The organism is Streptomyces sp. NPDC055966 (assembly GCF_042269865.1).
GTDB lineage: Bacteria > Actinomycetota > Actinomycetes > Streptomycetales > Streptomycetaceae > Streptomyces.
Genome location: NZ_JBHJYK010000027.1, coordinates 57672 through 111436 on the forward strand (window position 1 = coordinate 57672; position 53765 = coordinate 111436).

The window sequence follows — 53765 nt, forward strand, 5'->3', positions numbered from 1 at the left end:
CCCGGGTGCCGCGGGCGGCCGCGTCCGACCGGCCTCGCGGGGCCCGGTTCGCCGGGGCGGCGGAGCAGCCCGTCGAGGCGGAGACGGTGCGCGTCGAGCACGTCGACGCCGGGGCGGACGCGGCGGTCGCCGAAGCCGTCGGGCGGCTGGCGCGGCTGCGGGCAGCGGGGCGCAGCGGCGAGGCGCATGTGCTGCTGGCCGAGGTCGCGCAGTGGCCCCCGGCCCGCTACCCCGTGCTCGCCGATGCCCTGCACCGGGCCGGGCTCGGGGCCGACTGGGCGACGTTGCTGTGGGAGGCCGCCTCGCTGCCCGTGGAACGGCTGGTCGGCGTCGCCGACGCGCTCGCCGCCGCAGGGCGGGACGGCGACGGGCGGCAGTTGCTGCGGCAGGGCGTGGCCCGGCCGGCCGAGCAGGTCGGGACCGCCGTGCTGCGGCTGGCGGACGACGGGCGGGAGCGCGAGGCGCGGGCCCTGCTGGACGCCTGTGTCCGCGCGCGGACGGCGGAGGCAGCCGCCCGGACCGTCGCCCCCGAGCCGCGGCGTCTCGTGCCGCTGCTGCTCGACGCCGCCCGCGGCGTCTCCGAGGAGCGGCACTGGGACCTCGTGCACGCCCTGCGTGTCGCCGGGTACGGTGCGTGAGAGGGGCCGGGACGACCTCGTACCGGTCTGCCCCGTTTCACCCCGTCGCGCGGATCGTCCGCTCGCCCATCGGCGTGTGAAACGTGATCGACCCCGCCTGTTGACGACGATGGTCTTGGCAAGGGCCTCCAGGAGGCTTACTTTCGTCCCTCTACGGCCTGCTCCACGGGTGTAGAGGCTCTGGCGTCCCGTCGAAGGAGCAGCTCATGGCCAACGTCGTACGCGCCGCACTGGTCCAGGCCACCTGGACCGGCGACACCGAGTCCATGGTGGCGAAACACGAGGCGCACGCCCGTACGGCGGCCCGGCAGGGCGCCCAGGTCATCGGGTTCCAGGAAGTCTTCAACGCGCCCTACTTCTGCCAGGTCCAGGAGCCCGAGCACTACCGCTGGGCCGAGCCGGTGCCCGACGGGCCGACCGTGCGCCGGATGCGGGAGCTGGCGCGCGAGACCGGCATGGTGACCGTCGTGCCCGTCTTCGAGGTCGAGCAGTCCGGCTTCTACTACAACACCGCCGCTGTGATCGACGCCGACGGCTCCTACCTCGGCAAGTACCGCAAGCACCACATCCCGCAGGTCAAGGGCTTCTGGGAGAAGTACTACTTCAAACCCGGCAATCTCGGGTGGCCCGTCTTCGACACCGCCGTCGGCAAGGTCGGCGTGTACATCTGCTACGACCGGCACTTCCCGGAGGGCTGGCGGCAACTCGGGCTCAACGGCGCCCAGTTGGTGTACAACCCCTCCGCCACCCACCGCGGCCTGTCCGCCTACCTGTGGCAGCTGGAGCAGCCGGCGGCGGCCGTCGCCAACGAGTACTTCGTCGCCGCCATCAACCGGGTGGGCCGGGAGGAGTACGGGGACAACGACTTCTACGGGACCAGTTACTTCGTTGATCCACGTGGGCAGTTCGTGGGCGAGGCAGCGAGCGACACGTCCGAGGAACTGCTCGTCCGCGACCTCGACTTCGGCCTGATCGACGAAGTGCGGCAGCAGTGGGCCTTCTACCGCGACCGCCGCCCCGACGCCTACGAAGGACTGATCCAGCCGTGACCGACCTCTACTCCCGCCACCGTCAGGTCCTGCCCGACTGGCTGGCCCTCTACTACGACGAGCCGATCGAGATCACCCACGGCGAGGGGCGCCACGTCTGGGACTCCGCCGGCAACAAGTACCTGGACTTCTTCGGCGGCATCCTGACCACGATGACCGCCCACGCGCTCCCCGAGGTCACCAAGGCCGTCAGCGAGCAGGCCGGGCGGATCGTCCACTCGTCCACGCTGTACCTGAACCGGCCGATGGTCGAACTCGCCGAGCGCGTCGCCCAGCTGAGCGGCATCCCGGACGCCCGGGTCTTCTTCACCACCTCCGGCACCGAGGCCAACGACACCGCCCTGCTGCTCGCCACCGCGTACCGGCGCAGCAACACGATCCTCGCGATGCGCAACAGCTACCACGGCCGCTCCTTCAGCACCGTCGGCATCACCGGCAACCGCAGCTGGTCCCCGACCTCGCTGTCCCCGCTCCAGACCCTCTACGTACACGGCGGGGTGCGCACCCGGGGGCCGTTCGCCGAGCTGGACGACCGCGCGTTCATCGACGCCTGCGTCGCGGACCTCAAGGACATCCTCGGGCACACCCGCCCGCCCGCCGCGCTGATCGCCGAGCCCATCCAGGGCGTCGGCGGCTTCACCTCGCCGCCCGACGGCCTCTACGCCGCCTTCCGTGACGTCCTCAAGGAGCACGGCATCCTGTGGATCGCCGACGAGGTGCAGACCGGCTGGGGCCGCACCGGCGAGCACTTCTGGGGCTGGCAGGCGCACGCGCAGAGCGGCCCGCCGGACATCGTCACGTTCGCCAAGGGCATCGGCAACGGCACGTCCATCGGCGGCGTGATCGCCCGCGCCGAGATCATGAACTGCCTGGACGCCAACAGCATTTCGACGTTCGGCGGCACCCAGCTCACCATGGCGGCCGGGCTCGCCAACCTCGCCTACCTCCTCGAACACGACCTCCAGGGCAACGCCCGCCGGGTCGGCGGTCTGCTCATCGAGCGACTGCGGACGGTCGCCGCCCAGCTGCCGGGGGTCCGGGAGGTGCGCGGGCGCGGACTGATGATCGGCGTCGAGCTGGTCAGGCCGGGCACGGACGAGGCGGACCCGCAGTCGGCCTCCGCCGTCCTGGAGACGGCCCGCGAGGGCGGGCTGCTCATCGGCAAGGGCGGCGGCCACAACACCAGCGCCCTGCGCATCGCCCCGCCGCTGTCGCTGACCGTCGCGGAGGCCGAGGAGGGCGCGGCGATCCTGGAACGGGCCCTGCGGAGCGCGTACTAGCGCCCCCCGGGGGAAACGGCGCACGGACGAGAGAGACAGGTGCACGGCCATGACCACCGCCTCGCAGACCCCGCACGGCTGGGAGCCCGTGCTCTCCGTGCGCCAGGTGCTGTCCCTGGAACGGGTGCTCGCCGGGGAACCCGAGGTGGTGGCCGGTGCCGGGCAGCTGGACCGGCCGGTGCGCTGGGTGCATGTCGCCGAGGCCGCCGACGTCGGGGTCATGCTCAGCGGTGGCGAGATGGTCCTCACCACCGGCGTCCTGCTCGCCGGAGACGAGGCCAAGCAGGCCGAGTACGTCCAGTCGCTGCACCGGGCCGAGGCGGCCGCCGTCGTCCTCGGCCTGGGCCGCGCCTTTCCCGCGCCCCCCGAGGCGATGCGGCGCGCCGCGGACCGCTGCGGGCTGCCCATGGTGGTCCTGCACCGCCCCTTCCCCTTCGCCGAGCTGACGGAGGAGGTCCAGTCCCGCCTGGTGCGGCGGAAGTTCGCCGCCGTCAGCCTCTCGGAGTCCATCCGCACCGCCCTCACCGGCCTCATCACCGCCGGCGCCCCCCTGCAGCGGCTGCTCGACGAGGTCGCCGTGCACAGCGGCTGCCCCGTCGTCGTCACCAACCTCGCCCACCGCGTCCTCGCCACGGCGGGGGAGCGGCCGGCCGTGGACGACGTACTGCGCGACTGGGAGCGCATCGCCCGGCAGGCCGGCGGTGCCCACGGCGACGGCTGGATCAGCGCCGAACTGGGCGGCCGCGGGGAGCGCTGGGGCCGGCTGCTGCTGTGCGGCCACCGGGGCCCCGCCGCCACCGGGCGGCTGCTCGCCGACCGGGCCGCCGAGGCGCTGGTCCTGCACCGCATGCTCGGTGGCTCCAACGCGGCGAGCTGGGAGGAGCAGTCCGCGCAGGGGCTGCTCACCGACCTCGTCTCCGGCGCCGTACCGGCCCGGGCCCTGCTGCCCCGGGCCCGCGCCGCCGGGCTCCCGGTCAACCGGCGCACCTTCGTGCCCCTCGTGGTCCTCGGCCCCGGTCCCGAGGAACTCGACCGTGTGCTCCGGCTGCTGGGACTGTCCGGACTCGTCGCCGAACTCGCCGACGGGGCCGCCGCCGTGCTGCTCAGCCTCGTCCGGGACCAGGACGCGGTGGCCCTCACCGGCCACTTCGCGGCCCGGCTGCGCGCCGGGTCCGGGGCCGTGGTCGCCGCCGCCGACGCCCGTACCGCATGGGACGAGGTGCCCGCCGGGCTGCGCGAGGCCCGGCATGTCGCCGACGCCGTCGCCGACTCCTCGCACACCCTCGACCTGCCCGACGTGGTGCGGCTCCGGGACGTCCACCTGCGCGGGCTGGTACGGCTGTTGCGCGACGACCCGCATGTTCAGTCCTTCGCCGAGCGGGAGCTGGACGGGCTGCTGTGCGCGGCCGAGCCGGAGCTGCTGGGCGTCCTGCGGACCTATCTCGCGACCGGCCGCAACAAGTCCCGCACCGCCCAGCTCCACCATGTCTCCCGGCCCGCGCTCTACCGCCGCCTGGAGGCCATACAGACCCGCCTCGGCGTCGACCTGGACGACTTCGAACAGGCGGCCTCCGTCCACATCGCGCTGCTCGCGCACGATGCGCAACAGCGCTGAAACACACGACGACCTGGGAAAACGGCGGTGAAACATGCGGCAGGCGACACGTGACACGGTGGCACGCCGCGCGCCCGCAGACGTGACACGCTGCCCGTCGAAGGCGCCCTCCGCGCTTTCTAGGCTCACCGCACACCGAGCCGACGGAGGTCCCGATGAGCCGAGTGATCCGTGCCGCCCTGTTCCAGACCGCGTGGACCGGCGACAAGGAATCCATGATCCAGGTGCACGAGCAGGCGGCCCGCGACGCCGCCGCCCAGGGCGCCCAAGTCCTCTGCTTCCAGGAGCTGTTCTACGGCCCCTACTTCTGCCAGGTGCAGGACAAGGCCTTCTACGAGTACGCCGAGCGGATCCCCGAGGGCCCGACCGTCCAGCGCTTCCAGCGCCTGGCGCGCGAGCTGGGCATCGTCCTCGTCCTGCCGATGTACGAGGAGGAGCAGCCGGGCGTCCTCTACAACACCGCCGCGGTGATCGACGCGGACGGTTCCTACCTCGGCAAGTACCGCAAGACCCACATCCCGCAAGTCCGGGGATTCTGGGAGAAGTTCTACTTCCGCCCGGGCAACAGCGGCTGGCCCGTCTTCGACACGGCCGTCGGCAGGATCGGCGTGTACATCTGCTACGACCGTCACTTCCCCGAGGGCTGGCGGGCGCTCGGCCTCGCCGGTGCCGAGATCGTCTTCAACCCCTCGGCCACCTCCCGCGGCCTGTCCCGCTACCTGTGGCAGCTGGAGCAGCCGGCGGCGGCCGTCGCCAACGAGTACTTCGTCGGCGCGATCAACCGGGTCGGCGTGGAGGACCTCGGCGACAACGACTTCTACGGCACGACCTACTTCGTGGACCCCGAGGCCCAGTTCGTCGGCGAGGTCGCCAGCGACAAGGCGACCGAACTCGTCGTCCGCGACCTGGACCTGGCCAAACTCCGCGAGGTCCGCGACCGCTGGCAGTTCTACCGGGACCGGGCGCCGGGGGCGTACGAGCCGCTGACCGCACCCTGACCGCACCCCGACCGCATTCGTTGACCGAGGGAGCAGCATGAGCAGCCGTACCGTCATCCGCGGCGGACTCGTCATCACCGCCTCCGACGAACTCCACGCCGACGTCCTGATCGAGGACGGCCGCATCGCCGCCCTCGCCGCCTCCGGCACCGCCGCCGCCGAGGCGTTCACCGCCGAGCGGGTCGTCGACGCCACCGGGAAGTACGTCATCCCGGGCGGTGTCGACGCGCACACCCACATGGAGCTGCCGTTCGGCGGCACCTTCGCCTCCGACACCTTCGAGACCGGCACCCGGGCCGCGGCCTGGGGCGGTACGACGACGATCGTCGACTTCGCGGTGCAGAGCGTCGGCCACACCCTGCGCGAGGGCCTCGACGCCTGGCACGCCAAGGCCGAGGGCAACTGCGCGATCGACTACGCCTTCCACATGATCGTCTCCGACGTCCACGACGAGACGCTGAAGGAGATGGACCTGCTGGTCGAGGAGGGCGTGACCTCCTTCAAGCAGTTCATGGCGTATCCGGGCGTCTTCTACTCCGACGACGGGCAGATCCTGCGCGCCATGCAGCGCTCCGCCGAGAACGGCGGGCTGATCATGATGCACGCCGAGAACGGCATCGCCATCGACGTGCTCGTCCAGCAGGCCCTCGCCCGCGGCGAGACCGACCCGCGCCATCACGGCGAGGTCCGCAAGGCCCTGCTGGAGGCCGAGGCCACCCACCGCGCCATCCGGCTCGCGCAGGTCGCCGGCGCGCCCCTGTACGTCGTGCACGTCTCGGCGCAGGAGGCGGTCGCCGAGCTGGCGCGGGCGCGCGACGAGGGGCTCCCCGTCTTCGGCGAGACCTGCCCGCAGTACCTGTTCCTGTCCACCGACAACCTCGCCGAGCCGGACTTCGAGGGCGCGAAGTACGTGTGCAGCACGCCGCTGCGGCCGAAGGAGCACCAGGCCGCACTGTGGCGGGGCCTCGCCACCAACGACCTCCAGGTGGTCTCCACCGACCACTGCCCGTTCTGCTTCGCCGGTCAGAAGGAGCTGGGCCGCGGCGACTTCTCCAGGATTCCCAACGGACTGCCGGGCGTCGAGAACCGCATGGACCTGCTGCACCAGGCCGTCGTCGACGGCCGCATCTCGCGCCGCCGCTGGATCGAGATCGCCTGCGCCACCCCGGCCCGCATGTTCGGCCTCTACCCGAAGAAGGGCACCATCGCCCCGGGCGCCGACGCCGACGTCGTCGTCTACGACCCGCACGCCGAGCAGACGGTCTCGGCCGCGACGCACCACATGAACGTCGACTACTCCGCCTACGAGGGCAAACGGATCACCGGCCGCGTCGAGACCGTGCTCTCGCGCGGCGTACCCGTCATCACCGAGCGGGAGTACACCGGACGCACCGGTCACGGCGTCTACACCCCGCGCTCCACCTGTCAGTACCTCAACTAACCGAACGAGGAGTGGCGCCCATGGACTTCGGACTCGTCCTCCAGACCGACCCGCCGGCCTCCCGCGTCGTCAGCCTGATGAAACGCGCCGAGCGCAACGGCTTCACGTACGGCTGGACCTTCGACTCCTCCGTGCTGTGGCAGGAACCCTTCGTGATCTACAGTCAGATCCTCGCCAACACACAGAAGCTGAAGATCGGCCCGATGGTCACCAACCCGGGCACCCGCACCTGGGAGGTCACCGCCTCCACCTTCGCCACCCTCAACGACATGTTCGGCAACCGCACCGTGTGCGGCATCGGCCGCGGCGACTCCGCGATGCGCGTCGCGGGCCGCAAGCCCAACACGCTGGCCCGGATCAGCGAGGCGATGAAGGTCATCCGGGCCCTCGGCCGGGGCGAGGAGGCCGACCTCGGCGGCACGAAGATCCGCTTCCCGTGGATCAGGGAGGGCGCCGAACTCCCCGTCTGGATGGCCGCGTACGGCCCCAAGGCGCTGAAGATGACCGGCGAGGAGGCCGACGGCTTCATCCTCCAGCTGTCCGACCTCTACCTCACCGAGTACATGGTCAAGGCCGTGAAGGACGCCGCCGTCGCCGCCGGCCGCGACCCGTCCGAGGTGACGGTCTGCGTCGCCGCCCCGGCGTACGTCACCGAGGACGACTCGCCCGAGGCGCTCGCCCACGCCCGCGAGCAGTGCCGCTGGTTCGGCGGCATGGTCGGCAACCACGTCGCCGACCTCGTCGCCCGCTACGGCGAGCACTCCGGCCGGGTCCCCGAGGAACTCACCGACTACATCAAGGCCCGCCAGGGGTACGACTACTCCCACCACGGGCGCGCCGACAACCCCGACACCGCGTTCGTGCCCGACGAGATCGTGGACCGCTTCTGCGTCATCGGCCCTGTTGAGAAGCACGTCGAGAAACTGAAGGCGCTGCGCGCGCTGGGCGTCGACCAGTTCGCGGTGTACGACATGCACGACGCCCGGGAGGCCACCATCGACGCCTACGGCTCCCGGGTGATCCCCGCCGTCAACTCCTGACCACCGCCTCCCCGTTGGTCTCCCCCTCCCCGCCGCCCGGGGGGAGGGGGCACAGGGCGCCCGCCCGCGCACCCCCCATCGCGCCGCCCGCACGGCACTCCCCGACCCGTCTCACCCCTCCGGGACCGCCCATGACCGACACCGCCCCCGCAGCCATACCCCCGTCCCGTCAGGTCACCCTCCCCGACGGCCGCGTCGAACTCGCCCCCGGCACCCCGCCGCCCAGCGGCCCGTACGCCAACGACGACCTGCTCCCGGTCCCCGCGGCCGGGCGCACCTGGACGACGTACAACTTCTCCGCGCTGTGGGTCGGCATGGCCCACAACACCGCCTCCTGGACGCTCGCCTCCGGACTGATCGCCGTCGGGATGGACTGGAAACAGGCGGTGTTCACCATCGCCCTCGCCAACCTGGTCGTCCTCGTCCCGATGCTGCTCACCGGGCACGCGGGCCCCAAGTACGGCATCCCCTTCCCGGTCTTCGCCCGCGCCTCCTTCGGGGTGCGCGGCGCCAACCTGCCCGCCGTCGTACGGGCGTTGGTGGCGTGCGGCTGGTTCGGCATCCAGACCTGGATCGGCGGCGAGGCCATCTACTTCCTCGCCGGCAAGCTGATCGGCGACAGCTGGTCGAACGCCGCGCACGTCGGCGGCTACGCCTGGACCATGTGGCTGTCGTTCGCGCTGTTCTGGCTGCTCCAGGTCGCGATCATCTACCGGGGCATGGAGACGGTCCGCCGCTTCGAGAACTGGGCGGCGCCGTTCGTGATCGTCGGCGCGCTGGTGATGCTGGCGTGGATGACCGGCAAGGCCGGCGGCGTCGGCCCGCTGTTCGACCAGCCGTCGAAGCTCGGCTGGGGCGGCCACTTCTGGAAGCTGTTCTGGCCGTCCCTGATGGGCATGATCGGCTTCTGGTCCACCCTGTCGCTGAACATCCCCGACTTCACCCGCTACGGCAGGAGCCAGAAGGCCCAGACCCGGGGCCAGGCGCTCGGCCTGCCGACGACGATGACCCTGTTCGCGTTCCTGTCGGTGCTGGTGACCTCCGGCTCGCAGGCGGTCTACGGGCAACCGGTCTGGGATCCGGTGCAGTTGGCCGCGAAGACCGACAACGTGGTGGGCCTGCTCTACGCCCTGGTCACGGTCCTGGTGGCGACGCTCTCGGTGAACATCGCGGCCAACCTGGTATCCCCGGCCTTCGACTTCTCCAACGTGGCGCCCAGGAAGGTGAGTTTCCGCACCGGCGCGCTCGTCACCGCGGTCCTGGCGGTGGTGATCATGCCCTGGAAGCTGTACTCCGACCCGCAGGGCTACATCTTCACCTGGCTCGGCCTGGTCGGCGGTCTGCTCGGCACCGTCGCGGGCATCCTCGTCGCCGACTACTGGCTGCTGCGCCGCACCCGACTGGACCTCGCCGACCTGTACCGCGCGGGCGGCCGCTACTGGTACGCGGCCGGCTGGAACTGGCGGGCCGTCGTCGCCTTCCTCGCGGGCGGCGTCCTCGCGATCGGCGGCGCCAGCTTCAAACCCCTGCTCGACGGCCGCCCCATCCCCGCCCTGTCCGCCCTGGCGGACTACGGCTGGGCGGTGGGACTGGGCACGTCGCTGGTCCTCTACCTGGCACTCACGCTGCTGACGGCCCGCAGGCAGATGTAGGAAGACCCGGAAGAAAGACCCGAAAGGGTGAGGGGCGGGCAACCGGCTACCCGGACTGCCCGCCCCCGAGCGCACCGACGGCGGCGCGCGCCGCCTTGATGGCGCCCTGGTTGATCTCGTCCGTACCGGGGGCCTTCTTCGTGTCGAAGTCGCTGCCGTTGTACGTGACGACCACCAGGGCGTTGGAGACCTGGACCATCACCACGCCCTCGCGGGTCTGCTGCTTGTCCTCGGTGGTGAGGTTCACGATCGAGTAGGCGCTGTCCCCGAGCCCCGGCACGGCACCGCCGCCGCTCTTCTCGCTCACCTGCTGCTGGTAGTTCTGCTTCGCCTCCTGCTGCGACCCGGCGATCTCGAACGACACGTCGAGCCAGCGGTAGCTGTACCCCTTCAGGGCGTTCCAGGAGCAGGTGCGGCGCACCTTGTTGTCCGTCGACGGGATCTCCTTGCCCTCCGTCTTCGCCCCGGGCACCAGGGCCGTGACCGTGGCCGCGGGCACGCTCGTACAGGGCGTGGGCGCGGCGGCGTACGCCTTCGACCCGGTGGAGGACGACGGGCCGGGGGCGGCGGAGGACTGCGCGGGCGCCTTCTGGCCCGCCGGGGAGCCGTCGGCGGCGGCCGGCGCGGCCGGACCGGACGTCAGCGCCCAGCCGGCGCAGGCGAGCACGGCGACCGGAGAGATCCGCGCGGTGAGCGCGAGCGGCAGAGGAAGAGAACGCACGGCGCACTTCTCGTGGGGGAGGGGGTGCGGAAGGGATCCGCAGGGTGGACGGGGACGCCAGTGTCACACGACAGCCTGTGGGGCGGAAGTGAAAACTCGCTGTGTGCTCGCACGGTCACAACACCCCCTCGTGCTCCTCCAGCCAGCGGCGGGCGCCGACCTCGCTGGGGTGGACGCGGACGGTGAGCGTGGCAGCGAACCATCCGACGCACCACGCGGCGATCGCGGGCAGGATCGGTGCCGCGAGCAGCAGGGGGACGAGCCCGGCCCGGCTCCAGTTCCGGGCACGGCCGGACTCGGCCTGCTTGGCCGCGCGGAACGTGTCGGGCATGGGCGGGTCCAGCAACTGCCGACGCAGGTCCCGGCGCTGCTTGACCCATCCCTGGACGAGGGTCACGCAGGAGCCGGCCACCTGCGTCACGTCCCACACCCGGCGCAGGCCCGGCGGCATGTCGCTGCGGGGAGCGCCCAGGTAGAGCCGGAGCGCGACGTAGCAGAAGAAGGCCAGGACGGTGAGCAGGAAGAGGGCGCTGAACGTACGGCGCAGCCAGTAGCGCGGGCCGCGTTCGTACCAGGTCGTGCCGAGGCCCGGCAGGGACGGGATGTCGGTCGGCGTCATGAACCGGTGGAATGCTCCTCGAACCAGCGCCGGGCGCCGGCCTCGCTGGGGTACTCGCGGACGGTGGCGTAGGCGAGGAACCAGCCGACGCACCACGCGGCCACCATGGGCATGACGGGAGCGAGGATCAGTACCAGGCCACGCCCGGTCACGGACAGCCCAGGAGCACGTCTCTTGTGCGCCCTCATGGCCGCGAGGCTCTCCGCGGGACTGGGCGGGGCGAGCAGGCCCGCGCGATGGTCCCTGCGCTGTTTCAGCCAGCCCCAGACGACGGCCACGCACGATCCGGCGGCCTGCACCCAGTACGAGGTCGTGCGCGCGGCCGGCGACCACTCGCTGGTGAACCCGTCGTACAGGCTCAGTGAGAAGAAGACCACGATGGCCGACGCGACGAGCAGGCCGAGGGCGATCCGGGCACGGCACAGCCAGTAGCGCGTACCACGCTCGTACCAGGCGGTGCCGAGCCGGGGCAGTGACGGGATCCCTACCTGGCCTCGGGCGGCACCCGTGTCAGAAGATGCTCGTGACGCCATGCCAGATGTCCTTCCCCAGCCTTCCGATGTCTTTCCCCGTGTCCTTCACCACGTGGCCGGCGCCCACGGCCATCCCGCCGATCACGCCGTGATCGTGGATGTCCTCGCTCCAGTGCTCGTGCAGGGAATGGTCGATGAGGCCGGTCGCGACGACGGCCGCCCCCACACCCGCCGCGGCCACCGCGAGGGCCGGTGCCTCGGCCGGCATGAGCGCGCCCGCCACCACCGCGCCCGCGACCAGACCACCGACGTTGGCTCCCTCGTCGGTGGCGACGGAACGCTGCCAGGACCAGCCCTTGTCGTGGTCGCCCTTGGCCTCGATCAGACCACAGGCGCCGGCTGCGGCGACGTCCAGCACCGGCAGTTCCTTGAGGGCGTCCGGTATCGCCTCCAGCCCCTTGCCCAGGCGCAGCGCGTCCGCGGCATCGGCCAGCTTGACGTTCAGGGCACGGTCGTACGGCAGGTTGGTACTGCCGTTGTCGGCGCGGGCGATGTCCTCCTCCAGCGAGTCGACCTTGGTGACCGCGTCCCGGTAGGCGCTCTTCGCGGGCAGGTCGTCGGGCATCGTGCGGCCCTGCTGCTGGAATGTCTTGCGTTCGGTGCGGAGCTGCTTCTTGGCGGCCTGTGCGTCGGCCTTGGCCGCGTCGATGTTCTTGCGCGCGTCGATGCCCCCCGCCCGGGCGTCCTCGGCGTCGTACGCGTACAGCGTGCGCAACGCGTCGTAGAGGGTGACCTTGTCCCCCTGGGACACCGAGTTGTCCTTCGCCGTCGCCTTGTCGTACAGCCCCTGCAACTGCTTCGCCGCCACCAGCCGCGCATGCTGCGCCGTGTGCAGGATCTCGTCGCGCGCCTTGACGTACTCGTCCCTCGCGGCGGTGGTCTTCTGGGCGTCCGCGCTCGGGGGGTTCGCCGTCGCGATGTCCAGTGGCACGCCCTTGTCGGTCGTCGCCACCCCCTTGCCGACCGCGGTGTGCTGCGCGTTCTTGAGGGCCGAATCGCACGTGGACAGCGCGTTGGCAAGCGTGTCCAGGATGTCGCCCGCCGCGTGCACCAGCTCGGCGAAGCCGCCGGCGGCCACCGCGTCCTCGCTCCACTTGGCGCGGAAGGACTGGGCCGCGTCGCCCTTCCAGCTCGCGTCGTCCACCAGCTGCTCCACGGCGCGACCGAGCGGCTTGACGATGCCGTCCAGCTTGTCCTTGGCGTTCTTGTACGTCTCGGCCATCGTGCGGAGCCCGCCGATGTCACCGTCGACCCAGTTGTCGCTCATCAGTCCTCGTCCGGTGGCACTAGATCTTCGAACACGCCGTGGACGTCCACATCATGTCGATGGAAGGAGTCACGCGCGTACGCGGCCTTGTCCCCGTGGTCGTCCATCCGGTCCGCGAGCGCGATGTGCAGGCCGATGATGAGGTGGGAGATCTCCTTGATCGCCGAGTCGAGCCCCGGATCGCCGCCGCTGACCACGGGCGGCGCCACGTCGTTGTGCAGCTTGCGGTAGGCGTCGGCCTCGTCATGGAAGGTCTTCGCCAACGTGGACAGATCGCCGTACACGACCTTGAAGTCGGCTGTCATCGGGCCACTCCCTGCGCGTAGGCGGCCAGGTCCGCCAGCTGCCAGTTGGGTTCCGAGGGTGCCGCGCGCGGGTCCAGCACGACGGTGACGCCCTGCTCGCGCACGCCCTCCGCCAGCGGGCCCAGCGAGGTGGCCACCCATGGCTGTGCCTCGCCGAGCGCGTCGACCAGCTTCTCCAGTGTGGTGAAGGCGAAGGCCACGGTGCCGTGGGAGGGATGGTCGAAGAGTTCGAAGACGACGAAGACCGAACGTGCGGGACGGCCGTCCGCGCCGGTGCCGGCGACGGACCTCGGATGCGCCGGTACGAACACCGGTGTGTGGTAGGCGGGTACGCCCGGTTTGGGGCCGGGACGGTCGTCCGTGGCGGGTCGGGGCGCCGGGGCTGCGCCCAGCAGGTCCAGCAGCGCCGAACGGCGCGGCTCGGTGGCTTGCCGTGAAGTGTCGCGTCCCGGCGGATCTGGTTCCAGGAAATCGTGCAGCCGTGAACGTATCGGCGCCCCCACCGCCTTCACCTCTTCCCCATGGTTTCGCGTGGCCGTTGGGCTCGACCACGTTAGCTAGCAGTCAATGAGACAAATCCGGCTATGTCGGCGCGCGGAAGTCGACGTGCACGGAACCCATACGACCGTTTGGTCCGGGGAAGGGCAGTCCTTGACCCATTGCTGAACCGGGGCGTCCGCCCGGACCGCCCGCTAAGGCACCCGCGCCGTCCACTCCGTCGACGCGAACTTGCTCCGCGCCAGCTCCTCGGCCCGCGCCAGCTCCTCGTCCGTGATCCTGCCCGGCGCCAGGCCGTACCGAGCGCGGAACGACGCGATCATCCGGTCGATGACCGCCTCACGGGGCAGCCCCGTCTGCCGACGCAGCGGATCGACCCGCTTCTTCGCGCTGCGCGTGCCCTTGTCGGACAGCTTCTCCCGGCCGATGCGCAGCACCTCCAGCATCTTGTCGGCGTCGATGTCGTACGACATCGTCACGTGGTGCAGCACGGCCCCCGGGCCCCCGTCCGGCCCGACCATCCGCTTCTGCGCGGCGCCCGCGATCTTGCCCTGGTCGGTCGCGATGTCGTTCAGCGGCTGGTACCAGGCCCGGATCCCCATGTCGCCGAGGGCGCCCAGCACCCAGTCGTCCAGATAGGCATAGCTGTCCTGGAAGGACAGGCCCTGCACGAGGGAGTCGGGCACCGACAGGGAGTACGTGATCGTGTTGCCCGGCTCGACGAACATCGCGCCGCCGCCGGAGATCCGCCGCACCACCTCGATGCCGTGCCGCGTGGCACCCCCCGGGTCCACCTCGTTGCGCAGTGACTGGAAACTGCCGATGATCACCGCCGGGGCGCCCCACTCCCACACCCGCAGGGTCGGCGGGCGGCGGCCCGCGGCGACCTCGGCGGTCAGCACCTCGTCCAGCGCCATGTGCAGCGCGGGCGGCTGCGGGCTCTCGTGGATCAGCTGCCAGTCGTAGTCCGTCCAGTCCGTGGCGCGGGCCAGCGCCCGGCGCACCGCGACGGCCACGCCCTCCGACGTCAGGCCGTACATCACCGTCCCCGGGGGCAGCGCCGCGTCGATCCGCGCGGCCAGCCCCGCCGCGTCCGTGTCCGCCGGAGCGCCCTCCAGCGCGCGGTTCACCGCGTCCAGCGCCTCGTCCGGCTCCAGGAAGAAGTCGCCCGCCACGCGCACGTGCCGCAGCACGCCGTCCTCGGCCGCCAGGTCCACGACGACGAGCTTGCCGCCGGGCACCTTGTACTCACCGTGCACTGTCCGGGCCTCCGTACTCCCGCACTTCTGTCTCCCGCACGAGATCAACGGCTGGTCGGGACGCCGTGTTCCCGGGAGGCGCACACGCTCGTACGATCACCCGGGAGACGTACCCGAGCCCAGGAGCCGCCCCGTGTTCACCACCCGGCCCACTCTGCAAGGCACGTTCGGCATGGTGTCCTCGACGCACTGGCTGGCCTCCCAGTCGGCGATGGCGGTCCTGGAGCGCGGCGGCAACGCCTTCGACGCCGCCGTGGCCGGAGCGTTCGTGCTGCACGTGGTGGAGCCGCACCTGAACGGGCCGGCCGGCGAGGTGCCGATCCTGCTCGCCCCGGCGGGCGGCGACGTACGCGTGCTGTGCGGGCAGGGCGTGGCCCCGGCCGGCGCCACCGTCGCCCACTACCGCGGGCTGGGCCTCGATCTCGTACCGGGCACCGGACCGCTCGCGGCCGCCGTGCCCGGCGCCTTCGACGCCTGGCTGCTGCTCCTGCGCGACCACGGCACCAAGAGCCTCGACGACGTCCTGGAGTACGCCATCGGATACGCCGAGCACGGGCACGCGCCCGTGGAGAAACTCGGCGCGACCGTGGAGACCGTACGGGCGCTGTTCGAGACGGAGTGGACCTCGTCCGCCGAGGTGTACCTGCCGGGCGGCCGGGCGCCCCGGCCCGGCGAGCGCTTCCGCAACCCCGCCCTCGCCGCCACCTGGAAGCGGCTGCTGGCCGAGACCGCCGGCGCGGGCGACCGGGAGGCGCGGATCGACGCCGCGCGCGCGGTGTGGCGCTCCGGCTTCATCGCCGAGGCCCTGCTGCGCCGGTCCCGGCTGCCCACCATGGACACCAGCGGCGCCCGCCACACCGGCACGCTCGCCGAGGCCGACCTCGCCGGCTGGTCGGCGACGTACGAGACCCCCGTGACGTACGACTGGAACGGCTGGACCGTCTGCAAGGTGGGCCCCTGGAGCCAGGGCCCGGCCTTGCTCCAGCAACTCGCCCTGCTGCCGCAGGAGTTGCCCGCCTACGGCTCCGCCGACTACGTCCATCTGCTCATCGAGAACTGCAAGCTGGCCATGGCCGACCGCGAGGCCTGGTACGGCGACGCCGCCGAGGTGCCCCTCGCCGAGCTGCTGTCGGACGACTACAACGCCGCCCGGCGCGACCTGGTCGGCGCCAAGGCCTCCTGGGAGCTGCGGCCCGGCAGCCCCGGCGGCCGCACCCCGCGACTGCCCGCGCAGGCGTACGCGCGCGTGGAGACCGGCGACCACGGCTTCGACCCGATGGGCGCGGGCGAGCCGACCGTCGCCGAGTTCCCCGGCGAGCCGCACGTCGCCGGTGACGGCACCACCCGCGGCGACACCTGCCACCTGGACGTCGTCGACCGCTGGGGCAACATGATCGCGGCTACCCCCAGCGGCGGCTGGCTCCAGTCCAACCCCGTCGTGCCCGAGCTGGGCTTCCCGCTCGGCACGCGCCTGCAGATGACCTGGCTGGAGGAGGGCCTGCCGAACTCCCTCACCCCCGGCCGCCGTCCGCGCACCACGCTCACCCCGTCCCTCGCGCTGCGCGACGGTGTGCCGGTGCTGGCGTTCGGCACCCCCGGCGGCGACCAGCAGGACCAGTGGCAGCTGCACTTCCTCCTGGCCGCGACCCTGCGCGCCCGTGTCCGCGGCGGCCTCGACCTCCAGGGCGCCGTCGACGCCCCGAACTGGCACAACGACAGCTTCCCCAGCTCGTTCTACCCGCGCGGCCGGCGCCCCGGCAGCGTGACCGTGGAGTCCCGCACGGACCCCGGCGTGGTCGAGGAGCTGCGACGGCGCGGCCACGACGTCACCGTCGGCGCCGCCTGGTCCGAGGGCCGGCTGTGTGCGGTCGCCCGGGACCCGGAGACGGGCGTGCTGTCCGCGGCGGCGAACCCGCGCGGGATGCAGGGGTACGCGGTGGGCCGCTGACGGCGAGGGCGACCCCCGCTCTTCATCCCGATTCCACCTGGTGTGCACCGGGCGGGAGGGGATTGTCAGTGGGGTGTGCTCTCATGGACACATGATCGAACAGATGACGGAAACCATCGACGAGTTTCTCACGCGCTGCTCGGCCGACGTGGAGGAGGCGGTGCGCCAGGCCGCCGCGGCCGAGATCCTGCCCCGCTTCCGCCGGCTGTCCGCGGCCGACGTGGACCAGAAGAGCGGACCGCACGACCTGGTGACGGACGCCGACCGGCTCGCCGAGAAGCGGCTCACCGAGGCGCTCGGCGCCCTGCTGCCCGGCTCGGTCGTGGTCGGGGAGGAGGCGGTGCACGCCGACCCGGCGACGTACGACGCGCTCCAGGGCGACGCCCCCGTCTGGATCGTCGACCCGGTCGACGGCACCCGCCAGTTCGTGCACGGCGACGACGGCTTCTGCACCCTGGTGGCGCTCGCCCACCGGGGCGTGACCCTGGCGTCCTGGACCTACGCCGCCGCCCGCGGCCGGATGGCCACCGCGGTCCGCGGCCGGGGCGCCTTCCTCGACGGCGAGCGGCTGGTCGCGGGCCGGCCCGCGCCGGGCCGTGACCTCGTCGTCGCCACCTCCCACCCGGACTACACCACCGACGAGGAGAAGCGCTCGCTGAGCGTCCTGTGGACCGACGGCCTCGCCCCGCGCCCGTGCGGCTCGGCGGGCCTGGAGTATCTCGCCATAGCCAGGGGCGAGTTGGACTGCATCGCGTTCACCTGGGAAGCGGCGTGGGATCATGCGGCCGGCCTGCTCCTGGTCGAGGAGGCGGGCGGCGCCCACCTCACCCGCGGCGGCGAACCGTTCCGGGTGACGGGGGGCAACGCCCTGCCGTTCACGGCGGCCCGCGACACGGCGACCGCCCGACGCGTGGTGGAACTGCTGCGCACGGCGGCCTGAGCGCCGGGGCCCGGACCGGGATCGTGCCGGTGCACCGGCCTATCCTGGTCCCCTGTGGCCATCGGCTGACGAAGGGGACCGAGACGTGCCGTCGATGCTCGATGCGGTCGTGGTGGGTGCGGGGCCGAACGGACTGACCGCTGCCGTGGAGCTGGCCCGCCGCGGCTTCTCCGTCGCCCTGTTCGAGGCGAAGTCCACCGTGGGCGGCGGCGCCCGTACCGAGGAGCTGACCCTCCCCGGCTTCCGGCACGACCCGTGCTCGGCCGCCCACCCCCTCGGCGTGAACTCCCCGGCGTTCCGCGCCCTCCCCCTGGAGCGCTACGGCCTTCGCTGGCTGAACTCCGAGCTGCCGATGGCGCACCCCTTCCCCGACGGCAGCGCGGCCGTGCTGTCCCGCTCGGTGGCCGAGACGGCCGCCTCCTTCGGACCGCGCGACGCGGGCGCGTACCGCAGACTGGTCGAGCCGTTCCTCCCTCATTGGGACACCCTCGTACGGGACTTCATGTCCCTGCCCCTGACCGCGCTGCCGCGCGACCCCGTCACCCTCGCCCGTTTCGGCCTGGCCGGGCTCCCGCCGTCCACGTGGCTGATGCGCCGCTTCAAGGACGAGCGGGCCAAGGCCCTCTTCGCGGGTCTCGTCGCGCATGTGATGTCACCGCTCGACGGCCTGGCCACCGGCGCGATCGGCCTCGTCTTCGCGCTGGCCGCGCACGCCCGCGGCTGGCCGGTGCCGCACGGCGGCTCCCAGGCGATCTCCGACGCCCTCGCCGCGTATCTGGCCGACCTCGGCGGCGCGGTGCACACCGACTACGAGGTCAAGCGCCTGGACGACCTGCCGCCCGCGCGCGCGTACGTCTTCGACACCTCGCCCACCGCGCTCGCCCGCATCGCCGGCTTCGGCGACCTCTACGCGCGCTACCGCTACGGCGCCGGCGCCTTCAAGATCGACTACGCGCTGGACGGACCGGTGCCCTGGACCGCGCCCGAGGCCCGCGTCGCCACCACCGTCCAGCTCGGCCCGAGCAAGGCGGACATCGGCACCGCCCTGCGGGCCGCCTCCCGCGAGGGCCGCGCCCCCGACCGGCCGTTCCTGATCACCGTGCAGCCGAGCATCGTCGACCCCACCCGCGCACCCGAGGGCAAAGAAGTCTTCTGGGCGTACGGCCATGTGCCGAACGGCTGGTCCGGCGACCTCACCGACGCCCTGGAACGCCAACTGGAGCGCTTCGCCCCCGGTTTCCGCGACCGCGTGCTCGCCCGCGCCACCTCCGGCCCCGCCGAGCTGGCCGCGCACAACGCCAACTACGTCGGCGGGGACATCGCCTGCGGCGCGGCCTCCGGACTTCAGCTGCTCCTGCGCCCCAGACTGTCCCTGTTCCCCTACCACACGCCCCATCCGGCCGTCTTCATCTGCTCCTCGGCCACCCCGCCGGGACCCGGTGTGCACGGCATGTCGGGGCACAACGCGGCCAAGGCCGTATGGCGGAGACTGAGACGGACGACATGACCCTCATCACCCTCGTCCAGGGCGACATCACCCGGCAGAGCGCCGACGCGATCGTCAACGCCGCCAACTCCTCGCTGCTCGGCGGCGGCGGGGTGGACGGCGCCATCCACCGCCGCGGCGGCCCCGCCGTCCTGGAGGAGTGTCGCGCCCTGCGCGCCTCCCGGTACGGCAAGGGCCTGCCCACGGGCCGGGCGGTCGCCACCACGGCGGGCGCCCTCGACGCCCGCTGGGTCATCCACACCGTGGGCCCGGTGTACAGCGCCGGCGAGGACCGCTCGGAGCTGCTGGCTTCGTGCTACCGGGAGTCCTTGCGGGTGGCGGACGAACTCGGCGCCCGAACGGTCGCCTTTCCCGCGATCTCCGCGGGGATCTACGGATGGCCGATGGAGGACGCCGCCCGGATCGCGGTGGAGACGGTGCGGGCGGCGCGGACGTCGGTCGAGGAGGTCCGGTTCGTCCTCTTCGACGAGGCGGCGTACGAGGCGTTCGCCCGGCAGGTCCGATGACGACGGTCGTGACCGAACAGTTCGAAGGCGCGCGTGATTGTTCTGCCGACATGCAATGAGTAGTGCTGTTCGCGTTCGAGGGACGGCAGGCTGTTGCCGACCGTTTGCCCGCCCCGGATGGTCGGCGAGTGTTGCATCACCCCTGAAGACCTGCTCGGCCTGGTCGCGCTTGGTGGTGTGCAGGTCCCAGTAGACGGGGGAGATGTCCTCGGGCTGGACCACCGGCTGCCCGGGGATGAGGGATTCGGCGATCGACACGTCGATGCCGACGTGGGCGGCCTGGATGCCGGTGCCGTGTGCAGCGGGTCCTGGACGACCTCACCGCCACCCCAGCCATCGTGCAGGGCCGACGCGGGGACGTCCTTGCCTGGAACGCCCTGGCCGCCGCCCTGGTCACCGACTTCTCCCGCGTCCTGGAGAAGCACCGCAGGTGCCCTTCGCCGCCGTGCTCCAGTCCCCGGAGGGTGTCCGGGTCCGCGGGTCGAGGCGCGGTGGGGCGGTCGCGTCAGCTGCCCGGCGGCCTGCGCCCCGCACCCGGCCTCCAGACCCCGGCTCCCCGGCAACCCCCCCCCAGGCTCCCAACCTCCACCCCCAACCTCCACCCACAACCCCCGCCCCCCCAGCCCCCACCCCCGGCCTCCCACGCCCCCGTGACATCATCGGCCGAGGTCACGATCACAGCCGTACGAGGAGCGCGATGAAGCCCGGTGTCAGCGTCATGCCGGCGGTCGGTGCCGCTCTGCTGGACGACTTCTCGTTGGAGATGACCGGCAAGGACGTGGCCCGGCTGGAGGAGGCCCGCGACAGCATTCCGCCGGGTACGAGGATCAACATCACCTTCCTCGCCGGTGAGGACCTCGGCATGCGGCGCGCGGCCGCCCGCGCGGTCAAGCGGCTCGGCTTCGTCCCCGTGCCGCACGTCTCCGCCCGCCGCCTGCCCTCCCGCGACGCCCTCGACGCGTTCCTGTCCGCCCTCGCCGAGGACGGCACCGCCGAGAACGTCTTCGTCGTCGGCGGCGACCCCGCCCGCCCCGAGGGCCCCTACGACGACTCCCTCGCCGTCCTGCGCACCGGCCTGCTCCAGCGCCACGGCGTCCGGCACGTCGGCATCAGCGGCTACCCCGAAGGCCACCCCGCGATAGCCGACGGCACGCTCTGGTCGGCGCTCACCGACAAGGCCGCCGTGATCGGGGCGCAGCGCTTCGACGGTGACGTCATCACCCAGTTCGGCTTCGACGTCGAACCGGTCCTCACCTGGCTGGAGGCCACCCGCGCCCGGGGCGTCCACCTCCCCGTCCGCATCGGCGTGCCCGGCCCGGCCGGGGTGCGCCGGCTGCTCGGCTACGCCACCCGGTTCGGCGTCGCGACGAGCGCCTCCGTCGCCCGCAAGTACGGTTTCTCACTGACCAACCTCATGGGCACGACCGGTCCCGACCGCTTCCTGCACACCCTCGCCCGGCGCTACGACCCCGAGCGGCACGGCACGGTCAAGGTGCACTTCTACACCTTCGGCGGACTGCGCCACACCGCCGAGTGGATCGCCGCCTTCCGGCACGGCGAGGGCACCGGCAACGACACCCCCTAGGTGCTGGACGGCGACCGCCCCGCCCCACGCCGGGGAACACTGGTGTCGGATTTCCGCCAGCGGCAGCCCGTGCCCGTGACCGATCCTTGAGGCATGCAGACAGCGACGCACCTCGACCGGGAACACTGCGTACGCGCCGTGCAGTCCAAGGACGCGCGATTCGACGGATGGTTCTTCACGGCCGTCCTGACCACCCGGATCTACTGCCGGCCCAGCTGCCCCGTCGTCCCGCCCAAGCCGGAGAACATGACGTTCTACCCGAGCGCGGCCGCCTGCCAGCAGGCGGGTTTCCGGGCCTGCAAGCGCTGCCGCCCCGACACCAGCCCCGGCTCCCCGGAGTGGAACCAGCGCGCCGACCTGGTCGCCCGGGCCATGCGGCTGATCGCCGACGGCGTCGTGGACCGCGAGGGCGTGCCCGGACTCGCCGCCCGGCTCGGCTACAGCACCCGCCAGGTCGAACGCCAGCTCCTCGCCGAACTGGGCGCCGGCCCCCTCGCGCTCGCCCGCGCCCAGCGCGCCCAGACCGCGCGGCTGCTCATCGAGACCAGCGCGCTGCCCATGGCGGAGATCGCCTTCGCGGCCGGCTTCTCCTCCATCCGCACCTTCAACGGCACCGTCCGCGAGGTCTTCGCCCTCTCCCCGAGCGAGCTGCGCGCGAAGGCGCCCCGCAGCGGTCCGGCGAGCACCCCGGGCACGCTCACCCTCCGGCTGCCGTTCCGCGCCCCGCTCAACCCCGACAACCTCTTCGGCCACCTCGCCGCCACCGCCGTACCCGGCGTCGAGGAATGGCGCGACGGCAGCTACCGGCGCTCGCTGCGCCTGCCGTACGGCCACGGGATCGTCTCCCTCGCCCCGCGCCCCGACCACATCGCCTGCCGGCTCACCCTCGGCGACCTGCGCGACCTGACCGTGGCGATCAGCCGCTGCCGGCGCATGCTCGACCTGGACGCCGATCCGGTCGCCGTCGACGACCGGTTGCGCGCCGACCCGTTCCTCGCGTCGCTGGTCGACAAGGCGCCGGGCCGCCGGGTGCCGCGCACGGTCGACGAGGCGGAGTTCGCGGTCCGTGCCGTTCTCGGCCAGCAGGTGTCCACGGCCGCCGCCCGCACCCACGCGGCCCGTCTGGTCACCGCGCACGGCGAGCCCCTGGACGACCCCGAGGGCGGCCTCACCCACCTCTTCCCGTCCCCCGAGGCCCTCGCCGGCGCGGACCCCGACACGCTGGCCATGCCCCGCACCCGGCGTACGACCTTCACCACCCTCGTCCGCCAACTCGCCGACGGCACCCTGCACCTGGGCGTCGAGTCCGACTGGTCCGAGGCCCGCGCCCGGCTCCTCGCCCTGCCCGGCTTCGGCCCCTGGACGGTCGACGTCATCGCCATGCGCGCCCTGGGCGACCCCGACGCCTTCCTCCCCACCGACCTCGGAATCCGCCGCGCCGCGGCCGAGTCGGGGCTGCCGGCCACCCCCGCCGCCCTCACCGCCCGCGCCGAGACCTGGCGGCCCTGGCGGGCGTACGCGGTGCAGTACCTGTGGGCGACCGACAGCCACCCGATCAACTTCCTTCCCGTCTGAGCCCGTACACGTACAAGGACCGGCGACACATGAAGCAGCACACCGTCATCCCCAGCCCCTACGGCCCCCTCACGCTCGTCGCCGAGGACGGCGCGCTGTGCGGCCTGTACATGGTCGGGCAGCGCCACCGCCCGCCGGAGGAGTCCCTCGGCGGCCCCGGCAGCCCCGGCGACGCCCCCTTCGCGGCGGCGGAGGAACAGCTGTCGGCGTACTTCGCGGGCGAGTTGACCGAGTTCTCCCTCGAACTGCGCCTGGCCGGAACGCCGTTCCAGCGCAGCGTCTGGGACCAGCTCACCCGCATCCCGTACGGCGAGACCCGCTCCTACGGCGAACTCGCCGACGCCCTCGGCAATCCCCGGGCCTCCCGCGCGGTCGGCCTCGCCAACGGCAGGAACCCGATCGGCATCATCGTGCCCTGCCACCGGGTCATCGGCGCGAGCGGCGACCTCACCGGCTACGGCGGCGGCCTGGACCGCAAGTGCCGCCTGCTGGATTTCGAAACCAGAACAGGCTGATTCGAATCCAGCTGTCCCGCCGCCTTTCGCCTGCCGGAGCACCGAGATACACCAGGTCAGAGCCTTGCTTGACGTGGCGAAGGCCCTCCGTGATCTTCACGGAGGGCCTTCGTTACGTCAGATGGGAGCGTTCTGGGAACGTGCGGTCAGGTGCCCGTCTTGCATAGCCGCGGTCGGTGTACAGCACGCCGGGGCGTCGGCGGGGGCGCCCGCGTTTGCCCCCGACCGGTGGCACGGAGTTGACCAGGGGCATGAGCTGGGTGACTTCGTGACGGTTGCCGCCGGTCAGTGTGGTGGCGAGCGGAATGCCGTGCGCCGACTGTCGTCGCCGGTATCGCCGAGCTGGTCGTTCGTCTCGTCGTCCGAGGAGGCACCGAGAATCGGGTAGATCGGCCGACCGTCACGGCGAAAGCCGACAGGGTGACGGGCGGGCAGGGGCCGGACCATGCAGCTCCTCCAGTGCGCGCCCCTGCGCTACCCCTCAGTTTAGAGCGTGTCCGGTGAACAACGGTATCGAGTCCCACCGGACAACGCCCAGGGCGGACAAGATCGAACAGGTCGTCCGTGCCTACTCGTTCACACAGACGTTGCCGTGTGCGGGGTTCAGAAGCCCAACGACATTGATGGTGTTGCCACACACGTTGGCGTCAACTTCGACGGGCACCTGAATCACGTTGCCGGACACGACTCCGGGACTGTTCTTGGCTACTCCGAAGGCCCCGTCGTCAGCGGCTGCGGCGCCTGCGCATCCGATGACTGCGAGAGCAGTCAGAGCAGCGGCCGACAGGGCAAGAGGTACACGCATGGCGTTCTCCTTCGGGTGGAGGGTAATCACCATCGATAGATCTCCCGACGTTCAGCAGGAAAACGCCGATACTTACGCAGCCGGGAGAAACCACCCTTCCGGTTACCGAGATTCCAGGCGTGATGTCGCAAGCAGAACAGCCTCTGGACGGCGAACGGTTCCCACGGGAAGCATAGGGAACCGGTGGCGACAGCTCTGAGCAGGACGGAAGAACCCACTGACGCGGTTCTGCAGCGGATTCCCTACTCTCCCCTTCCAGGACACACAGGGGGATGAGCGAGTTGAAGGGTGGGGGTAGACGGCTGACGGCAGCCGTGTTGACAGGCGTGCTCGGTGCGGCCGTGGTGAGCTGCGGGCCTCGGCCCCCGGCCGCGGCGGCTGACGGCGGACAACAAACCCCGGGCAAGGCCGATTACACCAGGTCGGCTGACGTGCCCGAGCAGGTGGAACCGGACGGCACGAGCATCTCAGCTTTCCAGGCAGAGGCTGTTCTGCGTGGGACATCACGCCTGAAACGTCAGTGGTCGGTTGGCGCGACGGCGAAGTCGGACAGCAGGTAGGCCTCGTCCGGGGTGTAGCTGCTCGGGGCCATGGCGAAGACGCCGAGGATCTTCCCGGTGCCGTCCTTGACCGCGACAGCGAGGTTCGCGGCACCGGGCGCGATGCGCGGGTTGACGTACTGGGAGCGCAGCGCGTTGAACTGGCCGGGCTTGAGCAGGGCGAGCTTGAGCGGACCGGTCAATTCCTCGCCCGTCTGCAGGCGCGGGGCCTTGACCGGATCGACCGGCTGGCGGGGAGCGACGATCCGCGTCGGAGCAGCCGAGACATAGACGTAGAAGGGAGCGGCGCGGGGCGTCGCCTTGATCACGCCGCGTAGGTAGGGGTGCAGCTCGGGCACGTCGTGGTTGGAGGCGGTCAGCCAGTACGGCCGGTCCGTGATCGCACCGAGCACGCTGACCACGTCCGCGTCCGACAGCGGCTTGTACTCGGGGGCGTCCCAGTCGAAGTGGGTGTTGAGCGGCTCGTGCAGCTTCTCGTAACCGCCGCCGTAGAAGGAAGGAAAGCCCTGCCTCGTAGCAGGCCAGTTCGACATCGGAGGCAGACAGCCGCTGGACTGTCTCGGCGTGCTTGGGCCTTCCACTGGTCCCGGTAGGAGCGCACGACGCGTTCGTGCCAGAGCCCGTCGCGGCCGACGTTCGCCAGGAACCGGGTGCCGAGCATCATCGTCGCCACCGTGCCCACGCCGTCGTCCAACGAGTCAGCCAGCCAGTGAAGTTCGTCCCGGCTCTCGTCGCGCAGGCGGATGCCGACGGGCTGACGGGTGAGCCAGCGGCCGACGGCACTGGTGTAGATCGACACGTCCGAGGAGTGCAGCCGGTCCGTGGCGTCGCCCCCGGCGCAGCCAGAGCTGGACCTTGCTCTACAGGCGGCAGCTGCGTTGGTCGCCGTGCCGGATGCCTCAACCGCAGTGTTCCAGGCCCGAGTCGGGCTGGCGGCGCTCGATCTGGCCCGTGAGGAAACCAGCCTTCACGTGACTCAGCTACAGGAGGCCGTGGCGGACATGGCGGTTCTCACTGAGGCAGTGGACAAAGCCGAGTTCGCACTCCGCGATCTTCTGTGACAGACCAATGGGCAATCGCCTGAACGGTCAACTTGGTCGGCTCAGGCGGCCATGACGCCTCGAACACCGCGTCGACGGCATCAGTGGCTGGCTGGTGCGCACACCACTGCTGCCGGAGCGCCGAACTGCTCTGGCGGGCCTGCCGGATGTGGAGAACCCGGCTTGTATGTCGTGGCATCCTGGGATCCGGCCCGGCGCCAACCGGGCCCACCGGACATCTTGGTTTGAGACCGCACCGACCGCCCCGCTCCTCCACAAAGACGGGGCGGTCGCGCGTCTGACATCCATCCTGATGCGAGACGCGGCGCGCCCCTCGATCCGCTGAGAGGCGCGCCTGCCATTAGAACGCGCTGTTGTTGCAGCCCATCGTCGAGCCGAGGCTGCTGGCCTGCGCGCCCGGGTTGCCCTCGCCGTTCAGCGCGTTGCCCAGCGCGCCGTTGATCAGTCCGACCTCGCCGAGGACGTCGACGTTCAGGTCGTGCGACCTGCATTTGGAACTCTGCTGGATGTTGAAGCCGTCGCCGTGGCCGCCGCCCTCGCCGCCGGCGTGGGCGGTACCAGCGGCCATGATTCCCACGCTGCCGAGGGCAGCGACCAGGACGGCAACCTTGCGAAGCTTGTGCATGTCGTCTCCGTGAAAGTGAATGGATGCGATCTGTGATAGACCGACTTATTTCATTTACAGGACATTAATGCGAAGTATCTCAAATCAGGCATTGACGCGCCGGTTGCATAGTCATCGCGGGCACCCCGCCCCACGCGGGGCCACCCGCATTCAGTCGAGGATCCCCAACCCCGAATCCGGCCGGCAGTGGGTCCGTGCGGGGTGCGTTTCTGCTGAACGGCGTAGCAGGTCTTCGTAGGCGCCGGGCTGAAGCCGGGGGAGTGAACGGCTGTTCTTTACGCCGCATGCCGGTGGCTGCTGCTGAGTCGGACGTCCCGCTCGGGCAAGCGCCTTGTGTACCGCGCCGCGCTGGATCCGGAGTAGGCGGCGAGCGTGTCGTTGTCGGCGATCTCCCCGTTGAGGAACGCGAGGATGCCCCGGAGCCGGTGCGGGTCGGGCGGCAGTGGCGGGTTAGGGGGCTGCTCGGGCATGGCGTGCACCGTGCAGTGCCGTCCAGGCTGCCGACCCTGCCAGTAAGAGTGGAACACCACTTCCGATTCCGACGACAGACGGATGAGCCGTCGCCGCAGTTCCTTCCCCGGCTGTGCGGCGAGCTGCCGGTTGTCCCGTCGCAGAGGATCTGGTCCGCGGAACCGGCTCAGACCTGGAGCGACCAGATCAAGTGAGACGCTGAGGCGCCAGGAATCTCAGGTGATCCGGTCCGGGGAAAGTGGATGCCCGTGGCGTCTCAGCTGATCTGGTCCGGCGGAGGCGTTTCGAACTGATACCACGCCTGGGTCGGTCGACCGCCTTGGTGCCCGCCGGTCGCAGGATGGCCGCGCAGGTCGTGCGCGAGGCGATATCGACCCCGATGTCAGCTCTGCACACCGGGCGTGGCGGCGCGGCTGTGGTCGGCTGGTGGCACGGTCGCTGCGGCCGCGGAGGCGCTGCGGGTCGCGGGGCTGCTGCGGGCTTGTCCCCGTGGGGGCCGCTAAGTTTTTTCGCGGATTCCCGCCGAGGATGTCGAAACCCTCGGGCGTGCTTCTACCTACCCGTGACAGCCCCTGCCCGGGGCGGGCACGACGAACGAGGAGCAGAACCATGAAGTACATGCTGCTGATGCAGTTCAGCGAGAAGAACGCCGACTTCCCCAAGCTCGACGAGTGGAGGCCCGAGGAGATCCAGGCCCACATCCAGTTCATGAAGCAGACCAATGCCGGCCTCGCCGCCGCTGGTGAGCTGGTCGACGCCCAGGGCCTGGCCATGCCGGAGACCGCCCGGATCGTGCGCTCCCACAGCGGCGGCGCGCCGGTCGTCACCGAGGGCCCGTTCCCGGAGTCCAAGGAGTGGGTGGCCGGCTGGTGGATCGTGGACTGCGACACCGAGCAGCGCGCGATCGAGATCGCCGCCGCCGTCTCCGCCGCCCCCGGCCCGGGCGGACGGCCGCTCAACATGCCGATCGAGGTGCGCCAGATCATGGCGGCCCCGCCCACCGAGCTGTGAACACTCCCCGATGACGACTTTCGAACCAACCCTCGACGACTTGCTGCGCACGCTCGCGCCGCAGGTCGTCGGCGTGCTCACCCGCCGCTGGGGGGACTTCGGCGCAGCCGAGGACGCTGTCCAGGACGCCTTGCTGGCCGCCGCCACGCAGTGGCCGGCCGAGGGTGTGCCGCGCAACCCGCGCGGCTGGCTGGTTCAGGTCGCCAGCCGCCGGATGACCGAGCAGGTCCGCAGCGAGCAGGCCCGCCGTCGACGCGAGGAGCTGGTGGCCGGTCAGGTCCCCGCCGACCGGCGGTCCGCGCCCGGGGCCGACACCGGGGACGAGGGCGCGCACGACGACACCCTCACGCTGCTGTTCCTGTGCTGCCACCCCGTGCTGTCGCCGGCCTCGGCGATCGCGCTCACCCTTCGCTCGGTCGGCGGTCTGACCACCGGCGAGATCGCCGCGGCGTTCCTCGTCCCCGAGGCGACCATGGGCCAGCGGATCAGCCGGGCCAAGCAGCGGATCAAAGCCTCCGGGGTGCCGTTCCGGATGCCGGACAGCGCCGAGTGGCCGGCCCGGCTGGACGCGGTGCTGCACGTCCTCTACCTGATCTTCAACGAGGGGTACGCCAGCAGCACCGGCCCCGAGCTGCGGCGCGTCGAACTCTCCCGGGAGGCGATCCGCCTCACCCGGGCCGTCCACACGCTGCTGCCGGACAACGCCGAAGTGGCCGGCCTGCTCGCGCTGATGCTGCTCACCGAGGCGCGCGGGCCCGCCCGTACCGGCCCGGACGGCGAACTCGTCCCGCTCGCCGAGCAGGACCGCAGCCGATGGGACACCGTTGCGATCGCCGAGGGCGTCGCGCTGATCACCGCCGCTCTGCCGCGCGGCCCGGTCGGCCCGTACCAGGTGCAGGCCGCGATCGCGGCCGTCCACGACGAGGCGCCGACCGCCGCCGAGACCGACTGGCCGCAGATCCTCGCCCTGTACGGGGTGCTTGCCCGCATCTCCGACAATCCGCTGATCACCCTGAACCGGGCGGTCGCCACCGCCATGGTGGACGGCCCCGCAGCCGGCCTCGCCCTGCTCGCCGACCCGCCGCCCGCGCTCGCGGGCCACCACCGGCTGTACGCGGTCCGCGCCCATCTGCACGAGCTCGCCGGGGACCGGGAGGCTGCCGTCGCCGACTACCGCACCGCCGCCCGCCGCACCGCCAGCCTCCCGGAGCGGCACCACCTCAGCCTGCGCGCCGCCCGACTGGCCGCGCGAGCGGGAAGGTGAGCCACCAGTCAAAGGTGTTGGGTGGGGCAGGACAGCTACGGACGCCGGCGGACCAGGTCGCCTGAGATCGCAAGCGAATCGGACCACGTCACCTGAGACAGGGACCAAATCTCTGGACATGGGACCCCGGTAGGTCGCGTGCCACTCCTGATGTGCCTGTGTCCCGTGACGCCGAACCTTGAGCACGTGCCATCGATGGAGCGGCGCGGGTCACGTCCAGCGGGATGGCAAGCCCGATGAGCGGGGATCACCCGCAGCGGCGGACCGTCGTCAGCCGTCCTGAGCGGGGAACACCTCGTCGACGGCGCGGCGCAGTGTTTCGCGGACAGCCCTGTCCAGCGCAACGCGTCCGGCAGGCCGGGGCCGAACGTGATCAACGGCCATTACCGGGCGTCGTGGGATGTCCGGATGACTACCAGTGGCGGGCAGGTGACCGCGGAGGTGTTCACCGATGCTCCGCAGGCGCGCAGGCTGGCCCGCATTCCGGCAGACCGAGCCCGCGTTCGTCCAGGCTTGGAGGGCGGAGTTTTGCCATGACCGCCCCGCGCCTTCCGGTGACGCAGGCCCTCGCGGTTCGGATCGCAGATGGCACCGGTCGGTCGTGCGGCATCGGTGAACTCCCGTTTGTTCAGGGCGAGTCCGGAGGCTGGAGCCCGCTGCTGCACCGTGCACCGTGCTCGACTCGCCGCCGGGCGAGTTCAGGGGGCCGCCGCTGGCGGACTGGTCGGCCGTCGTGACGGCAGCTGGACCTACGACCTGTATGTCTCCCAAGGCCGTGTGATCGACCGGGAGTTGACACACGAGGGCGGCGGTGAGAGCCCCGTGTCGGCGGCCTGCTGAGTACCTCTGCCGGACACGACCGCCTGCCACTGTCAGCACGCGGTCGTCACCCGGTCTCCGGCCGGTCTTCGACTGATCTCCGACCGGTCCTCAGCGCTGCGGCTGTGCGCGCAGCCCGTCGAGGATGAGCGCGAGCATGCGGGGAGCGCGGTCCTCGGGGACGGCGGCGGCACGCCAGAGCGCGCCGGTGAGCTGGAGGAAGTCACCGGGGTCCGCGTCCGCGCGGATGCTCCCGTCCTCCTTGCCGGCGTCGAGGAGCTCGGTGATGGCGGTGATGACCGGGCCGTAGCTCTGTTCGCTCATCGCCTGGTGCGCGCTGGGGCTGAGGGCCTCGCCCAGGCCGTGCTTCCTGCGCATGGCCTCGACCAGGTCGAGCGTCCAGGCGCGCAGCGCCTCCAGGGGCGGCATCCGGGCGAGCAGGTCGGGCACGGTGCCGGTGATGCGGGAGACCTCGTCCTGATAGACGGCCAGGACCAGCGCCTCGCGGGTGGGGAAGTTGCGGTACAGCGTGCCTGGGCCGACGCCGGCGCGCTGGGCGATCTGGTTCATCGACGTGCCGCCGTCCTCGCCCAGCGCCTCGCGGGCGGCAGCGAGGATGCGCGCCCTGTTCTCACGGGCGTCGGCTCGGACCACGAGATCCCCCCTTGCTAAGTGGAGAACTCTCCACTACGTTATTCGGAGAGTTCTCCACTTACTTTAGAGGGGCACCATGCACTACATCAAGCTCGGCACCACCGGCCTGGACGTGTCACCGATCGCCATCGGCGCCATGACCTACGGCGAACCCGACCGCGGGCACCCCGTCTGGTCGAAGGGGGAGGAGGAGGCCCGCCCGCTCATCAAGCACGCCCTGGAGGCGGGCATCAACTTCTTCGACACCGCGAACTTGTACTCCAACGGCTCCAGCGAGGAGATCCTTGGCCGCGCACTGAAGGACTACGCCGACCGCGACGCCGTGGTCATCGCCACGAAACTGCGTCACCCGATGCGCCCGGGCCCGAACGGACGCGGACTGTCACGCAAAGCGATCATGACCGAGGTCGACCACTCCCTGCGCCGCCTCGGCACGGACTACATCGACCTCTACCAGATCCATCGCAACGACCACTCCACCCCCTGGGAGGAGACACTCCAGGCCCTCAGCGACCTCGTGCAGGGCGGCAAGGTCCGCTACCTCGGCGCCTCCTCCATGCACGCCTGGGAATTCGCCAAGGCCCTCCACCTGCAGAAGCAGCACGGCTGGGCGCGGTTCGTGTCGATGCAGAACCACTACAACCTCCTCGCCCGCGAAGAGGAACGGGAGATGATCCCGCTGTGCCTGGACGAAGGCGTCGGCACCCTCATCTGGTCCCCCCTGGCCCGCGGCCGCCTGGCCCGGGCCTGGGATGACGCCCGCTCCACCCAACGCTCCGAAACCGACGCGGCCTACGCCGATCTGCTCTACTCACCCGCGCAGGAAGCGTCCAACAAGGCGATCATCGACGCGGTCGGCCAGGTGGCGGACGCGCACGGCGCGAGCCGCGCCCAGATCGCGCTCGCCTGGCTGCGCCGCCAGCCGGTGGTCACCGCGCCCCTCGTCGGCGCTGGCTCCATCCGCCAGATCGACCAGGCCGTGGCCTCCCTCGACATCGACCTCACCGACGACGAGGTGCGCGCCCTGGAAGCCCCGTACACCCCGCGCTACGACTGGCAGGGCGTCTCCGACGAAGCCGAGCTGGAGGCCATCCGCCAGCGCATCCCCGGAATGGCCCTGTCATGAACCCCATCGTCCGCTCCGGCCCGGCCGCCCGCGCCGGGGGCCTCCTCATCCTGCTCGGCCCGCTCGTGTCCTGGCTGGCCGAGTTCGTCACCGCCGCCGCATGGCAGGACCCGCCGTACTCGCCCTTCCACAACTGGGTCAGTCACCTCGGCCTGACCGGCCCGCCCCAGACCGCGTTCGGGCAAGTCGCCAACTCGCCCCTCGGCGCCGTCATGAACACCGGCTGGGTGGTCTACGGCATCCTCCTGGCCGTCGGCGCGTTCCTCGTGTTCGACCCGCGCAAGGGCGTCCGCCCGACCATCATCGTGATACTCGCCGTCCTGGCCGGCGCCGGAGTCGGCCTCGTCGGCATCTTCCAAGGCTCCAACGCCAACGTTGACAACGGCCTGATCGCCCTCCACACGCTCGGCGCGCAGACCGTCATGCTCGCCGGCAGCGTCATGGCGATCGCCGTCGGAGCCAACGGCGCACGCATCGGCCTCAGCCGACGCCGCTCGACCGTGAGCATCGCCCTGGGCACCGCGGGCCTGATCGCCTTCCCGCTCTTCATGGCCGACGCCCTCACCGGCTGGATGTGGAACATCGGCCTGCTCGAACGCGCCGTCATCTACCCGATCATGATCAGCCACGCCCTCCTCGCCAGCAGCATCGCCGCCCGACGACTGCCCGTGACACCCCCATCCACCCCCCTTCCCACCCACGCCGCCAGCTGAGGAGACACCCATGACACCCGTACTGGTCACCGGAGGGACCGGATTCATCGGAAGCTGGTGCATCCTCGCCCTGCTCGACACCGGCCACACGGTCCGCACCACAGTCCGCGACCTACAGCGCGAACCGGCCTTGCGCTCCTGGCTGCACGAGGCCGCCGTCTTCGACGACGACCGGCTCACCGTCGTACGCGCCGACCTCCAGCACTCCGACGGCTGGGACGCCGCCGTAGCCGACTGTGAGCACGTCCTCCACGTCGCTTCACCCACCCTGCGTCACACCCCCGCAAGCGACGACGACCTGGTCGTCCCGGCACGCGAAGGGGTCCTGCGCGTCCTGCGCGCCGCCCGTGACGCAGGCGTCCGCCGTACCGTGCTGACCAGCGCCTTCGGCGCCGTCGGCATCGGACACCCCCCACGCTCCACCCCGTTCACCGAGGAGGACTGGACCGACATCGACGCCGATATCCCGCCCTACCAGCGTTCCAAGACCCTCGCCGAGCGTGCCGCCTGGCGGTTCATCCGGGAAGAAGGCGGCGGTATGGAACTGACCGCCGTACACCCCGTGGGCGTCTTCGGCCCCCTCCTCGGCCCCGACGACCCGCCCTCCCTGCGCCTGGTCCGCAGGATGCTGGAGGGACGCGTCCCCGCCTGCCCGCCCTTCGGTATGGGCTACGTCGACGTCCGCGACGTCGCCGACCTGCACGTGCGCGCCATGACCGACCCCGCGGCCGCCGGCGAACGCTTCCTCGCCGTCGCGGGCCACAGCCTGCGCGTCGTCGACATCGCCCGCATCCTGCACGACCGCATGGGCGAACGCGCCGCCAAGGCCCCGACCCGCGAACTGCCCGTCTGGCTCACCCGGGCCCTGGCCACCGTCAACCCCGAACTGCGCCTGCTCAAGCACCAGCTGGGCCGCGACCTCGACGCGACCGGTGCGAAGGCGGAGAAGCTCCTCGGCTGGAAGGCGCGTCCGATCGAGGACACGATCGCGGACACCGCCGAAAGCCTGCTCGCCCACGGCATCGGCGCATGACCTCGCCGGCTGCCTCATCACACAGAACGGTCTCGACGCGAAGCGGCGCAGTTGGCCCTGAGCCGGGCCCGCAAAGTGTTGGCGACGCTGGCCTGTTCGTGGTGCGACGCCATGAACTGACCGATAAATCGTGGGCGGCGATCGACCCGTTGCTGGCCCTGCCTCGGATGGGCAGGCCAGTGCGAGACCCCCGTGGCTGCGTGAGGGCCGCGTGATGAACAAGCGCGCGACGGCGCGCCCAGTGAAGGCGCAGCCGTGTCGAACACGGTGGAGTCGTTGACATTGCCCGGTGTGACCACTACAGCCAGGGGCAGACCGCGCCCATCCGCCGCGAGGTGGACCTTGGTGAAACCGCCTTTGTTAGAGCCAGTAAGGGGGAGAGACCGCCGATCCTCCCAAAGCATCTGCGGTGCTCAACTGAACGCCATCGGCCGCCGGACTCAGGCCGTGAGGCCCTCGATCGCCACGGGAAGGTGGCGGGGGCCGCGCAGTACCGCGTTGGTACGGTACGGCGGCGGGTCCTCCAGCAGCCCGGAGAACGTGACCCGGCGGAACAGCTCGGCCACCGCCAGATGGAGTTCTATGCGGGCGAGCGGGGCGCCGAAGCAGTAGTGGATGCCGGTGTAGAAACCCAGGTGCTCGTTGTCCTTGCGGTCGGGATCGAACCGGTCGGGGCCCTCGAAGCGCCGGGGGTCGCGGTTGGCCGCGGCCAGCATGAGCCAGACCGGCGAGCCCTTGGGGATCGTGGTCCCGGCGACGTCGATGTCGGCCAGGGCGGTGGTCCACGTGACGAACTGCACCGGGGGCTCGTAGCGCAGCACCTGCTCGATGAGCGGGACGGTCAGGTCCGGCTCCTTCTGGAAGCGCTGGAGGACGTCGGGGTGGCGCAGCAGGGTGAGGGTCGTGTTGGTGATCGCGTTGACGGTGGTCTCGTGGCCGGCGACCAGGAGCAGCACCGCCGTCGCCTCCAGGTCCGCCGGTGTCATGTCGGGGGCGAGCGCGCTGAGGATCCCGGGGCCGGGGTGGCGGCGTTTGGTCTCGATCAGGCCGGCCAGGTAGGCGCCCAGGTCCTGCCGTGCCCGCTGGCCCCTTTTCCGCCAGGCGCACCTGCCTGGCGTCCCGGTCCAGGCTCTCGGCGGCGACGCCCAGACGCCAGTCGGCGTCGATGTCACGCCGCCGCGGCAGCGCGGTGTCCTCGGGCCGGGCCCGCCCGAGCAGCGCCTGCTTGGACAGCGGCGGCCGGTCGTAGGGCTCGTACGGCTCGTCACCGATCATGGTCAGCGATCCGGTGAAGCCCTTCTCGCGCAGGGTCTCCGCCGCGCGCAGACCGGCCAGCGAGGCACCGACGACGATGCGGCCCGTGCGCCGCAGGACCTCGGCGTCCGCGTCAGCCGGCATGGGGCTCCACCTGCTTCGCCTGCCGCGTCGGCTCGTCGGAGTAGTCGACGAGGATGGCCTGGACCGGGCAGGCGGCGGCGGCCTTCTCCACCCGGTCACGCTGGGCTTCGTCGAAGCGGGGGGGGGGAGAACAGCAGCGCCTCGTTCCCGTGGAGGGAGAAGACGTCCGGGGCGAGGAACACACACTGCGCGAATCCCTGGCAGCGGTTGAGATCGACGACAAGCCTCATCCGGAACCCGCTCTCTGCCCGGCCGCGGTTGCCCGTAGGCTCCGCGGCCCCTGCGTTCGGTCCACACGATCGGTCGGCATGCCTCTTCTTCGGCATCGGCTCCGCCGGATCGGGCCGCAAACCGGGAACGAGCCGGAGAAGCCGTCGCTAGGCCACCCGGTGGCCGTTCTCCAGTTCCGCCGTGCCGGAGCCGTCCGCGAGGACGTCCAGACAGACCAGCACGCGGCGGCCGAGCGCGCCGGGCAGGTGGTCGGTGATCTCCTCGCGCGCCACCAGGCGCCAGGACAGCAGCTCCTCCTCCTGGAGCCGGACGGACCTCAGGTCGGACTCCGTGAGGACACCGCCGTCGTACAGGTAGGCCACCAGCGGCGGGCGGGCCTCGCCGCGCACCCAGTCCACGGCCAGCAGCCGGCCCGGCGCCCGGTCGAGACCGATCTCCTCCAGGGTCTCGCGGCGCGCGCCCTCGCGGGGGCCCTCGCCGTCGTCGGACTCGATCGTGCCGCCCGGAAGCGCCCAGCCCTCGCGGTAGTTGGGCTCGACGAGCAGCACCCGCCCCTCGGCGTCCCGGAAGAGCACGGCGGCACCGGCGAGGACGCGGGGCAGGCTCGCGATGTACGTGGCGAAGTCTTCAGTCGTGGTCATTGCGGCAGCCTAACCAGCCGCCGCACGGCTACGGCGCGGCCGTCGCCAGGCGCAGGGTGCGTTCCGCCAGCGCACTGATCCGTGCGCCGTCGAATCCGGACACCGCGCTCCGTACCGTGTCCCGCAGCGGCTCCGTCCACGGGGCGGGGATACCGGCCGCGCCGGTGCGGACCCCGGCCACCGAGCCGGCGGTCGCCCCGTTGGAGTCGGTGTCCAGGCCGCCGCGCACGGTCAGGGCGATGGTCCGGGTGAAGTCGTCGTCGCCGTACAGCAGTCCTGCGGTCAGCACGGCGGCGTTCGGGACGGTGTGGATCCAGCCGAGCCCGGCGGTCTCCTCGGACAGCGTGGCCAGGGTCTCCTGCCAGGACAGCCCGGACTCGTGCAGGGCGGTGACCCGCCGTACGGTCCGGGCGAGCCGGCTGCTCGCCGGGATCACGCCGAGCCCGCCCTCCACCGCGTCCCGCACGCTCGGCGCGGTGAACGCCGCCGCGATCAGCGCGGCCGCCCACATCGCGCCGTACACGCTAAAACCCCGTTCTTAGCTTGACTCTGTCGGGGATCTTGATGCCGGCGGAGTCAACTGCCCAGGGTTCGCCAGGACTTCAGGCGAGGGATCTTGCGCTGGTCGAGGTAGTTCTGGAAGGCAGTCGGCTGGCGGGGTGTGGGGGCTTCCTCAGCCGGTGACAGTCCGCCGAGGCGCTCGATGTTGACGGCGATGGCCGTCAACACGTGCTGGACATGGACCTTTCCCTGTCCTCGGTAGCGGCAGCGCCGCATACCGTGCCCGTGGGCGAACTCGTTGACCGTGCTCTCCACTCCGGAGCGGACCGCGTAACGCGTCTTCCACTCGGGCGTCTGCTGCTCGGCGCGGACGCGGAGTTGCAGGTCACGGAGCTCTCGTGGGGGGAAGCCCACGGTGCGGGCGTTGTCGGCGGTGCTGGTGCACTGGGTGCGGGCCGGGCAGGGGCGGCACTGGCTTTTGGTGAACCGTGCGACGATCAGCGGGGCGGCGGTGGGCGAGGAGGTCGGGTAGGGGCCGTGCCAGCCCGCGCTGACCTGCCCCTGCGGGCATGTGACCTGCTGCTTGTCGTAGTCGATGTGGAAGTCGTCCCGGGCGAAGCCCTCATTTCGGCGGTGTTGGCGGGTGGGGTTGCTCTTCAGCGGCCCGGAGACGGTGACCTGGTGTTCACGGGTGGCTTGTTCCAGGTGGGGCAGGGAGGTGTAGCCGGCGTCGACCAGGTGCTCGGCGGGCAGCAGACCGCGGCGGGAGAGGCGGGTATGGATGCCGGGCAGGACCTGGCTGTCGTGGGTGGTGGCCGCGGTGGTGGCGACATCCGTGATCACGTTGGGGCCGTCGGCAGCACAGGTCTCGGTCAGATGAGCGGCGAACCCCTTCCAGCTGATGATGTGTCCGTGCCGTGCGTAGCGGGCCGAGGTGTCGTAGGGCGAGACGACCGCCCCGGACGAGGGCGGCAGTCCGGGCCCGCCTTCCTTCTCGGCGGTGCGCCAGCGCAGATGTCCTGCGGCGTCACGGTGGTAGTTCTGTACCACGATCTGGCGCAGAGCCTGGATGCGAGGACCGGACATGCGGTCCGCTCCGTAGCGGTAGAGGTGTTCCAGAAGCCGGACGGCGTCGTTTCCGGTGGCAAGAATCCTGGTCATGGGCTTGGTGGGGTTCTTCCCCAGGCGGACCGGCCGGCCGTAGCGCAGCCCTCAGCCCTCGTCGACCAGCTCGTCCAGCAGATGAGGTGAGATACCTGCGACCTCTTCGAGTGCGGCGCGAACCGCCTCGGTGACCAGCTCCAGGCGGGTCAGGTCACGCACCGCGGCCAGGACGTGCGTGGAGTCGGTGCGCTGCGTGGTGCGCTCGCGCACCAGCCCGGCCTCCTTCAGGCGGGCCAGTGCGAGATCGAGGAGGCGGTCGGCACGGCCGTCCTCGGCGAGACGATCGCGGAAGTCGCCCAGCACACTGTGGTGGAAGCCGGGATCGTCCAGCTCCATGGCCATCGCGTACTTGAAGTCGATGCGGCAGCGGACCGCCTCGGCGGCCTGCCTGTCCGACAGCCCGAGCAGGAACTGCAGCACACAGACGGTGGCCAGCTGAGCGGGCGAGAGCCCCGGACGCCCGTCCCTGGGGTACCAGTCGGCGAAGTCCTCGTCGCACCACAGCCCATCGAGGCGGTCACGTACCCATATCGCCGTCGTGCCGTCCGGGTTGCTCGCCCGCGCAACCTGCGCAGTCAGAGACGGGACCTGCTCACCGGAACGGGGACGAAGGGACAACGAGCACCTCGACAGCTGTATCGGTCGGCGGAACTACCCGAGCATGCCCGTCGATCTTGCTGCCGCACCGGGAAACTCCAAGATCCCCGACAGAGTCAAGCTGAGTGCGGGCCGAGCTGAGAGGCACCGTCATTTGTTCGGAAGCGCTGCCAGTCACGGGTCGGTGCACCATCGACCGCAGAAGGGACCATGAGCGACGTCGAGGTGGCGGACACCGAGAGCTGCAAACCCTGCGGCCCCGGCTCCGCCGCCTCGGGGCGCGATGGCGGGTCTGGCTTCTGCAGGGCTTGAGTGGGCAGACGGTCCGCTACTCCTGCCGGCACCGGACGCCGCACCCCGAGCGGAAGGGGCACCGGCGGTGGCGGGGTATGTGCCTGACCGGCGTCGACCACTTCTCCACGCTCGGCTACCAGCCGGGCATCGCCGCGTTAGCGGCCAGCCTGCTGTCCCCCCTCGCCGCCCTGGTCCTGATCGCGCCGACCCTGTGCGGTGCGCTGCCAGCCTACCGGCGGGTGGGGTGTCGTGGGCCTCGTCAGCTCCGCGTTGAACTGAGCGCCCACCAAAAGGGCCAGGTTGGACAGCCATAGCCAGATCAGGAAGACCACGACGCCTGCCAGCGAACCGTACAGACGGTGATAGGTGCTGACATGGGAGGTGTAGACGGCGAATCCGAGTGAGACGGCCAACAGGAGCCCCACCGCCAATGCGCCGCCGGGCGCCATTTTCCCGACAGGGCGGGAGGGTGCCGGGCCCGAACGGTACAGGACGAGCACCAGGGCGACGGCGACCGCGGCCGCGACCGGCCACCGCAGTGTGTCCCAGGCGACCTGCGGCCCGGTACCCAGATTCAGCGCCCGGCCCAGACGCCGGGCCAGGCTGCCGGTGAGAATCAACGCCAGGGTCGACATGAGAAGCAGTGAGATCAGGACGAGGGCCGTGGCGATGATGCGCGGAGCGGTGCGCCAGACCGGCCGCTGTGCGCTCATCCGGTGCATGGCGTGCAAAGCTCGGCGGAAGACGCTCAGGTAGCTGGATCCAGACCACAGGGCTGCCGACCCTCCGAGGAACATCAGCGTCCATGCCGCCGACGACTGTCCGGCCATCTGCCGCAGGGCGCTGCGCAGCAGAGCGCGGGACGCGACCGGGGCGGCCTGCGACATGCGGTCGATGACCTCCGGCTTGGCCGTGGGCATGGTCAGACCCAGGATCGAGAGGATCACCAGCAGCAAGGGGAACAGAGCTAGGACGGCGTAATAGGTCAGCGCAGCGGCCCAGTCTGTGATGTCGTCGTTCCAGACGGCTACCGGCGTCCGGCGTAGCGCCGCCCACCACCGAGCCGTGTGGCCGTGTGCATCATCCATGACGCGGATGGTCTCATCCGCGGTCCTCGGGTCGCCTCATCCGGCACTACGGTGCGGCACCGTTCGGCGGCGTGTGTCGGGTTTCCGCTCCGAGTGCCTCGTGCTGCCTCTTCCTGCGCACCGTCACCGGCAGCTCGGCCGCCGTTTGGATTCTCAGCGCTGCCGTCCTGCTCTGGTTCGCCACCACCTGGCTCGTCCCGCCCAGGACGTGCTGCGGCGCACTGCCGCCCGCCGGGCAGTCTCGCCGTGCACGGTGAATCCGACCCCAATGGCCGGTCTCATGATGACAGCGGCTGTCGGGAAACAGCCCGGCCTCTACGCCTTCCTGCTGGACGGCTCGCTGCCCGCCCCGGCGCCGTGCGCGGCCCGTACTTCCGGGTACGGGCAAGGCGCTCACGCAGCTGGACCACGTCGAGGCGTTCAGGGCTGAGGGGCGCTTTCGAATTCCAGCAGTGCCACGAGCTGGGGACGGTGCAGGGCAGCGATGTCCTCGAGCAGGTCAGGGTGGCGCAGCAGGGCGGCGGCCTCGCTGTCGTGAGCACTGGGGTGGGTGAGGCGCTCCAGGCCGCCGGCGTGGTGCTCGCTTCCGGCCAGTGCCTGGTCGGCGCGGATGGCCAGGGCTGGGTCGGCCAGGAGGCAGGCGGCCCAGCTGACGACGGTCTCGTCCACCCAGGTCCGCCACGCGGTGTCGGCGTCGTCGGGGTGTGGTTCACCCGCGGTGAGCCAGTCCAGGCGGGCCGATCCACTGGGGGCGAGCAGGTGGAGCAGTTGCACGTCCATGGTGGTGGGATAGCGCAGGGTGGCGGCGAGAGTGGTCGCCTGGCGGGCCTGGGCCTCGGCGAGGGCCCGGTTCAGCGCGCCGGCCGGAGGCGGGTAGGCGGCCAGGATCCAGCGGGCGGAGGCGGCTATGACGGGGGTCAGGTCGGTGGGCATGGCGATCGGTCCCTGGGGGCGGCCTCGCCTGTGTCGGGCGATCGGCTGCGCGAGCTGGTGGACGCGGAGCCGGGCTGCCCCGCTGGTGGCCGACCAGTGTAGGCGGACCACCTCGGGGGCCGGCATGAGCCGCGTCACGTTAAGCCCGGCCGGGCACCCGGGGCCGGGCGCACACTAAGCGCCGCCCCGGCCCAGGTCGTGGTGTTCGTCGCGGGAGTGGCAGTTCTCCCTGGTCAGGACTTGCCGCGCCCGGTGACGAAGTCGCGGGCCCGGTCAACCAGGCCGGCGCCGGGGGCGAGCAGTTTGCTGGCCGCCGGGGTGCTCGGTGCGGAGGGGTGCGGGCGGGTGGGAGCCATGGCTTTGGCTCGGCGGATCTTGTCCCCGAGATCGTCCAGCTGCTCCGGTGTGCAGGCCTGGCGCAGCATCGGGAACAGATTGTTCTCCTCGTCCTGGACGTGGGCGGCGACCTCGTCCATGAGCAGCTGCAGCAGCGGACTCATCTGCGGATCGTCGGTCTGCGTCTTCTCCAGCTGCTTGAGAATCTTCTCGATCCGACCGTGGTCGTCGATCTCCTTGTCCGCGAGGCGGTCGCCGCCGTTGACATGCTCGCGTACCGCCGGATAGAGGTACTGCTCCTCGGCGACTGAGTGCCGCACCAGTTCGATGGTGATCTCGTCGACGAGGTCACGCAGCTCCTGGCCTTGGCCGGTCATCACCTGAATCCGGCCGAACATCTCCTCCACCTCCCGGTGGTCCGCCATCAGTTCCTCGATCACGTTTCCGCCATGCCCCATCGCGCGTCCGCCTTCCGCTGGTTCCGTTCGGGCCGGGACCGTCCCGCCCACCGAGCAGTGATCCCCCGATGGGAGGGCCACGCGAGCCCGGCGCACGCGCTTCACCCGATCGGCGGCCAGCCGCGTCATGTCCGTGTCGATGGGTTCCGGCTTCGAAGGCGCCCGCCCGACAAGCCCCCGGAACCCGTCGCTGTCGGAATCATCGCGCTGCGTGGCAGATCCTGCGGGCTGCAGCTGCGCAGGCGTGCGAGCCCATCGGGAACTACGGTCGGAGTAGACGCTGCGGCATCCGTCGTGACGAGGAGGAGCGATGCCTGCCGGTTCGAGCAAGAAACGTGAACGACAGTACGAACACATCAAGGACAGTGCGCTGGAGCGCGGCGAGAGTCAGCAGCGGGCCAAGGAAATCGCGGCCCGAATCGTGAACAAGGAACGGGCCCGGCACGGTGAGTCGAAGACCGCCAGCCGCTCCTCCACCCACGACACCCCCTCCTCCAGACGCGGTGGTCAGCGCTCGCACTCAGGCTCCGGAGGCCCGACGTACGGCCAGCTGTACAACGAGGCCAAGCAGCGCAACATCCACGGCCGTTCGAAGATGAACAAGAACGAACTCGCCAACGCCCTCGGCCAATGACCGGGCTCCGCCTGCGGCGAACAGGCTATGCCGCCACATCCGCACCCGGACAGAGCACCCGCCGCGAGCGCCAGTCACGCCGAGTACACCGAACCGCCGTCAGACCTGACGAAAGGAGCGACGTCATGACTAGGCACAGGGATACCCCCGAGGAGCACGACGCGCCGCGGGACGAAAAGAAGACACGGGAGCGGTCCGCTGAGGAACGGAGCATCGTCGCACCTACCCCGAAGGACGTCCGGGCCAAGAGCGACGACGGCGAACCCGAGCCGCAGGCGGACGACACCAAGGCGCCCTGACCGGCACCCGGCCGCTCGCACACCGCCGGCGGCCAGGCTGTAGAAGTTACAGAGAGTGGAGTCATCGGCAACACAGGAGTCTGGAAGAAGCCAGACCAATGGGCCGGACCACCGACTCGTGGGGCCCAGGACCCCGGGGCGTTCCGCTGCGGGCACAGCCGCGGCGGCACGAGCGCGTCAGGTTCCCACGGTGGTCTCCAGGCTGTACCCGTTTGGGCACGCCTGCACGCCATGGCGGCGGCGCCGCGCTTCCCGTTTATGCCATCCTTGCCCGGCGCACCTGCGGGATCCGTCAGATCGGCCGGACCAGGCACCGGTGGCGGTCGCCCCGGGCTCGCCCGACGGACCCGGCTGGTGGATGTGTATCAGGCGAAGTTCGACCTATGCCCGCCGCACCTCCTCCTGCTCTGCCCTTTGGCCTGCACGGCCGCGAGCAACTGGGTGAAGATCTGCTTCTCCACGAGTTCGGCCTCCGCGTCGGCCTTGGCTGCCAGCGCCGACGCCTGCTCGGAAGACTCTGCCAGATCGAGGTCCTCCAGTAACGCCTGTCCCTCCAGTAACGCCTGTCCCTCGTGGCACCCTGAAGTGGCCCTCCGAGGCCTGGAGCGAAATGGTTACGATCCACAGGAGTGCCGTGCGCCCGGCCTGACGCATGGCCCGGTCGTGGAGCGGTGGCGCATAGGTAACCACCGAGCAGCGCAAGGCCGTTGGGTACGCCGCTCGTCGGCAGGGGCACCACTCGGATCGGGGTGCCGCCCGGGCGAAGCTGCCACAGGCCGGTGAGGGGCGCTGTGGTTCCGGGCGGCGGGGCCGGGAGCGTGTCCAGGACTTGCAGCTTCCTATCCGGGCGAGGCAGACGATCTGGTGGGCGAAGGACAGCGTGACATCGACGGAACCGTTCGGTTCGATCGTCAGGTTCTCCGACTGCCGGCCGGCGCCCAGATCAAGGTGCTTGATCATGCGCGGGCTGCCGAGGGTCCAGTGCTCAGCCTCAACTGGCCGACCCAATGTCGCAGTTGAATGCGTCGTTGCCGACAGTCGAGGTTGTACTCCACGAGGCAGGGGCTAGCTTCACTGCCCACGGCGCTGGTCGAGACAGCGAGGGTTGCCACGAGCCGCGGTGGCGCGGGCTCGCCACCCGCTGCGGGAAGACCGTCACGATCTATCTGGCCGGACTGTGCATCGCAGGGATCTTCCTCCTGGTCAGTCAGCACGTACAGAGTCGACGCGAGTCAGGTGAGCCTCGGGGCGCTGCCGCTGGCGGTTGCGAGTTCACCGCGGCGGTTCGGAGCCGGCCACCGGGTGCAGAACGACCTTCGTGGGCCGACGGAGCCTCGTTCAGGCTCAGTTCGTGTGCCATCGATGAGCCACGCAGGACAACGACTCCACCGGCTCCCCCCTCGCCGGACCGTTCCTCTCCAGGCAGCCAGCACACGTACGCCGCCACGGGATGCGGCGGCTCGGCCCTGAGCGGGAGCATCATGGCAGGCTGGCTGACCAAACGACCTCGTCGAAGGCACTACGGTCGACTGGACGAGCCTGTACGACCCGCGTGACGTCTGCAGTGGAGCATCTGGCCGCCACCGAGGATCTCCGCCTGGGGGTTGTGCCGGTTCTCCCGCGAACTGCGAAGAGCCGCAGGGGGCACGCGAACGGCCGGTTCTCCTCTTCCTTTACTCCTCTGCCTTTACTCCGCGCGGTGCGGTCTGTGGCGGGTGACCTGTAGGCGGACCTCTGTGGGCATGTGAGGGGAGCCGGTGGACCGACGGGCGGTTCGCAGTGGGCCTTCGTACAAGGCACCGAGGGCAGCGCCGGGTGCCGCCTGAGGGGTGAGGGTGAGCCTGATGTGGGTCCGGGGGTGGGCAGGGCGGCCGGTGATGTGTACAGCTGCATGGTTGACCCCCGGCAGAGTGCCGGCTTCGGCGGCGATCGCGTTGCTGAGCGCGCCGTCGCGCAGTTCGACGCCTTCCTGCGGGGGTGTGCCGCCGACGGGCAGTGCTCCGGGGCGGTGTCGGCTCAGTTGGGCGAGCAGCCAGCACAGGGCGAGTAGGGCGACGAGGGCGAGGGCGGCGATGATGGCGGGCCACCACCACCAGCCCTGGCTGCTCCAGCGGGCCCGGTCGGCGTCGCTGAGAAGGACGTCGTTCGGGGTGGTCAGGGGCCAGCTGGCGGGCGGGACGATGTCGTGTCGCCGGTAGATGTCGAGCCCGGCGAAGAGGATCAGCAGACCGCCGCCGAGCAGTACCAGTCCGGCGAGGGCCAGCAGACTCCGGTTGAGGGTGAGTCGCGGCGTCATGGTGCGGGCTCCGGGGGCGGGGGTTTCCGGTCAGATGGTGCGTTGCCGCACCCGTACGATGATGCGGGGAGGGCGGGCGAGGGCGAGCCGGTGGAGTTCCTCGTCGAGGACGGCGGTGAGGTCGTCCTTCACCTGCTGTGGGTCGCGGAAGCGGACGTCCGCGCGGGCTTTGATGCGGTGGCGGCGCACCCGGATGCGGGCGGTGCTGACTCCCGGGACCCTCATGGCGGCGTCGCGCAGCAGACCGGCGGCGCCGTCTCGGTCCAGGTAGGCCCGCAGCCCTGGCGCGGGGGAGTGCAGGGGCAGCCAGTGGCGTACACCAGGGGTGAGGGCCAGCACGATCAACCAGACGCCTGCGGCGGCGGCAACGGCGGCTCCCGTGAGCATCCACACGTCGTCCACGGAGCGTGTGGCCAGTTCCTCGGCCAGGTGCCGTCTCCAGGCTGCTGCCGGGCGTCCCGCCCGTACGGCGATGACGTCGACCAGTGCCGCGACCGCCGCTACGAGGATCACGGAGGCAACCAGTACCGCCGGGATGCGGCGTGCGGACCACGGCCGGCGGGTTCGGTGCCCTCCGTCGAGCTCACCCGCAGTGAGGTGCGGTGGGGGCGCGCCGTGTTCGGGCGGACCGGGCTGGAACGGCTCCCTGGGTTCCTCGGGTTCCTTCGTCAGCGGCACTGTGGCACCTCGCACGGACGGCGTGGAGCTGCGGCCGGGAGGACCGGGGTCGGCTGTCATCGCAGGCGCCCTTCCTGCACGGCGTGCCCGGCGTCCCGGGGCCGTGTGGCTGTTCACCGGACCCGCCCCCGGCTCGCGTCGGCGGCGGTCACCAGCCGCCGGACGGTGAGAGTGACCTCGCGCACCTGCAAGCCGGTCAGCTGTGTCACCTGTTCGGCGACGTCGTGCTGGATCCGCTCGCAGACGTGGGGGATGTCGGTGGGGTAGGGCAGGTCCATGGTCAGGTGCAGACGCACCGATTCGGCCCGGACAGCCGCGGAGGCGATGGGTGCCGCCGGCGCGTCCCGGTCGGGCGGTAGGGCGGCGCGCCGGGACTGGGCCGTGCGTGTGGCCTGGGTGGCGATACGAGCGACCACCCTGTCCGGGATGACGGTGGCGCCCCGCTCGGCCGGGGGCGGCAGACCAGCGGCCGGCGCCGGTGAGGCTGACCCCTCGCCGGGGGAACCGGGCCGGGTCTTCACCGCTGCCTCCGTGCCCGCAGGTCGAGGTCACCCTGGATGGCGAGGCCCACGATCAGCCCCGCTGTACCCAGGACCAGGACCAGCAGAAATGCCCAGAAGCCGCCGAAGAAGCCGGCGAAGCCCAGGGCCATGCCGGCCGCGAGGCCCGTCGTTGCTGCGTTCATCTCGCACTCACCCGTCTCGCCAACGCGCCTGCGTCACCGTTCGCGCCCGCCAGGGTGCGGCGGTCGATCACCTCACACGGCCCTCTTCCGGTTCGGTTGCTTCCTCCTCGTCAGGAAGGTGCACGTCGTCGACGGCGATGTTCACCTCGACGACCTCCAGGCCCGTCATCCGCTCCACGGCGCTGATGACGTTGGTGCGTACGTCGCCAGCGACGTCAACGATGGAGACGCCGTACTCGACGACCACGTCCAGGTCCACGGCGGCCTGCCGCTCGCCGACCTCGACCTTCACACCTCGAGTGACGGCTCCGCTTCCGCCTGCGCCGGGGACGCGTTCCCGCATGGCGCCGAAGGCGCGGGCCATCCCTGCTCCGAGACTGTGTATGCCTGGTACCTCGCGGGCGGCCATGCCCGCGATCTTGGCCACCACGCCGTCCGCGATGGTGGTCTTCCCTCGTGTCTCAGCCGGAGCTCCGGCTCCTGTACGGCCCTTCAGAGCGCTCACGGCTGCGTCGGGCCGGCTGCCCCCGCCGACGCCGGTGATGTTGTCCGTCATGGCGGTCGCCTCGATCAGTCGGTAATGCACCTGCGTGGTGCCGTCGCAAGGTTGGACTTACGGGGCGACGTACTTCTCACACGCATGCCATGTGATGTGCATCACATGTCTGGGTGGGGGTACACGTACGTTCCGAGCACGCGGGAGCATCATGTTCCAACGAACTGCTTCCCCATGGTTGGTATGGGACCTGCCCGACGGGCTGCTGGCCGTACGGGCGGCCGAGGGAGACGAGGACTCCTTCGCCGTTCTCGTCCAGCGGCACGGTCGGCCCCTCCTTGCCCTGGCCCGCAGCATGCTCGGCAACCACCAGGACGCCGAGGAGGCCGTTCAGGACGCCTTCGTCAGCGCTTGGCGGCGACTGCCGGAATACCGCCACAGCGCGGAGTTCCGTACCTGGATGTACCGGATCACCGTCAACCGCTGTCTGACCATGCGCCACCGCCGGCCGCCGCCCCTCTCCCTGGACACGGTCGCCGAACCCGCGACAGGCGACGCGCGGAGCCAGCCCGCGCGGTCCGCGGAGCAGGACGCGGCCACGGCCGCTCTGTTCCGCGCGCTCGCCGAGCTAGACGCCGGGCAGCGGCTCTGCTGGATCCTGCGGGAGGTGCACGGCCTGTCCTACAAGGAGATCGCCCACGTGACGCGGACCAGTGAGCCGACGGTGCGAGGCAGACTGTTCAGGGCACGCCGATCCCTGCAGGAGGCGATGGGGCCATGGCGCTAGACGACCCGCACACGCGGCCTCCCGAGTCACCCGGAGCCGACGGGCCCCGTACTGGCCCAGCCATCGTCGGCATGCCCGCGTTCGTGGGTGATGAGGTACTGCCTTGCGGCCGGCTGCTCAGCCGGGTCTGGGAACAGGCGCAGGATGCCACGTCGGCCGCGGACCCGCATGTGGAGTCCTGTCTTCACTGCCGAGAGGCCGTCGAGGGACTGGCCACGGTGAACGCGGCCACCCGGGCGCTGCGTGCGGAAGACCCTCCCGGCCTACACGCACTCGCCGACCGCGTCATGAAGGTTGTCAGGGCAGAGGTCCGGCTCGGGCGACTGCTGCCCCTGGCCGACCCGGACCGGGACCTGCGGATCGCCGAAAGCGTTGCGGCGAAGGTACTGCGGCAGGCCGCAGACTCGGTCCCTGGTGCCAGGGCTGAGACCTGCCGGCTCGCACCCGAGAGCTCGGGCAGCGACGTCCGGGTGACCATGACCCTGGCCGCCGCCCTCGACCGCCCGCTGCCCGACCGGGTTCATCAGGTGCGCCGATCCGTCCTCCACTTGGCCGGGCAGGATCTGGGGCTCGCCGTGGCGGCCGTCGACATCACCGTGGTCGACGTACTGGAGCCGTTGCCGCCCGTGAGACCCGCCGTCGGCCCCGGCCACCCCGCAGGCGGTGGCAGGTGATGATGACCGCCACTGGCACGACCACACTCTTCGGCATTGCGGCCGAGGCAGCCCTCGCGGTTCCCGGCGTGGCGGGCCTGCAACCCCGCCTCGCCCACCGCCTCGCGGCAGCCGCCTCGCCCACCAGGACGGGCACCACGCCTCACCGCACGCCTCCCGAGGCAGGCATCCGCGCCGACCGGGCACCGGACGGCGCGGGATGGCACATCGATGTGCGCTGCGTCCTGGCCGAGGGCCACGGAGTGCTGGTGACCGCCAGAAGCGTCCACGACGGGGTGCGGAACGCGGTCATCTCCCACCTCGCCGCCTGCAGCGTCGTGGAGCCGGTCACCGTCGCGGTCACGGTGACCGGTATTGCCGCCCGGCCAGACGCGCCATGAGCGCCGCGAGTGACGGCCCCGCAAGCCATGAGCGGCTGCGCGTACGCGCAGCCGCTGGCGCTCGGCCGCCCTGCCATGCACGCGCTCCCCTCCGGTCAGAGACGTCGACCTCGACCGATCCCTTCGCGGTGCTCCTTACTGCGCCTCCCATGGGTATCAGCCGCACGCACAGCGGTTCTCCTCTGCGGGCTCGAACGTGATCCGGGTGCCCATTGTCGGCGCGAGCCTGGCGAGGACGCGTTCCTGCGTCCTCAGTCGGCGGGTGGCAGCAAAGTGCCCAACGGACCGAGGTCCAGGTTGAGGTCCTTCATGGTCAGTCCGTACTGGGCGCACAAGTCGCTGATGCGGTCGTGGAGGAGCATGAGAGTCGCGCCCAGGCGTTCTTCCTGTTCGTCGGTGAGGTCTCCTTGGTCGACGCGGTGCAGGGCCTGCCGTTCCATGAGTTGGCGCAGCAGTTCCACGAGGGTGAGGACGAGTCTGAGGAGGTCCCGTTCGACGGTGTCGCGGTCGGAGCTGATCCGCCGAGCCGGGGAACGTGGGCCCATTCCGGCCAACGGGTCCAGGTCGCGTGGGGCGGCGGGCAGCAGCCGGAAGGCGCGGGCGGCGGCCTCCGCGACTTCGTCGCCGCGGCACGGCGGCCGGCTTTCACCCTCAGCTGTCATGGTCGCCGCCTTGCAGCGGGCTGATGCTCGTCCACGGGGAGGGGTTCTGCTCGCTGATGGAAACGATCAGGGCACGCAGTGAGACGCGTACCAGATCGATGTCCGCGATGGACAGCACGACGTCACCGGTGAGGACGACCCCACCGGTCAGCAGCCGGTCCAGCAGATCGATGAGAGCGACCTGCCGCTGGGGCAGGCGCTCCGCTTCGGGTGGTGGGCTGGGCATGCTCACGGGGGCGCTCCCCCCACAGCACCGCCGGATTCGCCGGGTGGCATGGCGAAGGAGTACGGAGCCCAGGGTCCGGTGGCCTCGACCCGTACCCCGTCCAGCCCGTCGGCGGCGCGCGTCACGTCGGCCAGGAAGTCGTCGCAACGCTTCAGGGGCACAAGGTAGGCGTCATTGACGACGTTCTCGCCGGTCCTGGCAGCGCTGCCGGCCGCTTCGGCGAGAAAACCCTGTTGTACGCGGTGCCGGACCCGGTCGGAGGCGTGCTTGCGGCCCGCGGTCTCCACCCGCTCGGCGGCCTTCTGCGCGGCCTGGTAGGCGGTGTCGCGCACACTTTGCTGCTGCCGGCGGTTCCGCAGATAGGCGCGCCCGGGCGTCAGGTCTGCCGCGGGAACGGCCGGGGTTGCGGGGACCGTGGACGGCTCGACATAGATCTTGACCCCCCATTCGACATGTTCGGACAGCCGCGCTAGGCGCTCGGCGAACACGGTCCGCCGGGCTTGCAGGACCTCCCGGGCCCGCTGGTCGTCGAGGTAGACGGTTGCCAGGCGCAGGGGAAGAACGGTGGTGCGCTCGGCCAGGGCCTCGATGACGCCGTGGTGGGCTCGGGCCACCGCCTCCAGCCATTCCAGATCCTCAAGATGCTGCTTGAGAGCGTCCTCCCTGAAGTCCCGCGCCGGCACATGACTCACCACGAGCCCCAGCTGATCGTCGCCGGTGTCGGTGACGAGGCTGACCGGGGCGTCGGCGACGCCCCGGAGCGGAGCGGCCGCCTCCTGCAATCCCTCGGCGGCGCGTACCACTGCATACGCGTATGTCAGTACGTCACTCATCGCGAACACGCCCCTGGCGACGGCCGCCCCTGCCCCGCGGCGCTTCCTCCTCGATGGGGAGGGCGTTGCCCCGACGGAGAGCATCGATCTCGGCCCGCAACCGGCGGTTCTCCTCGGCCAGAGACCGTTCACCGCTGGCCCGGGAGGAGAGCGCGGGATCGTGCTCCCACCAGTCGATGCCCATTTCCTTCGCCTTGTCGACGGAGGCGACCAGGAGGCGCAGTTTTATGGTCAACAGCTCGATGTCGAGAAGGTTGATCTGTATGTCGCCTGCGATGACGATGCCCTTGTCGAGTACCCGTTCAAGGATGTCGGCGAGATTGGCGGAGGAACCCTGCCCGTAGGGCGGCGCCGCTCGGGACGGGTAGGAACCAAGCCTGTTGGCCAGGGGTTCAGTCACGGTTGCGGCCTCGTATTCCCTCATGCCGGGTCAGGAGCGTCAGCCCTGCCGGTAGGCACGGATCTCCTCCAGCCGCTCGAGCAGTTCGTCCTCGCGCCGGTCGAACGTCTCCTCGTCGATGTCCCCCGCGACGAGGAGACGTTCGAGTTCGGCGAGTTCGCGGTGCACCGGAGCGGGGTCGTAGTACTGGTTCTCGGCTTCCTCCCGGACCCGCTCCACGACCCATACGACGCCGCGCACGGGAGCCAGGGGGAGGGTGACGAGCTGGGTGAACAGGCCCATGAGAACTCCTTCAGACGAAGCTGTAGGGGGGCAGGGGTCCGTTGAGCCGGAAGTCGAAGTCGTCGCCCATCTGATGGGCGACGCTCAACTCCGTGGTGAGGAACGCCTCTTCCCGGTCATCGGTCACCAGGAACGACACATTGAGGAAGTCCGAACCTGTCGGCTGGGATGATTCAAGCGTCCGGGCGAAGGGACGCAGTGCTTCGACCACACCCGCCGCCAGCGCCTCCTGCCGCGCCTGTACCTCCTGGGTGACCAGCTCACCGAGTCGCAGCGATGCGTCGGGGTCGACGGTGCCGCCGCGGATCTCGGCATTGAGCTCTCGTGCCACGTCCGAGTCCCGCAGGATCTGCCGCAGCAGCGCGTCCTCGTCCTGCGACGCCTTGAGGTGGTACTCGCTGCACCCCTCCAGTGCCTGAAGCCGGTCCATGTAGTCCGAGGCATTCTGCTCCAGGGCCACCAGGACGGCCTCGTCGTTCTCGGCCATGAGACCGAACCGCATGGGGAGCACGGTGCCGCCGGCCATGAGGCGCTCCTGTACCTCCTGGTGCGCGATGACGTCGCGGCGCTTGGGGCGTAGATCCTCCGGCGCGTCACTGACCACAGCACACAGCGGTCCGGCCGTCACTGTCCGCAAGCCCGCCGGAGATTCACCGACGCCGTTGAGACCGTCGAGGCGGAGCGGATGCTGCTTGCCGGTGATGGAGTAGATGTATACGGCCATGGCTCATTCCTTCTCGCGCGGCGAGCCTCATTCGCGCTCACGTCGGGAGGCGCGCCGAACCGGCCGCCGTCGCCTCTCCACGGGTTCCCTTTCCTTGCCCTCGTCCTCTTCCTCGGGCTCTTCTTCTTCGGCTTCCTCGGTGTCGTCACGGCCGGTGATCCCCTTGAGGGAATCGGTGACCGCTTCCGCCGCTCCGGAGAGCGCCCCCTTGGATTTGCCTTTGGCTCCGCTCTCGACCGTGTCTCCGACGATGTCAGTCAGCTGGGCGGGCGCCTTCCTCCCGGATTCGAGGTCAAGGCGGTTGCACGCCTCGGCGAAACGCAGATAGGTGTCGACGCTGGCCACGACGATACGAGCGTCGATCTTGAGGATTTCGATCCCCACCAGCGACACACGGACGAACACGTCGATGACGAGCCCGCGATCGAGAATGAGTTCCAGGACGTCGTAGAGGCTGCTGGTCCCGCCACCGCGAGCGACACCGCCTCCACTCTGCGGCACCACTGTCATGGTGCCTCCCTTCACACCGGCTGTGCTGTCTCAGCCCCGCCGGTCGATTTGGCCACGCGTATAGCGGCGCTTCCGTTCGTATCCCACCAGATCGCCTTCCTCGTCGAGCGTCACTCGATAGGTGGCCATCACGCTGGTGGTATCGGGGACGCGCTCCAATTCGAGTACCTCGACATCGGCTTCCCAACCGGTTTCGGTCGGTTTCACCGCCGAGACAGACTCGGGAGCACGGCCGAGCAACTCCTGAAGTTGTCCGACGGCGGAGCGTATGGCCCAGCCGGCGTTGCCCTTGCCGGCGCGGCGACGGGAACCGCTCGCGCTGTCCCCGCCGGAACCGCGGCTCCGACTGCTGGATCGCCTTCGGGGTTCTGGTGCGGCCATGATCTCTCCGGTGGTCGGAGCGGGCGCCACATTCCACCCTCGAACCCTATAATTGCATGACATAGGGACGCATATCGCCCTAGCGTGGATAACTTCGCGGTGACCTGCCCGGTGGTCGCATGGTGTGTCGGTGACACAGCGGGCTGTGAGGCACGGTGCGTGCGATCCGCCTTCTGTCTCCATCGCGGGTTCGGGACCGGGGCGTTGGTCCGGACGCGGGCGTTTTCACCTGCCCTTTCCGAAGGGAATCGCTCATGAACGACACGACCAAGGTCGGCCTCGCCGCCGCCGTCGCAGCGGGCTATGTGCTCGGACGTACGAAGAAGGCGCGCCTTGCCTTCACCGTGGCAACTTACCTTGCCGGCCGCCGCTTTGGTCTCGACCCTCAGCAGCTGCTGACGACCGGACTCCGCAAAATCGGTGATGTTCCGGGGGTTGCCGAGTTGAACGAGCAGGTGCGCGGCGAGCTGCTGGGCGCTGGCCGCCAAGCCCTGGCAGCCGCTGCCGATCGGCGCCTCACCGACCTCGCCGACTCGCTCCGCGAGCGGACGCAACGCATAGGCCAGGAAAAGGACGAAGTAGAAGAGGACGAAGAGGAGTACGAGGAGGAGCCGGAGGAAGGCGAGGGGCGTTACGAGGAGGAAGAGGAAGAGGGGGAGGAGGAACCGGAGGAAGAAGAGCCGGAGGACGAACTGGAGGAAGAACCCGAGGAGGAGGAACCCGAAGAGGAAGAGGCCGAGGAGGAACCGCCACAGCGTCACCGACGGCGGACGGGAACCGCGGCGAGGAAGCGCCCGGACGCCCCCGCTCCCCGCAAGGCGGCAGCCAAGAAGGCTGCTCCTGGAAGGAAGGCGGCCCCGGCGAAGAAGACCGCAGCGCACAGGCCCCCCGCCAGGAAGGCAGCGGCGAAGAAGACTGCGAAGAAGTCTCCGCCTCCCGCCAAGAAGGCCGCTGCGAAGAGGCCCACTGCCAAGAAGACTTCGGCGAAGAGGGCGACCGCGAAGAAGGCCCCGGCCAGGAAGACGGCCCCGGCGCGGAAGACCGCTGCCAAGAAGACGACCGCACGGCGGAGGTAGGTCATGGCCGGCAAAGTGCGTGACACCGACCACGAAGAGAGTTCGGGTCTGGACCTGCTGCGCGAAGAGTTCGTCGACTACATCGGTGCTCAGGTGGGACATCTCGCCGACAAGGCAGGGGCCAAGTTGGAGGATGTCACCGACCAGCTTCTCGACGTGGCCGAGAACGGGGGAACACTCGCCGGCGTCGGCGGTCGGATGCTCCAGGGCGACTCCCCGCTGAAGGCATTCGTGGGTCAGAAGGCCAAGGGGCTCAAGGACAGCGTGATGGGCAAGGTCAAGGGCATTTTCGGCGGAGGGGGCGGCGGCAAGGCCGGCAGCACCAAGGTCATGAACATCATCGAAGTGCTGGACGTGGGTGTCCCGATCCGCACGGCGTACAACTACTGGACCCAGTACGAGGAGTTCAGCGGCTTCACCAAGGGCGTACGCAGTGTGTCCAAGAACGACGAGGTTGCCAGCACCTGG

The 53765-nt window shown here is 70.7% G+C and carries 59 protein-coding genes and 10 pseudogenes (2 of these 69 cut by a window edge); 31 read left to right on the forward strand and 38 right to left on the reverse strand.

The genetic code is table 11. The features are described 5' to 3' along the window. The 8 genes from ACFC8N_RS40655 to ACFC8N_RS40690 all read left to right on the forward strand — a co-directional run. Nucleotides 1-638, forward strand: partial view of a hypothetical protein gene (locus tag ACFC8N_RS40655; RefSeq protein ID WP_376294387.1) — the final stretch only. Its footprint begins 922 nt before the window's first position; the window shows 638 of its 1560 coding nt (coding positions 923-1560); its start codon lies off the left edge, out of view; the stop codon is at nt 636-638. A gap of 206 nt (nt 639-844) precedes the next feature. Next, nucleotides 845-1687 carry a nitrilase-related carbon-nitrogen hydrolase gene (locus ACFC8N_RS40660; protein ID WP_356025352.1) on the forward strand — a complete coding sequence of 281 codons (843 nt, stop codon included), beginning with the start codon at nt 845-847 and terminating at the stop codon, nt 1685-1687. Next, nucleotides 1684-2967 (forward strand): aspartate aminotransferase family protein, encoded by a 1284-nt coding sequence (locus tag ACFC8N_RS40665; RefSeq protein WP_356025354.1) that lies wholly within the window; start codon nt 1684-1686, stop codon nt 2965-2967. The genes ACFC8N_RS40660 and ACFC8N_RS40665 overlap by 4 nt, the downstream gene beginning before the upstream one ends. 49 nt (nt 2968-3016) lie before the next feature. After that, nucleotides 3017-4582, forward strand: a complete 1566-nt coding sequence (locus ACFC8N_RS40670) for a PucR family transcriptional regulator (RefSeq protein WP_376294389.1) — start codon at nt 3017-3019, stop codon at nt 4580-4582. Nucleotides 4583-4737: 155 nt separating this feature from the next. Next, on the forward strand, nt 4738-5580 hold the full coding sequence (locus tag ACFC8N_RS40675) for a nitrilase-related carbon-nitrogen hydrolase (RefSeq protein ID WP_071384581.1): 843 nt from the start codon (nt 4738-4740) through the stop codon (nt 5578-5580). A 37-nt stretch (nt 5581-5617) separates the two neighbouring features. Then, nucleotides 5618-7021 (forward strand): dihydropyrimidinase, encoded by a 1404-nt coding sequence (gene hydA / locus ACFC8N_RS40680; protein ID WP_362820781.1) that lies wholly within the window; start codon nt 5618-5620, stop codon nt 7019-7021. Between the two features lie 20 nt (nt 7022-7041). Further along, nucleotides 7042-8061 (forward strand): TIGR03842 family LLM class F420-dependent oxidoreductase, encoded by a 1020-nt coding sequence (locus ACFC8N_RS40685; protein WP_356025360.1) that lies wholly within the window; start codon nt 7042-7044, stop codon nt 8059-8061. A 131-nt stretch (nt 8062-8192) separates the two neighbouring features. Then, the gene (locus ACFC8N_RS40690; RefSeq protein WP_376294393.1) at nt 8193-9713 is read left to right on the forward strand and encodes an NCS1 family nucleobase:cation symporter-1; all 1521 of its coding nucleotides are present in this window, start codon (nt 8193-8195) and stop codon (nt 9711-9713) included. 46 nt (nt 9714-9759) lie between these two features. Here the strand turns inward: ACFC8N_RS40690 and ACFC8N_RS40695 are convergent, their stop codons facing one another. From ACFC8N_RS40695 to ACFC8N_RS40725, 7 genes are all read right to left on the reverse strand, one after another. Beyond that, nucleotides 9760-10434 (reverse strand): hypothetical protein, encoded by a 675-nt coding sequence (locus tag ACFC8N_RS40695; RefSeq protein WP_362820783.1) that lies wholly within the window; start codon nt 10432-10434, stop codon nt 9760-9762. Between the two features lie 115 nt (nt 10435-10549). Beyond that, nucleotides 10550-11053: a hypothetical protein gene (locus ACFC8N_RS40700; protein WP_376294396.1), complete on the reverse strand. Its 504-nt coding sequence runs from the start codon at nt 11051-11053 to the stop codon at nt 10550-10552. Next, nucleotides 11050-11586, reverse strand: coding sequence for a hypothetical protein (locus ACFC8N_RS40705; protein ID WP_362820785.1), 537 nt, complete (start codon nt 11584-11586; stop codon nt 11050-11052). Before ACFC8N_RS40705 ends, ACFC8N_RS40700 begins: the two co-directional genes overlap by 4 nt. Beyond that, nucleotides 11564-12853 (reverse strand): WXG100 family type VII secretion target, encoded by a 1290-nt coding sequence (locus tag ACFC8N_RS40710; RefSeq protein WP_376294398.1) that lies wholly within the window; start codon nt 12851-12853, stop codon nt 11564-11566. Before ACFC8N_RS40710 ends, ACFC8N_RS40705 begins: the two co-directional genes overlap by 23 nt. Beyond that, nucleotides 12853-13158: a DUF6317 family protein gene (locus tag ACFC8N_RS40715; protein WP_362820787.1), complete on the reverse strand. Its 306-nt coding sequence runs from the start codon at nt 13156-13158 to the stop codon at nt 12853-12855. The genes ACFC8N_RS40710 and ACFC8N_RS40715 overlap by 1 nt, the downstream gene beginning before the upstream one ends. Further along, complete coding sequence (locus ACFC8N_RS40720; protein ID WP_376294401.1) at nt 13155-13661, reverse strand: SAV_915 family protein; 507 nt, start codon at nt 13659-13661, stop codon at nt 13155-13157. The genes ACFC8N_RS40715 and ACFC8N_RS40720 overlap by 4 nt, the downstream gene beginning before the upstream one ends. A 189-nt stretch (nt 13662-13850) precedes the next feature. Then, entirely contained in the window at nt 13851-14915 is a 1065-nt protein-coding gene (locus ACFC8N_RS40725; RefSeq protein WP_376294403.1) for a biotin/lipoate A/B protein ligase family protein, read from the reverse strand. A gap of 133 nt (nt 14916-15048) precedes the next feature. Between ACFC8N_RS40725 and ACFC8N_RS40730 the strand changes: the two genes are divergently transcribed. From ACFC8N_RS40730 to ACFC8N_RS40765, 8 genes and pseudogenes are all read left to right on the forward strand, one after another. After that, nucleotides 15049-16863, forward strand: coding sequence for a gamma-glutamyltransferase family protein (locus ACFC8N_RS40730; protein WP_376294404.1), 1815 nt, complete (start codon nt 15049-15051; stop codon nt 16861-16863). A gap of 91 nt (nt 16864-16954) precedes the next feature. Continuing rightward, entirely contained in the window at nt 16955-17803 is an 849-nt protein-coding gene (locus ACFC8N_RS40735; RefSeq protein WP_376294406.1) for an inositol monophosphatase family protein, read from the forward strand. A gap of 85 nt (nt 17804-17888) precedes the next feature. Continuing rightward, nucleotides 17889-19310 carry a phytoene desaturase family protein gene (locus ACFC8N_RS40740; RefSeq protein ID WP_376294408.1) on the forward strand — a complete coding sequence of 474 codons (1422 nt, stop codon included), beginning with the start codon at nt 17889-17891 and terminating at the stop codon, nt 19308-19310. Then, nucleotides 19307-19816 carry an O-acetyl-ADP-ribose deacetylase gene (locus tag ACFC8N_RS40745; RefSeq protein WP_376294544.1) on the forward strand — a complete coding sequence of 170 codons (510 nt, stop codon included), beginning with the start codon at nt 19307-19309 and terminating at the stop codon, nt 19814-19816. Before ACFC8N_RS40740 ends, ACFC8N_RS40745 begins: the two co-directional genes overlap by 4 nt. A gap of 257 nt (nt 19817-20073) precedes the next feature. Continuing rightward, a pseudogene (locus ACFC8N_RS40750) lies at nt 20074-20253 on the forward strand (transcriptional regulator); the annotation flags it as partial. A gap of 260 nt (nt 20254-20513) precedes the next feature. Further along, nucleotides 20514-21401, forward strand: coding sequence for a methylenetetrahydrofolate reductase (locus tag ACFC8N_RS40755; protein ID WP_376294411.1), 888 nt, complete (start codon nt 20514-20516; stop codon nt 21399-21401). A 93-nt stretch (nt 21402-21494) separates the two neighbouring features. Beyond that, a complete protein-coding gene (locus tag ACFC8N_RS40760) occupies nt 21495-22976 on the forward strand; it encodes an AlkA N-terminal domain-containing protein (protein ID WP_376294413.1) in 1482 nt (493 codons plus the stop codon). A 29-nt stretch (nt 22977-23005) separates the two neighbouring features. After that, a complete protein-coding gene (locus ACFC8N_RS40765) occupies nt 23006-23491 on the forward strand; it encodes a methylated-DNA--[protein]-cysteine S-methyltransferase (protein WP_376294415.1) in 486 nt (161 codons plus the stop codon). Between the two features lie 163 nt (nt 23492-23654). On the opposite strand, the pseudogene ACFC8N_RS40770 reads toward ACFC8N_RS40765, so the two are convergent. The 4 genes and pseudogenes from ACFC8N_RS40770 to ACFC8N_RS40785 form a co-directional block, all read right to left on the reverse strand. After that, nucleotides 23655-23807: pseudogene (locus ACFC8N_RS40770) on the reverse strand (IS5/IS1182 family transposase); the annotation flags it as partial. A gap of 252 nt (nt 23808-24059) precedes the next feature. Then, complete coding sequence (locus ACFC8N_RS40775) at nt 24060-24296, reverse strand: chaplin (RefSeq protein ID WP_376294547.1); 237 nt, start codon at nt 24294-24296, stop codon at nt 24060-24062. Nucleotides 24297-24813: 517 nt separating this feature from the next. Further along, nucleotides 24814-25389 (reverse strand): hypothetical protein, encoded by a 576-nt coding sequence (locus ACFC8N_RS40780; protein WP_376294418.1) that lies wholly within the window; start codon nt 25387-25389, stop codon nt 24814-24816. Nucleotides 25390-25487: 98 nt separating this feature from the next. Next, nucleotides 25488-25655 (reverse strand): annotated as a pseudogene (locus ACFC8N_RS40785) (hypothetical protein); the annotation flags it as partial. 22 nt (nt 25656-25677) lie between these two features. Here ACFC8N_RS40785 and ACFC8N_RS40790 point away from each other — a divergent pair. After that, the gene (locus ACFC8N_RS40790; protein WP_376294419.1) at nt 25678-25917 is read left to right on the forward strand and encodes a hypothetical protein; all 240 of its coding nucleotides are present in this window, start codon (nt 25678-25680) and stop codon (nt 25915-25917) included. A 340-nt stretch (nt 25918-26257) separates the two neighbouring features. Here ACFC8N_RS40790 and ACFC8N_RS40795 read toward each other — a convergent pair whose 3' ends face one another. Together ACFC8N_RS40795 and ACFC8N_RS40800 are read right to left on the reverse strand one after the other, a co-directional pair. Beyond that, nucleotides 26258-26542 (reverse strand): hypothetical protein, encoded by a 285-nt coding sequence (locus ACFC8N_RS40795; RefSeq protein WP_356025390.1) that lies wholly within the window; start codon nt 26540-26542, stop codon nt 26258-26260. A gap of 275 nt (nt 26543-26817) precedes the next feature. Beyond that, nucleotides 26818-27012, reverse strand: coding sequence for a hypothetical protein (locus ACFC8N_RS40800; protein ID WP_376294422.1), 195 nt, complete (start codon nt 27010-27012; stop codon nt 26818-26820). A gap of 610 nt (nt 27013-27622) precedes the next feature. On the opposite strand from ACFC8N_RS40800, the gene ACFC8N_RS40805 reads away from it, so the two are divergent. Then, a complete protein-coding gene (locus tag ACFC8N_RS40805; protein ID WP_356025398.1) occupies nt 27623-28024 on the forward strand; it encodes a YciI family protein in 402 nt (133 codons plus the stop codon). Between the two features lie 10 nt (nt 28025-28034). Continuing rightward, the gene (locus tag ACFC8N_RS40810; RefSeq protein WP_376294424.1) at nt 28035-29288 is read left to right on the forward strand and encodes an RNA polymerase sigma factor; all 1254 of its coding nucleotides are present in this window, start codon (nt 28035-28037) and stop codon (nt 29286-29288) included. A gap of 930 nt (nt 29289-30218) precedes the next feature. On the opposite strand, the gene ACFC8N_RS40815 is transcribed toward ACFC8N_RS40810, so the two are convergent. Beyond that, a complete protein-coding gene (locus ACFC8N_RS40815) occupies nt 30219-30761 on the reverse strand; it encodes a TetR/AcrR family transcriptional regulator (protein WP_376294426.1) in 543 nt (180 codons plus the stop codon). 76 nt (nt 30762-30837) lie between these two features. Here ACFC8N_RS40815 and ACFC8N_RS40820 point away from each other — a divergent pair, with 76 nt between their 5' ends. The 4 genes and pseudogenes from ACFC8N_RS40820 to ACFC8N_RS40835 all read left to right on the forward strand — a co-directional run. Beyond that, on the forward strand, nt 30838-31887 hold the full coding sequence (locus tag ACFC8N_RS40820) for an aldo/keto reductase (protein ID WP_376294429.1): 1050 nt from the start codon (nt 30838-30840) through the stop codon (nt 31885-31887). After that, nucleotides 31884-32600 carry a DUF998 domain-containing protein gene (locus ACFC8N_RS40825; RefSeq protein ID WP_376294430.1) on the forward strand — a complete coding sequence of 239 codons (717 nt, stop codon included), beginning with the start codon at nt 31884-31886 and terminating at the stop codon, nt 32598-32600. The genes ACFC8N_RS40820 and ACFC8N_RS40825 overlap by 4 nt, the downstream gene beginning before the upstream one ends. Nucleotides 32601-32610: 10 nt before the next feature. Then, nucleotides 32611-33633 (forward strand): SDR family oxidoreductase, encoded by a 1023-nt coding sequence (locus ACFC8N_RS40830; protein ID WP_376294433.1) that lies wholly within the window; start codon nt 32611-32613, stop codon nt 33631-33633. Between the two features lie 92 nt (nt 33634-33725). Then, nucleotides 33726-33836, forward strand: a pseudogene (locus tag ACFC8N_RS40835) (IS5/IS1182 family transposase); the annotation flags it as partial. Nucleotides 33837-33863: 27 nt separating this feature from the next. Here ACFC8N_RS40835 and ACFC8N_RS40840 read toward each other — a convergent pair. The 8 genes and pseudogenes from ACFC8N_RS40840 to ACFC8N_RS40875 all read right to left on the reverse strand — a co-directional run. After that, a pseudogene (locus ACFC8N_RS40840) lies at nt 33864-34001 on the reverse strand (transposase); the annotation flags it as partial. A 72-nt stretch (nt 34002-34073) separates the two neighbouring features. Further along, nucleotides 34074-34727, reverse strand: a pseudogene (locus tag ACFC8N_RS40845) (cytochrome P450); the annotation flags it as partial. Beyond that, nucleotides 34726-35031: pseudogene (locus tag ACFC8N_RS40850) on the reverse strand (FAD-dependent oxidoreductase); the annotation flags it as partial. The pseudogenes ACFC8N_RS40845 and ACFC8N_RS40850, both read right to left, overlap by 2 nt. Continuing rightward, nucleotides 35021-35261: pseudogene (locus ACFC8N_RS40855) on the reverse strand (ferredoxin). The pseudogenes ACFC8N_RS40855 and ACFC8N_RS40850, both read right to left, overlap by 11 nt. Before the next feature lie 147 nt (nt 35262-35408). Beyond that, nucleotides 35409-35903 (reverse strand): NUDIX hydrolase, encoded by a 495-nt coding sequence (locus ACFC8N_RS40860; protein ID WP_356025408.1) that lies wholly within the window; start codon nt 35901-35903, stop codon nt 35409-35411. A gap of 28 nt (nt 35904-35931) precedes the next feature. Beyond that, nucleotides 35932-36435 (reverse strand): annotated as a pseudogene (locus ACFC8N_RS40865) (ADP-ribosylglycohydrolase family protein); the annotation flags it as partial. 44 nt (nt 36436-36479) lie between these two features. Beyond that, on the reverse strand, nt 36480-37565 hold the full coding sequence (locus ACFC8N_RS40870; RefSeq protein WP_376294435.1) for a transposase: 1086 nt from the start codon (nt 37563-37565) through the stop codon (nt 36480-36482). Between the two features lie 51 nt (nt 37566-37616). Continuing rightward, entirely contained in the window at nt 37617-38186 is a 570-nt protein-coding gene (locus ACFC8N_RS40875; protein WP_376294438.1) for a transposase, read from the reverse strand. A gap of 189 nt (nt 38187-38375) precedes the next feature. Between ACFC8N_RS40875 and ACFC8N_RS40880 the strand changes: the two are divergent. After that, nucleotides 38376-38716, forward strand: a pseudogene (locus tag ACFC8N_RS40880) (amino acid transporter); the annotation flags it as partial. On the opposite strand, the gene ACFC8N_RS40885 reads toward ACFC8N_RS40880, so the two are convergent. The 3 genes from ACFC8N_RS40885 to ACFC8N_RS40895 all read right to left on the reverse strand — a co-directional run bounded on the left by ACFC8N_RS40885 (nt 38615) and on the right by ACFC8N_RS40895 (nt 41274). Further along, nucleotides 38615-39547 (reverse strand): YihY/virulence factor BrkB family protein, encoded by a 933-nt coding sequence (locus ACFC8N_RS40885; protein ID WP_376294440.1) that lies wholly within the window; start codon nt 39545-39547, stop codon nt 38615-38617. The pseudogene ACFC8N_RS40880 and the gene ACFC8N_RS40885 overlap by 102 nt on opposite strands. 420 nt (nt 39548-39967) lie before the next feature. Next, the gene (locus ACFC8N_RS40890) at nt 39968-40480 is read right to left on the reverse strand and encodes a hypothetical protein (RefSeq protein WP_376294442.1); all 513 of its coding nucleotides are present in this window, start codon (nt 40478-40480) and stop codon (nt 39968-39970) included. A 233-nt stretch (nt 40481-40713) separates the two neighbouring features. Beyond that, nucleotides 40714-41274, reverse strand: a complete 561-nt coding sequence (locus ACFC8N_RS40895; protein ID WP_376294550.1) for a hemerythrin domain-containing protein — start codon at nt 41272-41274, stop codon at nt 40714-40716. Between the two features lie 310 nt (nt 41275-41584). On the opposite strand from ACFC8N_RS40895, the gene ACFC8N_RS40900 reads away from it, so the two are divergent. Both ACFC8N_RS40900 and ACFC8N_RS40905 read left to right on the forward strand, forming a co-directional pair. Next, a complete protein-coding gene (locus ACFC8N_RS40900) occupies nt 41585-41908 on the forward strand; it encodes a plasmid stabilization protein (RefSeq protein WP_376294444.1) in 324 nt (107 codons plus the stop codon). 125 nt (nt 41909-42033) lie between these two features. After that, nucleotides 42034-42207, forward strand: coding sequence for a hypothetical protein (locus tag ACFC8N_RS40905; protein WP_376294447.1), 174 nt, complete (start codon nt 42034-42036; stop codon nt 42205-42207). A gap of 1687 nt (nt 42208-43894) precedes the next feature. On the opposite strand, the gene ACFC8N_RS40910 is transcribed toward ACFC8N_RS40905, so the two are convergent. The 5 genes from ACFC8N_RS40910 to ACFC8N_RS40930 form a co-directional block, all read right to left on the reverse strand. Continuing rightward, complete coding sequence (locus ACFC8N_RS40910; RefSeq protein WP_376294448.1) at nt 43895-44503, reverse strand: alkaline shock response membrane anchor protein AmaP; 609 nt, start codon at nt 44501-44503, stop codon at nt 43895-43897. Nucleotides 44504-44533: 30 nt separating this feature from the next. Next, nucleotides 44534-45016, reverse strand: coding sequence for a DUF6286 domain-containing protein (locus tag ACFC8N_RS40915; protein WP_376294451.1), 483 nt, complete (start codon nt 45014-45016; stop codon nt 44534-44536). A 278-nt stretch (nt 45017-45294) separates the two neighbouring features. Then, entirely contained in the window at nt 45295-45702 is a 408-nt protein-coding gene (locus ACFC8N_RS40920; RefSeq protein ID WP_376294453.1) for an Asp23/Gls24 family envelope stress response protein, read from the reverse strand. Next, nucleotides 45699-45866 (reverse strand): hypothetical protein, encoded by a 168-nt coding sequence (locus ACFC8N_RS40925; protein ID WP_376294455.1) that lies wholly within the window; start codon nt 45864-45866, stop codon nt 45699-45701. Before ACFC8N_RS40925 ends, ACFC8N_RS40920 begins: the two co-directional genes overlap by 4 nt. A gap of 67 nt (nt 45867-45933) precedes the next feature. After that, nucleotides 45934-46422, reverse strand: a complete 489-nt coding sequence (locus tag ACFC8N_RS40930; RefSeq protein ID WP_376294457.1) for an Asp23/Gls24 family envelope stress response protein — start codon at nt 46420-46422, stop codon at nt 45934-45936. A 151-nt stretch (nt 46423-46573) separates the two neighbouring features. Here ACFC8N_RS40930 and ACFC8N_RS40935 point away from each other — a divergent pair, with 151 nt between their 5' ends. The 3 genes from ACFC8N_RS40935 (at nt 46574) to ACFC8N_RS40945 (ending at nt 48203) form a co-directional block, all read left to right on the forward strand. Continuing rightward, complete coding sequence (locus ACFC8N_RS40935; protein ID WP_376294460.1) at nt 46574-47149, forward strand: RNA polymerase sigma factor; 576 nt, start codon at nt 46574-46576, stop codon at nt 47147-47149. Between the two features lie 287 nt (nt 47150-47436). After that, nucleotides 47437-47823 (forward strand): hypothetical protein, encoded by a 387-nt coding sequence (locus ACFC8N_RS40940; RefSeq protein WP_376294462.1) that lies wholly within the window; start codon nt 47437-47439, stop codon nt 47821-47823. Then, complete coding sequence (locus tag ACFC8N_RS40945) at nt 47823-48203, forward strand: hypothetical protein (RefSeq protein WP_376294465.1); 381 nt, start codon at nt 47823-47825, stop codon at nt 48201-48203. The genes ACFC8N_RS40940 and ACFC8N_RS40945 overlap by 1 nt, the downstream gene beginning before the upstream one ends. Before the next feature lie 251 nt (nt 48204-48454). On the opposite strand, the gene ACFC8N_RS40950 is transcribed toward ACFC8N_RS40945, so the two are convergent. Genes ACFC8N_RS40950 through ACFC8N_RS40985 form a run of 8 tightly spaced genes read right to left on the reverse strand, consistent with a single transcriptional unit; the run spans nt 48455 to nt 52221 of the window. Next, the gene (locus ACFC8N_RS40950) at nt 48455-48865 is read right to left on the reverse strand and encodes a gas vesicle protein K (protein WP_376294467.1); all 411 of its coding nucleotides are present in this window, start codon (nt 48863-48865) and stop codon (nt 48455-48457) included. After that, nucleotides 48855-49091, reverse strand: coding sequence for a gas vesicle protein (locus ACFC8N_RS40955; RefSeq protein ID WP_376294553.1), 237 nt, complete (start codon nt 49089-49091; stop codon nt 48855-48857). Before ACFC8N_RS40955 ends, ACFC8N_RS40950 begins: the two co-directional genes overlap by 11 nt. A gap of 2 nt (nt 49092-49093) precedes the next feature. Next, complete coding sequence (locus ACFC8N_RS40960; protein ID WP_376294470.1) at nt 49094-49894, reverse strand: GvpL/GvpF family gas vesicle protein; 801 nt, start codon at nt 49892-49894, stop codon at nt 49094-49096. Between the two features lie 22 nt (nt 49895-49916). Further along, nucleotides 49917-50324, reverse strand: a complete 408-nt coding sequence (locus ACFC8N_RS40965) for a gas vesicle protein (RefSeq protein WP_376294473.1) — start codon at nt 50322-50324, stop codon at nt 49917-49919. A 39-nt stretch (nt 50325-50363) separates the two neighbouring features. Further along, entirely contained in the window at nt 50364-50606 is a 243-nt protein-coding gene (locus ACFC8N_RS40970) for a gas vesicle protein GvpG (RefSeq protein ID WP_376294475.1), read from the reverse strand. 10 nt (nt 50607-50616) lie between these two features. Further along, nucleotides 50617-51330: a GvpL/GvpF family gas vesicle protein gene (locus ACFC8N_RS40975; protein ID WP_376294478.1), complete on the reverse strand. Its 714-nt coding sequence runs from the start codon at nt 51328-51330 to the stop codon at nt 50617-50619. A 27-nt stretch (nt 51331-51357) separates the two neighbouring features. Continuing rightward, on the reverse strand, nt 51358-51840 hold the full coding sequence (locus tag ACFC8N_RS40980; protein WP_376294480.1) for a gas vesicle structural protein GvpA: 483 nt from the start codon (nt 51838-51840) through the stop codon (nt 51358-51360). Between the two features lie 30 nt (nt 51841-51870). After that, a complete protein-coding gene (locus ACFC8N_RS40985) occupies nt 51871-52221 on the reverse strand; it encodes a gas vesicle protein (RefSeq protein ID WP_376294482.1) in 351 nt (116 codons plus the stop codon). Nucleotides 52222-52475: 254 nt separating this feature from the next. Between ACFC8N_RS40985 and ACFC8N_RS40990 the strand changes: the two genes are divergently transcribed. Together ACFC8N_RS40990 and ACFC8N_RS40995 are read left to right on the forward strand one after the other, a co-directional pair. After that, complete coding sequence (locus tag ACFC8N_RS40990) at nt 52476-53297, forward strand: histone protein (protein WP_376294484.1); 822 nt, start codon at nt 52476-52478, stop codon at nt 53295-53297. Nucleotides 53298-53300: 3 nt separating this feature from the next. Then, nucleotides 53301-53765, forward strand: the beginning of a protein-coding gene (locus ACFC8N_RS40995) for an SRPBCC family protein (RefSeq protein ID WP_376294487.1). It continues 507 nt past the right edge of the window; the window shows 465 of its 972 coding nt (coding positions 1-465); the start codon lies at nt 53301-53303; the stop codon falls past the right edge of the window.

Bases quoted from the DNA above. Each gene is read 5' to 3' on its own strand.
- ACFC8N_RS40660 (WP_356025352.1), top strand. From the start codon at position 845: ATGGCCAACGTCGTACGCGCCGCACTGGTCCAGGCCACCTGGACCGGC.
- ACFC8N_RS40670 (WP_376294389.1), top strand. From the start codon at position 3,017: ATGACCACCGCCTCGCAGACCCCGCACGGCTGGGAGCCCGTGCTCTCC.
- ACFC8N_RS40675 (WP_071384581.1), top strand. From the start codon at position 4,738: ATGAGCCGAGTGATCCGTGCCGCCCTGTTCCAGACCGCGTGGACCGGC.
- hydA (WP_362820781.1), top strand. From the start codon at position 5,618: ATGAGCAGCCGTACCGTCATCCGCGGCGGACTCGTCATCACCGCCTCC.
- ACFC8N_RS40685 (WP_356025360.1), top strand. From the start codon at position 7,042: ATGGACTTCGGACTCGTCCTCCAGACCGACCCGCCGGCCTCCCGCGTC.
- ACFC8N_RS40690 (WP_376294393.1), top strand. From the start codon at position 8,193: ATGACCGACACCGCCCCCGCAGCCATACCCCCGTCCCGTCAGGTCACC.
- ACFC8N_RS40700 (WP_376294396.1), bottom strand. From the start codon at position 11,053: ATGACGCCGACCGACATCCCGTCCCTGCCGGGCCTCGGCACGACCTGG.
- ACFC8N_RS40705 (WP_362820785.1), bottom strand. From the start codon at position 11,586: ATGGCGTCACGAGCATCTTCTGACACGGGTGCCGCCCGAGGCCAGGTA.
- ACFC8N_RS40710 (WP_376294398.1), bottom strand. From the start codon at position 12,853: ATGAGCGACAACTGGGTCGACGGTGACATCGGCGGGCTCCGCACGATG.
- ACFC8N_RS40715 (WP_362820787.1), bottom strand. From the start codon at position 13,158: ATGACAGCCGACTTCAAGGTCGTGTACGGCGATCTGTCCACGTTGGCG.
- ACFC8N_RS40735 (WP_376294406.1), top strand. From the start codon at position 16,955: ATGATCGAACAGATGACGGAAACCATCGACGAGTTTCTCACGCGCTGC.
- ACFC8N_RS40745 (WP_376294544.1), top strand. From the start codon at position 19,307: ATGACCCTCATCACCCTCGTCCAGGGCGACATCACCCGGCAGAGCGCC.
- ACFC8N_RS40755 (WP_376294411.1), top strand. From the start codon at position 20,514: ATGAAGCCCGGTGTCAGCGTCATGCCGGCGGTCGGTGCCGCTCTGCTG.
- ACFC8N_RS40760 (WP_376294413.1), top strand. From the start codon at position 21,495: ATGCAGACAGCGACGCACCTCGACCGGGAACACTGCGTACGCGCCGTG.
- ACFC8N_RS40765 (WP_376294415.1), top strand. From the start codon at position 23,006: ATGAAGCAGCACACCGTCATCCCCAGCCCCTACGGCCCCCTCACGCTC.
- ACFC8N_RS40775 (WP_376294547.1), bottom strand. From the start codon at position 24,296: ATGCGTGTACCTCTTGCCCTGTCGGCCGCTGCTCTGACTGCTCTCGCA.
- ACFC8N_RS40780 (WP_376294418.1), bottom strand. From the start codon at position 25,389: ATGTCGAACTGGCCTGCTACGAGGCAGGGCTTTCCTTCCTTCTACGGC.
- ACFC8N_RS40795 (WP_356025390.1), bottom strand. From the start codon at position 26,542: ATGCACAAGCTTCGCAAGGTTGCCGTCCTGGTCGCTGCCCTCGGCAGC.
- ACFC8N_RS40800 (WP_376294422.1), bottom strand. From the start codon at position 27,012: ATGCCCGAGCAGCCCCCTAACCCGCCACTGCCGCCCGACCCGCACCGG.
- ACFC8N_RS40805 (WP_356025398.1), top strand. From the start codon at position 27,623: ATGAAGTACATGCTGCTGATGCAGTTCAGCGAGAAGAACGCCGACTTC.
- ACFC8N_RS40810 (WP_376294424.1), top strand. From the start codon at position 28,035: ATGACGACTTTCGAACCAACCCTCGACGACTTGCTGCGCACGCTCGCG.
- ACFC8N_RS40820 (WP_376294429.1), top strand. From the start codon at position 30,838: ATGCACTACATCAAGCTCGGCACCACCGGCCTGGACGTGTCACCGATC.
- ACFC8N_RS40825 (WP_376294430.1), top strand. From the start codon at position 31,884: ATGAACCCCATCGTCCGCTCCGGCCCGGCCGCCCGCGCCGGGGGCCTC.
- ACFC8N_RS40830 (WP_376294433.1), top strand. From the start codon at position 32,611: ATGACACCCGTACTGGTCACCGGAGGGACCGGATTCATCGGAAGCTGG.
- ACFC8N_RS40860 (WP_356025408.1), bottom strand. From the start codon at position 35,903: ATGACCACGACTGAAGACTTCGCCACGTACATCGCGAGCCTGCCCCGC.
- ACFC8N_RS40870 (WP_376294435.1), bottom strand. From the start codon at position 37,565: ATGACCAGGATTCTTGCCACCGGAAACGACGCCGTCCGGCTTCTGGAA.
- ACFC8N_RS40885 (WP_376294440.1), bottom strand. From the start codon at position 39,547: ATGGATGATGCACACGGCCACACGGCTCGGTGGTGGGCGGCGCTACGC.
- ACFC8N_RS40890 (WP_376294442.1), bottom strand. From the start codon at position 40,480: ATGCCCACCGACCTGACCCCCGTCATAGCCGCCTCCGCCCGCTGGATC.
- ACFC8N_RS40895 (WP_376294550.1), bottom strand. From the start codon at position 41,274: ATGGGGCATGGCGGAAACGTGATCGAGGAACTGATGGCGGACCACCGG.
- ACFC8N_RS40900 (WP_376294444.1), top strand. From the start codon at position 41,585: ATGCCTGCCGGTTCGAGCAAGAAACGTGAACGACAGTACGAACACATC.
- ACFC8N_RS40905 (WP_376294447.1), top strand. From the start codon at position 42,034: ATGACTAGGCACAGGGATACCCCCGAGGAGCACGACGCGCCGCGGGAC.
- ACFC8N_RS40910 (WP_376294448.1), bottom strand. From the start codon at position 44,503: ATGACGCCGCGACTCACCCTCAACCGGAGTCTGCTGGCCCTCGCCGGA.
- ACFC8N_RS40925 (WP_376294455.1), bottom strand. From the start codon at position 45,866: ATGAACGCAGCAACGACGGGCCTCGCGGCCGGCATGGCCCTGGGCTTC.
- ACFC8N_RS40930 (WP_376294457.1), bottom strand. From the start codon at position 46,422: ATGACGGACAACATCACCGGCGTCGGCGGGGGCAGCCGGCCCGACGCA.
- ACFC8N_RS40935 (WP_376294460.1), top strand. From the start codon at position 46,574: ATGTTCCAACGAACTGCTTCCCCATGGTTGGTATGGGACCTGCCCGAC.
- ACFC8N_RS40940 (WP_376294462.1), top strand. From the start codon at position 47,437: ATGAAGGTTGTCAGGGCAGAGGTCCGGCTCGGGCGACTGCTGCCCCTG.
- ACFC8N_RS40945 (WP_376294465.1), top strand. From the start codon at position 47,823: ATGATGACCGCCACTGGCACGACCACACTCTTCGGCATTGCGGCCGAG.
- ACFC8N_RS40950 (WP_376294467.1), bottom strand. From the start codon at position 48,865: ATGACAGCTGAGGGTGAAAGCCGGCCGCCGTGCCGCGGCGACGAAGTC.
- ACFC8N_RS40955 (WP_376294553.1), bottom strand. From the start codon at position 49,091: ATGCCCAGCCCACCACCCGAAGCGGAGCGCCTGCCCCAGCGGCAGGTC.
- ACFC8N_RS40970 (WP_376294475.1), bottom strand. From the start codon at position 50,606: ATGGGCCTGTTCACCCAGCTCGTCACCCTCCCCCTGGCTCCCGTGCGC.
- ACFC8N_RS40975 (WP_376294478.1), bottom strand. From the start codon at position 51,330: ATGGCCGTATACATCTACTCCATCACCGGCAAGCAGCATCCGCTCCGC.
- ACFC8N_RS40980 (WP_376294480.1), bottom strand. From the start codon at position 51,840: ATGACAGTGGTGCCGCAGAGTGGAGGCGGTGTCGCTCGCGGTGGCGGG.
- ACFC8N_RS40985 (WP_376294482.1), bottom strand. From the start codon at position 52,221: ATGGCCGCACCAGAACCCCGAAGGCGATCCAGCAGTCGGAGCCGCGGT.
- ACFC8N_RS40990 (WP_376294484.1), top strand. From the start codon at position 52,476: ATGAACGACACGACCAAGGTCGGCCTCGCCGCCGCCGTCGCAGCGGGC.